Raw genomic sequence first — 57,671 nt, forward strand, 5'->3', positions numbered from 1 at the left:
AACGAGAGCCTGTTATCGGCGCCCCAATATGGGCCCCCTCCTCTACAACAACCCTCGCATTATGAAAATGGACAGGGGTATCAAAATACTCGCTAATACGGAACGGAAGGTAAGAGCTACTCTCACTCCTATTTATGATCAGTAACCTTCCATTGTTTGACGGCAATGAACGATCATATAGGTAGACTGTGCCGGGCCCACCGTACGCAGTGACACCACTTGTGCCCGGACCCGCCATAGCATGTACATAGCTACCTGGATCAAAGCCGCTAAGTGAATCGTAGTACAGGGCGATTCGGCCACCACCACCAGAAGCAGCATAATAACCATACCCACCTGACGCTTCGATCTTGGTGTATCCATTACCGATAATTTCAGAAGCTTCAATCCAGATAGATCCCCCACTACCGCCGCCTACGTCGCGAGAGTAGTTGCCATTAGCCAAAATATCGCCATACACTTCAAATCGGTTACTGGCAACAAGCTTAATAGCACCGCCACCTCGGCTACCTTGAACGGTTTCATCTTTCCCGAAACCACCCACACCAAAGTCTGCCGGCGTTTCATAGGAGCCAAATATTGGAGCGGAAGTACCCGACGAGGGATCCACACCACCCAGCCCCCCATAGCTACCGCCTGACTCCCAGTGCCCCCCCCCTTGAGGGCGACGGCCTTTATTATTCAAATCAATATATGAATTGGAGCTGATATAGAAGTCAGTGGCGCTCAGAGTAATACCGGAATCAAAGACCTCAGATGCAACTGGGGTTGTAATTTTTCCACTATTTTTCACAGCTATTTGGTCAAAATTGTAATCTTGAGCCAACTCTAGGGTGAAACCATCGACAGAAAGATGGTCATTCTGCGAAGAAAAATCACCTTCAGCAGTAATATAGACTGAGTTGTATCCAACACCTGATATAGATGCTCCCAAATGAGCACCCTCGACTAAAACCGCTTCTACATCCTTGAACTTTACCGCCGCGGACCCGTCAGTAATACTATTTATCGAAACGCGAATATCCTCAAAATAGATAGCGGCATCAATAAAACCATCCAATGTATAGGGCTTGTAATTTCCCCCTGTACCCCGGTTAACAATCTGCAGACGGGCATTATGAGATTCCAGCGACCGATCATAAAGATAAACGGTACCAGGACCACCGTACCCAGTGGTATTCGAGTAGTTATAGCCAGATCGAGCAAAAACATCTCTTATCGTATCTATACCCGTGATTGACTCGTAATAAATCGCTACTCGACCACCGCCACCAGTACCCGCATAGTAACCCCTACCACCTGAAGCTTCGATATGAGCGTTACCGTTACCGATAAACTCTTTCGCTTCAATCCAAATCGAGCCGCCGCTTCCAGCACCTACATATCGAGGATGGCTTTCCCCATTTGCCAGCACATATCCATAGAGCTCTAACTGGTTACTTGCAACCAGCTTGATCGCACCACCACCGCGACTTCCTTCAACAGTCGCATCAACGCCGTACCCCCCCACACCAAAATCGAGAGGAGCCTCAACCGAACCGAATACATCAGCGACAGTCCCGGTGGTGGGGTCGATTCCACCTAAGCCGCCATAGCTTCCTCCAGACTTCCAATGATTGCCATTCTCCGGGCGGCGTCCCTTGGCAGTGACATCAATGTAAGAATTGGAGCTCACGTAGAAATCAACAGCGTTCAATGTAATTCCGGAGGTGAAGTCCTCTGAAGCTGCCGGAGTTGTAATTTTGGCGCTGTTTTTTAGCGTAATTTTTTCGAAACTGTAATCTTGCGGAAGCTCAAGCGTAAACCCGTCTACGATAAGCTCATCATTTGCCGCAGAGAAATCACCTTCTGCGGTAACATATACTGAGCTATAGCCAGCGCCCTGAATCGGAAGAGCAAGGTGAGCGCCATTCTTTATAACAACTTTCGCATCCCTGAAAAATACTGGAGCAGATAACTCAACATCACTGTCGATTTCTACCTGTATATCTTCAAAATAAATTGGTTCAGACACACTTCCTGACAATAAATATGGGGCATAGCTACCACTTGTACCTCTATTTACAACTTGTAGCCTGCCGTTATCAGCCTCGAGAGATCGATCATACACATATACCGTTCCTGGGCCGCCATACCCAGTGGTGTTCGAGTAGTTATAGCCGGATCTTGCAAAGACATCTCTTTTCGTATCTATACCGGTGATTGACTCGTAATAAATCGCTACGCGACCACCGCCACCAGTACCCGCATCGTAACCCCTACCACCTGAAGCTTCGATGTGAGCATTACTATTGCCAATTAAATCCCTTGCTTCAATCCAAATCGAACCGCCACTACCTGCACCCACATAACGGGGGTGACTCTGCCCATTTGCTAGGACATTGCCATAGAGCTCGAACCGATTACTTGCAACAAGCCTGACCGCACCGCCTCCACGACTACCTTCGACTGCAGCATCCGTGCCGTAACCGCCAACGCCGAAGTCAAGCGGAAACTCAACAGAACCAAACACGCCATCAACTGTCCCCGTCGAAGGGTCCACCCCCCCTAAACCACCATAGCTACCACCCGATTTCCAGTGCTCACCACCCATTGGGCGTCGCCCTTTCGCACTGACATCGATATAAGAATTAGAGCTAATGTAAAAATTAACAGCATTTAACGTGATTCCGGACGTAAACTCATCTGAAGCCGCAGGAGTTGTAATCTTGGCATTATTTTTTAACGTAATAGTGTCGAAAGTATAATCTTGGGATAGCTCTAAGCTATAGCCATCCACTACCAATTCGCTATTGGGGACAGAGAAATCACCCTCTGCTGTCACATAGACACTAGAATAATGTTCTGCAGATATAGAACTACCTATAGCCGCACCATTTTTAATTACTGCGCGAGTATCCTCTAGGTAAATAGGAAGATCTAATACACCCGAGATAACGAAAGGCTTATAAGAAGAGCTCACACTTCTATTAATTATCTGGAGCCGGGCATTATTACTAGCCAATGATTTATCGTACAAGTAAACTGTACCTGCCGCCCCATAAGATGTAACCCCAGAGTGATTCCCACCAGACATAGCGAAAATTTCGTGCTGAGGTTCAAATCCACTCAATGAGTCATAATAAACAGAAACGCGTCCACCACCACCGGCACCACCACGATTCCCATGACCACCAGAGGCTTCAATTAGGGTGTGAGAACTACCAATCAACTCGCCGACATCAACCCATATTGACCCACCACTTCCCGCGCCAGCCTCAAAAATACCTGATTGACCATTCGCAAGTATTTTTCCATACACTTCGAGCTTCTCTTGCGCAACGAGCTTAATGGCGCCCCCACCATAACTTCCCTCGCTGGCTTCATCTTTGGGATACCCACCAACACCAAAATCAACCGGCGATGACATCGACCCAAACACGCCATTGGTCCCTACACTCCCAGGATCTACACCTCCCAGACCGCCGTAGCTGCCACCTGACTTCCAATACCCTCCCTCCAGGTGCCCCAACCCTTTACCGGAAGCATCTATTGAAGAGTACTGCCCCACGAATATTTTCTTAGCATCAACCAAGAGAGCATACGGACTATTTTGATCGCGTTTCACACTCAGTGTTGACGAGTTTACAACGGCAACTTCGCCATCCACATCAATTTCCGAACCGGCAATTACATCAAACCCATCGATCACGAAATCAGTCGTGCGAAAATTTACAGCCCCCTCAAACTCTGCGATCGCAGCACCATCACCTTTAATATCATGGCCTGAAAAATCGACATTATCGGGAAATACTATCTTGGAGCCACGAAGCAAGTAGGCGTAATCTGGGTGGGAGTCAGCATAATACGCGAACTCAGAATTACTGCGATTGTGAACAACAAGTAAACCAGCCGAGCTATCCGCTGGATTTATTTGCTCGTCTCCGACTATTGCAGTTATCTCAATGTTATCGAAGTACCCATCAGCATTGGCGCCAGCGTTCCTTTTTGACCGAACAACCACATTGAATGATCTGGAACCGGGTGGGACATTTACAATAAAATTTCGGCTTTCCCATACGCGCGCGGAAGTAGAAGTTAGGCCACTCGACTCTGATGCTAGCAGTTTTCCTTCAGCGTCAAGGAACTCTAAAATTAATTCGCCTTCATCTGAACCGCTATAAGATGACTGCATCCAATTGGCAGAAACACTCACCTCCGAGCCATCAATTTCTTGGCTCGATACCGAAGTACCTAAGAAGCTAACGTTCTGAGATAGTTTTGACTCTTCGGTATCACTACCACCATATAAATAGTAACGGCCACCAAGATATACGGGGCTAGGGCTTGAGGCACGTATGTTAGGAGTACCACTAACTATATTCCAGTGGCGTAAATCTCCGTACTCAGCGTTAGCGTTCTTGAGGTATAAATCAACAGTTGCACCATCATGAAAATAGATCGTTCCGGGTCCGCCAGAATTTTTGCCAACACCCCCTGTAGCTGAAAATCGATCAATTACTGAATTAACAAACCCGTGTTGCGCATATATTGCAATTCGCCCACCACTACCACCATCTCCATAAGAGCCATTTCCTGAGCCGCCGTTAGCACTTATGGACCCAGTGATGTTAAGGCTTGACGCCCGAATGAAGATAGATCCACCAGCACCACCTCCAAAATAGCCACTCGACACATACCCAGTTTGAGATTCACCATCTGCGATTATCTGCCCTGCAACACTCAAAGAGTTCGCACGCAGATACAGTCGACCACCGCCCCTTGTATACACATCCGGAGAAGTGGTGTGACGACCTCCGCTCCCAAGTGACAGTGGCGCTTTCAAATCACCATGCGATGCCTCCGAACCCCCCGGGCTAGCGTGTGCGCCACCACAACCCAAACAATTATCGAGTGAAGGAACACCACCCAAGCCTGACAGATCGATTTTTGAGGAGCCATCAATTTCAACGTCACCATCCACCAACAATTCAAGTTGATCTACTATGTCCAGTGAATGTTTTAGTATAGCCCCATTTTGCAAAACCAAATTAGTAAAATTATGCTTGCCATTAATCGTTACGGATGCGCCATCGATAACAACATCCTTATTATCGTAGGATGAATCTTCCACCCCAATAATGATGTCATTAGAAATTACAGTTTGACTCACCTGCGCCTTCAAATCACATGAGGCAATCAAAACAAAGAATGAAGCCGCAATGACGGAAAAATATCCCTTCATCAATCCGTTTCCCTAGTCCTAAAGCATTTGCACACTCAATCGCGGGTCATAGCTCAAGAACCTGTGGCTATTTTTCATGCGAGAGTGCATATTAAAATTGTAGAAAGCGATATATGACTCATATCCAGAGTCGAAAATATTGTTCTGCGGGTCCGCGATTTGCCAAGCATCATCATGCTCAAACTCGGACCAATTATGATAATTTTCTGCTTGCAGCCTTCCGGACTGCGTCAAAACAAATCCACCAACTGCTCGAGATGGAATCTCGCTCGCACGAGCCAACGCCACAAAAGCTGTCGAAAACTCCGTGCAATCACCCTTCTTATTTTTAATTGCGTATAGGGCTCCGCGGTCTTCCGCCACATAGCCGATATCTACCATATTCTTTTCGAGCCAATCAGATATGGCTGCGGCACCCCCGCCTGTTGACCTGATATCCTGAGCAAGTAGCTTGACTTCGGGTGAATCCGCTTCGATATTTTGCTCAGGCAATAGATAGTCTTCGATGCTGCCAGAGGCCACCGGCTGCGACGACGTTGCCACCTTCAGCAATGCTGTAATACTTATAACAGTACTCGATAGCGGAGCAATATTTTCCAATTTAAAAATGAGAGATTGATTACCGAAATCATCCGTTTCAAGCTCAAAAGGAAGATTTGCGGATATGTCTACTGTCAACTGATATGAGTTTTGCTTAACCGGTGCAAAAACTTGAAATGAGGCGCTTTCAATATACTCAGCAGTAGTATTCTCAACTAAAAAGCCATAGCGAATAGTTTTCTCAATTTCGTAAATTGCTTTATGGCCCCAGGACACTATAAGTAAGCTCACTATAGCGATTACAATGACCAGTAGCGCAGAAAATTTGATCAACCTGTTAGTGGGCACAGCTAGACACCTCGCTATCGCTATTTCTACTAATCGTATTTAGTGCACTAACATTGACCGCTTTCTGAACCCCCTCAATACCGCCAGTTACGGGAAAAACCTTTACTGAATGCTTTTCACGGGCAATACCTTTGTAGGCTGCGGCATTCAAAGAAGAGTCGCCAACCAAAAATATCGGAAGATATCCATTTATCGAGTAGTTTTCTGCAGTAGCAAGTCTGTAGTCGAGGTCAACACCACCTTCTACTACCAATGCCGGCAACCCCAACTCACTTAGTTGATCTGCCACATTTTGCCCCAAAGCAATCACTATAGCTCCGAAGTTACTCACCTCCACAATGAACTCTTCAGGAGAAACCTCTTCAAGGTTTCGGTCATAGCGGGCATCAGGAATATCCCCTATTAAGATCTTAGGGTTGTGGAAATCGTCTTGAATTAGCTCCCAGCAAAGACTCGCTAACGAATAGCGCTTATGTGGTTTATCTATGATAAGTAGAGGCTGTCGCTTTAGAGAATTCCGCAGCTTTAGCTGCCGGCTACTCATGCGAACACTTCTAGAAGCAAGAGGAAGGGATATAGAGCGATTGGATAAGTTGACGACTAGGTAGCGATCGAGCTTTTCAGAAACATCGCTCGCACGTATAAAACAGCTTTCTGAAGTATTTGAATTTGTTGCACTTACAAGCGACGCATACTGGGAGGTGGGCGCTGCAGCGCAATGCTCAACACCATAATCGCTTGCACTACTACCGAATACACATCCGGAAAATAGGCAAAGAACCCCAGCCACGGACAATGTGGATGTGAAACGTCCTGTCACACCGAACCACTCGAACTTTCTTGTACTTTTTAATGCAACCTAAACTACTGCTGCCCCCCGAAAGAGCCAATCCTAATGAAATTAGCGTCACATGGTCAATAACAAATAGAATTAAATGCTGACAGAGGGACAAAAACAGAACGAACGTACCAGCTGCATCCCCCAGAGCTGAGCAGTCTTGGAAAATTAGTAGGCAATCGGAAGCTGCATACGAAATTGCCTATAGTACGGACAAGCCCGCAATCAATGTGGTAATACAGAACAGCACCATGATGTGTACGCTTACGAAGGAATGACGACAAGATTGAGCAAGCAGCTCCAGCAACTACTACGCTACCTCACGCCACAATCTCAAGTTATCGCACTTCAATCGGGTCCGATCTCATCACAGCGACTAAAACAGTTAATCCCTACTCTAATTAACTCACCTAGTCGAGGGCCGGAGCACGTCAACTAAGGGCAGTGCTTTGCTAACTTTGATCATTCTTTGGTCGATATCACCTCGCACGATAAGATACGGAACTCGAAGTTGCTCCAACAAAGCAATTTGAGCAGATTGAAATTTGGCTCTGCTGGCTTCGCCGGACCTGTCCCATGTATTGTCATATGGGATATCGTCTGCGCACAGCACAAATAGGCTATAGCGGGCTGCTGCCTGGTCAGCGAGCACCTCTAGCTCTACATGAGCATCGCCATAGTAATACTTGGAAAACAGCAGCGTAGTAATAGCGCAGGTATCTGTGAATAGGTAGCGGTCGGCACGAAGTAACGCCTGCTCTTCTAGAATCAAGTGTTGCTGTGCCAGTTCAAGCAGCTGCTCTTTCGACAGCCTCCTGTTTACCTGGTTTTTCTCCCAATAGTCTCTGCCATGCTCATGCATTATGGCTGTATGATATTTTTTCCCCAAAGCAGCTGTCAGTGTAGATTTCCCGGTAGATGGCGCTCCCAATAGACAGATATTGGCAACCAGATCCCGGTAAACCAATGGATGAACGTACTCCTTATAATGCAGTGGGTTCTGTCTAATTTTCGTAGCCGAAACTGGAAACTTTTTTCTGTATGAATCGATCCGGCGATCGACAGCTCCAAGAGCGCGACTCATATGCTCGCCGTAGAATTCACTCGAATAGAAAGCATTGACCTTTTTCCCCTTCAACGCTCGAAAGACCACATCTTCGTGTTTACGAGTAAGCTCCGGACTTGATCCGACCTCACTGGGATCTCCGACTACTTCAATGACCTCGACCTTTGGATATAGCCGCTCAATCCAAGCCATTCTGGTTCTCAAAGGGACTGCAATTACCTCTGGGCTATCGTAAATAAGGACGATAGTTTTCTCATTTTCTGACAGCGAAGTCTCTATCAGATACTGGTGCCCTGTATGTAGGGGTGCAAATTTCCCCAAGACTAGGCCAGTATTCATGCGACCTGCATTACCCGGGTTGCAGCACGCTCATTTCGCCAGGCAACGAGTCCCGCGATTGCCATACAAAGAAATAACGCGTAGAGAGCACTGGTCATGTAGAGCGCTTTGGAGGCATAAACGAAAATCGCAACCACGTCTACGGCAATCCAAAAATACCAATTTTGGAGATATTTTCGAGTGAGTAGCCACTGTGCTGTAAGGCTGGCGACAGTAGTAAATGCATCAGCGAATGGAAGAGATGCGTCGGTATAGCGTGTCATAATGATTCCCAGTGAGGTACTACCCACCAGGCTTATCGCCACCCATGCGATTACGCCTCTCGTCGATAATTTTTTGACCGGTAGCTGACTCTTCCCTGGCCCACCGTACAGCCAGTGCCACCAACCATAAAGCTGCAACCCGATATAGATGATATGGAGGCCCACGTCCGAATAGAGTTTGGCGTGGTAGAAGATCCAAACATAAACTGAAACTTGAATGAGCCCTACTGGCCAACACCAGATTGATCGGATAATAATCAGATAAACACAAAGAAGTCCGGCAATTACTGCAACCAATTCCAGCCAGTTCATAACTTGTCGTTCATGTAAGTTCAAAGGCGTGATTTATAGCTGGATTCAGCGGTAATTTAAAGGAATTGGGGAAATTGACCTTCTCTGAGAGTGCTGCCTTGCATTTAGTGTCTTATGGACACATAATGCTTGCAAGATCACCCTAAAAGCCCCGGAAAGACCGAGGCCTTCTCTACAGCAAGGAGCTTGCTGCCATGACTCGAGATTACGACTTCGCAGTGTTTATTGGCCGTTTTCAGCCGTTCCACTCTGGACATTTAAAGGTTGTCGAGGAGGGGCTTGCCCGCGCGGACCGACTCGTCATTCTGATTGGCTCAGCCTACCAGCCACGCAACCCACGCAATCCCTGGACCCACCTGGAACGGGAATCACATATCAGAGCATGCCTTGCTGGCGACGAGAATAGCCGCCTCACCTGCCTGCCGCTTATGGACGTCCCATACAACGATGAACTTTGGGTCCGTAACGTCCAAGACTCAGTCTCCGGCATCGTTACTGCTCATCACGCAGTCCCTCACCGCCCCCCAAAGGTTGCGCTAATCGGGCATCATAAGGACCAGTCAGGCTTCTACCTGAACCTCTTTCCCCAGTGGGACTCCATCGCGGTGGAAAATCACCAAGAACTCAGCGCCACTCCGATTCGCGAGGGCCTGTTTACTGACGATGCAGAGGCATTTTTGCAAGCCGCCATTGAAAGGCATGCGCTGCCCGAGGCCGTGGCGAATCAGCTTGGCAGATTCGTCGCCTCAGATTCAGCATATGGCGCTATGCGAGAAGAGATGGCCTTCATCAAGCGTTACAAGTCATCGTGGGAGGCTGCACCATATCCACCAACCCATGTAACAGTGGACGCAGTCGTAGTTCAGTCCGGGCATATCCTTCTGGTGGAGCGCAGAGCCTTCCCAGGCCGGGGTCTATGGGCTCTACCCGGCGGCTTCGTAGACCCAAGCGAAAAGTTAGTAGACGCCTGTTTACGTGAATTGCGCGAGGAAACTCGCCTTAAAGTACCAACGCCGGTGCTCAGGGGCTCAATAAAGCGACAGGACGTGTTTGATGAACCACACCGCTCTGCGCGCGGAAGAACCATCACCCACGCTTATTACCTCGAGCTAGAGCCGAGCAAGCAGCTCCCCAAGGTAAAGGGTGGTGATGACGCAAGGCACGCACAATGGGTTCCATTGGCCAGCCTAGATCCCCAAGAAATGTTCGAGGATCACTACTACATCATTCAGTCCTTGATTGGAGGTGCCTGAAACCAACTCAAGCCGGAGGCAACCTCAAAAGGTTGCCTCCGGTACGCAAGCGGCGGCAGTGTCGCTACAAAACCATGCGCTCTACGCGCCCACGAACCTGCCTAGCAAGTCTCGAAACTCGCCCCCCTATTTCCCGAGCGCCGCGGATAGCCGATCACATTAAGTCCACCCTAGTAGATCGCAAGTACAGCCCCCTCACACCGACTTTCCTAGTCGATTTTTGCCATGAACCCCCTCTCCACAACAGCTCAAAAGAAAACCTTAATTTTGGCTTGACCTTTAAGTGTCCTTTAGCCACTATATGCTTGTTAGTGTCGCAAAGACCCTAACTGAGCAAAGAATCGTCAAACGCGCTGGATAGACCGGCGCCAAATACCACTCACGGAGGATTTCCGCGATGCATAACTACAATCCGATCTTGAACGTTGATAGCTACAAAACTAGCCACTACCTCCAGTACCCTGAAGGGACTCAGTACGTCAGCAGCTATATCGAAAGCCGCGGTGGCCAGTACAAGGAGGCGGTGTTCTTTGGTCTGCAAGCCTTTATCAAGCAGTTTCTCACTACTCCGATTACTGCCAATGACATTGACGAGGCCGAGGAGCTCTGCCTAGCACACGGCGTACCCTTCAATCGCGACGGTTGGGAGCACATCCTGATCCAACACCAGGGGTTTCTCCCGATAGAAATCCAGGCCGTGCCCGAGGGCACCATAGTCCCGGTGCAGAATGTTCTAGCCCAGGTCATCAACACTGATCCCGCCTGCTACTGGCTAACCAGCTATGTGGAGACTGCCCTGTTACGCGCAGTTTGGTACCCCACTACCGTGGCCACCCAAAGCCGTGAAGCCAAGAAGATCATTCAACGTTACCTTGAAGAAACTGCCGACAACCTCGATGGCCTTCCCTTCAAGCTCCATGACTTCGGCGCCCGCGGAGCAAGCAGCGAGGAAACCTCGGCTATTGGTGGTTTAGCGCATCTGGTGAACTTCCAAGGCACGGACACCATTGCGGCTCTGCTAGCCGGACGACGTTACTACAACGCACCAATGGCAGGTTTTTCTATCCCCGCCGCAGAACACAGCACCATGACCAGCTGGGGCCGAGAGCACGAAACCGAGGCCTATGCCAACATGCTGACTCAATTCAGCGGCGAAGGGCGCTTGGTGGCCGTAGTCAGCGACAGCTACGATCTGTGGAGCGCTATTGAGAACATATGGGGTGGCGAACTTAAGGAACGGGTAGAGAACAACGGCGGCACCCTGGTGATACGCCCGGACAGCGGCGACCCCGTCGATGTGGTGACACAAACCATCGAGCGGTTAATGCGTATTTTCGGAGCGCGGATCAATGACAAAGGCTACCGCGTACTGCCGGATTTCGTGCGGGTGATTCAGGGGGATGGTGTCTCTCTCCATACGATAGAGGGGATCCTTGCCGCGATGAAGGCGCGCAAGCAGAGTGCCGACAATATTGCGTTCGGGATGGGCGCCGAGTTACTGCAAAAGGTGAATCGCGACACCATGAAGTTTGCGATGAAAGCCAGCGCAGTCCGCGTCAATGGCCTCTGGCGGGATGTATATAAGGATCCGATTACAGATACCGGTAAGCGCTCTAAGAAAGGCCGTCTCGCACTGGTTCGCCGTGGCAACGGCACTATCCATACCATCAGAGAGCAGGAACTCGGTAATCGGACGAACCTTTTGCGCCCGATATTCCGCAATGGCAAGGTGCTGGCGGAACAGGATCTTGACGAGATCCGTACTCTGGCAGCGGTACCGGCAACAGAGAGCACATTGGCCGCTGCGGGATAATCACGCCAAACCACTGATGAGGAAAGTCGGTAACGCCGACTTTCCTTTTGTTCAGCTTACGTGGCGAACACGCAAACGATGTTCACAAGTAATTCATCCACGGACTAGAGAAGAGTGTCAATGGTCGCCAGTCTCTGGGCGAGCTACTACAGCTGAGCAGTAAGCCAACGATACTCTCTTCGTGGATCTGAGCCCGGACGCCTTATTGTCTCTTACGACAATAGCTGCTCGAAGTACTTTTTAACCACTAACCAGCTTGGGAACTCCGCGCCGCCAAATTGGATCAGTGTTCCTTCAAAGCGCTCCTGACCTTTCCCCTCCATCAGGTTGTCGATCAAGTAATGCCCCCGGTTTAAATCCTTGTGCGGGCTGATGATCAGGCGATCAACCACGTCATACCCCAAGTGCTCCTCGACCCATAGCCGCTTTTCCATGTAACTGTGCGGGTTCTTGAGGGAAGGTGCGGTCAAAACAAACGTGGCTAATTGAGCCTGCTCATGCAGCCAGCGATAAACCTCTGCGGCATCAGGCAGCGGGGCCATGCCGGAATAGAATCCGGGGATACTTTGCGGAAATCTGACCTCAGGGTACTGCCGCTGGTATTCTAAGTAGGCGCTGTCGTAATCACACAGTGTATGGTCCATATCGACATAGACGATTAGCTTGTTCTGCCAAACCATTGAACCTCCATGCTTAGTACGTAAATACTAAAGTTCCAGGTTGCGCACAAAAGTGAAACTGCCCGATTTTGCCCGCATCTTGTACAAGCTTGCCGGGCGCCCTCCTTCCGTGCGCTTTTCACCGGTATTGATAAGAAGGTCCGCCTGCTCTATTCGCCTACGGAACGACTTCTTCTGTAACGGCTTGCCAATGATTACTTCATGGACCTGTTGCAGTTCAGGCAAAGTAAACGTTTCTGGCAAGGCATACGCCGGGACGATGCTGTAGAGCGCCTTCTGAACCAACCGCTCATGGGCGCGCCCCAGAATCTCCTTGTGATCAAAGGCGAGCTCCATCTTCTCGGCCTTACCAATGGGCACCCAGGCAACATCCGATACGGTTTCGATATGGCTTTCACAAGCCTGGTGGGCGATGAGCGCGGTATAGCAGATAGTCACTGACCAGCCACGCTTATCTCTGCCTGCGCCGCCAAACGTATAGAGCTGCTCAATATATGGGGGAATGACTCCGGTCTTTTCTTTGAGCTTGCGTACCACGGTATCTTCCAATGTCTTGTCTTCGGACTCCGAGACAAAACCACCCGGCAACGCCCATTTTCCCTTCTCAGGGTGATTGGAGCGCTCTACAAGCAATACTTTCAGTATGCTCTCGTGATAGGTAAACAGGACGGCATCGACGGTCAGCAACGGTGCGTCGAAAGCGCGCTTATCATACTTCGCTAAATATTCCCGCTCGTTCATTCCCCGCCCCGGTTAGTGTCAATTAGCCACTTATAGTAGTGCCGGCCCTGCCGCGGTGCAACTTTCAATCACATTTCGTCACTTTCTCTTGACCATATAGTGTCCTTAGGCCACTATTGTAATGGTAAGTGACCAAACGACACTATTTGGAGACCCCCCATGTTCGGCATCCGATATTACAAGGCGGACTCATCTACCTACGTCGTGATGAGCATCAACGGCAAGATACGGCGTAAAGGCAAGGGGCTGAGCTTTTTCTACAGCCCGGCAACGACTTCCATTGCCGCGATCCCCATCAATGTCCAAGAGGCACCCTTCATCTTCAATCTGCAGACAGCGGACTTTCAAAGTGTCACGGTACAGGGCGAGGTGACCTTCCAGGTATCCGACGCACAAAAAACTGCCGAAATGCTCAATTTCAACTTGCGCCCGGATGGCTGTGCGTATGTTTCAGAAGACCCGCTCAAACTAAACGACAGGGTTGTTCGCACCGTTCAGGCACTTGTCCAGAGCACCATTCAGGCCAATGGATTGCGCGAAGCCCTGGGTTTGAGTCAGTCGCTCGTGAGTCTGATAAAAAACCAATGGGCTCTGGAGCCCGCACTGGAGCGCTTGGGCATCACCGTATTGGATGCCTCAATTACTGCGATCTCCCCTACTCCTGAAACGGCCAGGGCCCTGGAGGCACAAGCCCGGGAGGAAATTCTGAAACAGGCGGACGATGCCATTTACGACCGGCGCAAGTCTGCGGTCGAACAGGAACGCACCATCAAAGAAGCCGAACTCCAGACCGAGTTGTTCATCCAGCAAAAGGAACAGGAAATAGTAGAATCCCGCATCGACAACGAACGGACAATCTTGCGCAAACAGGCGGAAACCGAACAGGAGCGGCTCGACACTCAGATTGATGCCGAGAGTCACCGCCGTGAATTGGTGAGCCTCAGCGTCGAGAACCGCCGTTTGGAAACTGATGCAGAAGCCTATGCGATCACTGCACGGACGAAGGCTTGCAAGGAACTGCCGGCTGACTACTGGAAGGCCATGGCACTGACGAAGATGGCTCCCGAGCAACTGCTGGCCATGTCTCTCGACACGCTAGCCGAAAACGCGGAAAAGATCGGCGAACTGAACTTTACGCCAGAGTTGTTCGGCCGACTCGTAAGAAAAGCACAGTGATCATGAGCGACAAAAATCATGTGCGGGTGGTACTAATCACCCGGAAGACCCGACTGCAGGAATTGATCGAACGCTTCAACACTTGGGCTCAAGCCAGATTCTACTTGGAGCACAATCATGTCGATGTGCAGGATTACTTGAATGAGCACGACATATACCAGCAGCGCTTGCAGCAGGCGGAACAGATCCTGAAACCGATCGGCCCCTTCCAGCAGCTGGAGCGCAGTTTTCTGGCCAGTTACCAGTTCAGTGAGCGCGATATCGTCGTGGTGCTCGGTCAGGATGGACTGGTGGCCAATACTCTGAAATATCTGAACGACCAACCTGTCATAGCCGTCAATCCCGATCCGGCCCGTTGGGACGGCAAACTCTTGCCGTTTAACATTGGGGACCTGCAGCAGACCATGGAGCAAACCCTGAGCGCTTGTGTCGGTTACAAGTCGGTTACCTTTGCCGAGGCAATCACTAACGACCGGCAGCGCCTGGTTGCGGTCAACGACCTGTTCATCGGCCCCAAAACTCATACCTCGGCCAGATACCGGCTCAACTGGGGTGGCGTCAGTGAAGAGCAGTCCTCATCAGGGATTATTGTGACCACAGGTCTTGGCTCAACCGGCTGGTTTCAGTCGATTCTAGCCGGTGCAATGGCGATATCAGCGCAGGAAGCACACCCCTTGCAGGGAGGCTTCGCTTGGGATGAGCAACGCCTGCAATTTTCCGTACGCGAGCCCTTCCCCAGCCGGCTCACCGGCGTCCAGCTGGCATTTGGAGAAATCACTGCTAAGACCTGCCTCACTTTAGAATCCCACATGCCAGAAAATGGAGTGATATTTTCTGACGGAATAGAAGCAGACTACCTCACCTTCAATTCTGGCACCTCCGTTACTATTAGAGTCGCCTCAACCGGTGGCCGAGTAGTTATGCCAAGTTCTGGTGCACAATAACCGCATTGTGCCTGCTCAATAATTATGCCGATACTGACGGTATCTAGCTCTAGTGCTTAGTGAATACCGTCTGTTATATAGTTCCAATAGAGAGCTTAAATGAGACTATTTCCCACAGCATGGGACACAGTATCGCCATGGTAGGATGATGAACCAGGTTAATAGATATGAAATGGGTTAGATCCGTAGATAAAAATAGTCGGGCTGGGCTCGTGAAGCTACCTCGAAATACTTTACAAATAGCGCATATTAAAAACATAAAACGACATTCATATACCGTAAAAAATACCGAAGTACTTTTTGTAAAAGATGCCAGCAACACAGTTAAAGTTCGAAACTTGACCACTATTTGCAGAATTTTCCGTACAACGATGAGTCCCGCCACGCCCCAATCAGGAAAGATCCAACACCATCAAAAATGATCAAAAATCAAGCGTAGCAAACACTTAAATATGCACGCCTAGGTAGCATAAAGAGATATTTACGTGACCTAGAGTCCGATCATTACTCGACCAACACAACAATCAGAGCTTACGAAATTGACGCTACACAACCTACCCCGCAAGACGAACTTGCTTGATGCCTGACGCCTTCCGAGAGCCTAAGGCTCTCAGAAGAAAATTTGGTACTATTCTTATCGACGAACCACCTAATTCAGGTCACGACAGAGAGCTCCATAATCATTAAAACTATATTCAGCTAGTCATTACGATTCCAAATAAAAGAGATTTGTCCCCAACTGAGGTTGCGCCATCCGCACATACCCACTCATAGTCTGCACGCTTTTAGTCTGCAAATGGAGATCAGCGGAAAAATCGAATAATTGGTAGCCTCCCGGCCGCCAGCATCCCATCCCCTCATCTAGAAAAAGCCGTGATATTTCACCATCGGCCCAGGTCAACACAAACTCTCTGCTGTGCCCAACATCGCGTTTATCACCGACCTTCAATTCAATCCGCTTGTCTACCAAGTCCTCGATAGAAGCGCGTAATACATCGTCTCGCATCACCTGGCATGACCAATTATGATTGATTGCCGCAGGCATACGTGTACGCTCATTATGCATAGCTGCGGTTTCGAGCTCATAATTTGTGTCACTATTAGTGAAAGGTTGTAGTCCAGCCAAAACCTTGAGTAGCAAAGCGATATGTAATGGAGTTACTAGATACCTGTCTCTATAGTAAACATTGGCTAGCTTCCTGCTTTCAATCAATTCAATTCCAGTATGTCGCTGTAACGTCGACCAAAACCTTTCCCCGAACTTATCTAAATTTCCATCACAATCAGTTTTGAGAAGCAATGGAACTGCGCCAACGATAGTTGGCTCAGAGACAAGGGAATCCACTGATATATCGCGATTGCTGGACGGCAAAGGAAGCTTCTCACCTACTGAAATCAACACATCATCACTACGTCCCCATTCCACGCCAGGCACTAGTACTGGATCTGAGGTAGCCCAAAAACGTGGCATGTCTCCTTCAGCCATAGCAAGTAGCTTTACATCGCCGGATACCATATTCTCGACATAAAGTTCTGCAAACTCTAAGTTTCCAGAAGACGCCTCATGAATGGCACTCAGGATTCTTTTTTGACTTGCAGGAATTTCGGCGTATGAACCTTTTGGCCCCAAGAGCCTTATTTTTACCGACTCACCGGCCCAGCGTTTTAAGTCAGACAACAGAGGCCAATTGAGTAGATCCCAATCCTCTGGCGCCCCATCCAAAAATAGATTAACGACCCTAGGCCTAGTTTTGAACGAGTACATTCTTAATGACGTGCCGATACCAGTTAACTCAGCCTTTACGTCTCTACCTATTGCTCTCAGCTCACCAGGCAACACTTGATGCTCGTGCCATCTATCCAAGAACTGTAGCGCCTTAGCGCGATCAAGCATTTCTGATTGATGTTGGCTGTCCCAATCGAGCAAACAACTACTACACGCAGTGTCACACTCATCAACACAACGAAGCAATTGGAGCGCTTTGGCGACAACATCGTCGAAATATTGAACCAATTGACCCACATATCCCGCGCCCGACGTTGCCATATCATAAAGGTATATCGCATAAACGCGATCGTAAACAGGATCAAATACTTCTTGTACAGCGACGCTAACTTCCTGTGAATCAATGCCAAGCTTATTCACCAACCCAAAACGTAGTGCATACCCCACAGACCAAGCGACGACTTTATCCTTGATCGGAATTTCAGATACTGGATCGTTCAATCTTAATTCAAGCACTGACGTAATATCTTCACCTGCTAGCCACAGATCTTGCTTCAACGCCCACACATTATCATTACCCGGGCAATGCTTCTCATGATCTGACTCTTTGCCGCCCCGTAATCTGAAATGTGGAGGGCTGTACATAATCTCAGGAACTTCACCCTCATTTAGCTGAGGAGCCGCCCTTCCGCAAAACAAGCAAAGAGAATAACCAAACCCATTTGGGCCCGCGTTAAAAGATAAAATTTTTCCTTGATCTGAATATCTAAATCTACCTAATACGGGGTTCGCAAAACGTCGAAAATCACCAGAAGCAACATTAACCCTCGGTGGATTTACCGGAAGATAAGTAGGTGTATTCACATCATTGTGAGGCTCGTATGAAAGCTCAACAGCAAAACCATTGGGCTCTACAATACGGTTGGTCTTAAGGTCTGAAGACTGGCAAGCAGTACATACTTTTGGCATAACCGAGGTAGTATCACCTGCGCCACAGCTTTTGCAAAACCAGAGCCAACGTAGCGGCACGTTTTCTGGTGGCGCTTCAACAGAAGCTGGAATATGCCAATTAAGCGTGACTCCGGAAGACTGATAGACCGCACCATCCAATACAATCTCTGCGCCGGGAGCGAACTCTCTGATGGCAACAGAGCGCTGACGGGATGGGTCACCCCGCCGAATGCTTTGCTGATCGATACGAGTAGTATCTTCCTTAGGTTGTTTTGCATTATTGAAGTCTCGCATGGTCGATGTCAGCATGGACACGATGCCAGAAGGAAACCCATGCCCCGGCAACATACCCGAGACCGTCAGTTCCTTGAGGAGATACTCAGTTCTCAAGCGCACGAGCTCTCGATCAATTGACTTCACCGCTGGCAAACTATTATTAGCTTCCTTACCTGCAATGCACTCCTCACGCTGCTTCAAGAACACCCGTAACTCGTGCTGCCAAGAATTCGCCAATTTCCCGACAGTTTCTGCTGTGCATAGCATCAACTCTTGCGGGCTTATCGATGCCAATACAGTGTGTTGAACTAGTGATTTAACTGCGTCGACCACTTCCGGTTGACTGCCCTGATGCAGACACTCACACCATGCTCGGAACTGATGGCAACGTTCAGCTCCCGTCGTATGAGCTTCTTCAAAGAACCAAGCGCAATTAAGCTTTGGGATATCCTGTTCGAACCGCTTAAGCCATTCAGCCAACAACAGCGCATTAACGTGTCGTTGCGCGATCAACTGGCTGTTGACCTCAACCTTCGGCACCGTCATGGCACTGACATCAAACGGCCATTTCGGATTATTAAAGACTTCCATCCCATGAGAAGTCTGTTTACATAATGTAACACTAAGTGACGTCGCCTCCTTACGGCGCCCAGCGCGACCGGCTCGCTGCTGATAATTCGCCTGGCTTGGCGGCACGTTATTCATTACAACGGCCGACATACCACCTATATCGACACCCATTTCCATGGTGGTAGAACAACTGAGAACATTAACCTTACCCGCCTTAAAATCGCTCTCTAGCTGATCTAGCCGACTAGAAGACTGTTGAGCTGAGTGCTCCCCCACCGAAAACCAACTTTCCATCGCGATAGCACGATCACTTCTGTTAGGCCAAACCCACTTTTCTCGAAGAGATCGCACAGTCTCGTCATTTTCAATAAAGTCCTCAATCGCACTCTTCTTATCACCCGCAACTTGCCAGTATCTTGCAGGCAGTTTAGGTAAGCTCAGCTTCTCAGCCGGTTGCATGTCATTATTTGCGTTAGCAACTGAGTACGGCGAGTAACCTCTTAAAGTTACTGGAACTATCTTCCGCGTATAAGGGCAACGCCAGGCTTCCATAACACCAGAAAATAGCACTTCTTGTGTCATATTGAGCTGACAGCCATCGGGGAAGGTCGACATCACTGGTTGCAACGCTGTCCATGCCTCCCCCAAAATCAAGTCCATGACCCGGCAATCCTCAATACTTTCCGCCGATAACTTTAGTATTGACAACGCAATATTGATTAATCGATTCCTTTGGCGGTTACCTGGATAGCACTTCAGCCAGGGACGCGTTCTCCGACTCTTATCTTCTCTGCCAACATTAGGCCCAACAACAAACTTGAAGGAAATTCTTGCACCCATCCAACGCTGGTACTCTTCCGGTATCCGAATAATCGCGTTTTCGCGCAAGAAATGATCGACAATCAAATATAAAAAGTCTTTCCATTCATCGAGAGAAGCGCCCCGACTGGTCCAAAATGATGGAGCCTGTGCAATAGAGCTAATTTTTGGATAACCTAGTTTGACCAGGCCCAACAACTCGCTTTGAGCCCCGCGTTTAGGTCGACGAGCAAATTCTCGAAAAAGACAATATTCTGCAAATTCCTCTCCACTGAGCCTCTTACCCGTCATTTGGTTGAAGGTACTACGCATAGCACCAGACACATCTTTATGCTTGGATAGTATTTCTGCTAATTCAGACCAGCTAATAGAAGGGGCATCAATAGACGGAGTACCCGCAGACGCATGTTCGGCACGCATTTTCGTAAGCGCGTCTAGGAGAATCTGGCCAACAATTGGATCAGCTTTACTAGCTTCATATTTGGCTTCAAGCGCCGCCAATTGAGACTCGGAAACTGACGACTTCGCCACCTCACCAGACTGGACGGGCGCTACCGCATGATATGTCACGCTTCGAATGAAATTTCGATCCGTATCCTGTTGTAAGCGTGCAGCTATACGTGCTGTTCCTTGGCGCGAATCCGTGAAGGTCAGCAATCTGCGCCCCTGATTAGGGCCTGCGCTGGCCGCTCCCTCGGCAGGCGGACAATATTCCAGCACTGTCGGTAAAATATCACCGAGGAAAAAAGGCGCGCCCATCCGTTTTGGATAAAACAATTTCCGAGCTGACCGCTCCTGTTCCTGACAATGCGAACACTGTAAATACTCACCATTATCATCTTGCATAGGTGATACAATAGCGACGGAAAAATCACCTTTTCCCAGTTCAGCTCTCTCCCAGGTCTTGAATTGGAGATCGTCCGTTTTGACCTCATTTGACGGTGCAATCAGACGTCGATAGCCGCTCCCAGAATTAAACTCTTCGATATCATCTGCATCAATATCAAGATGAAACTCATCCACGACCTGATTACGCTTTGGACGCAAAGTATTGTCATGCTCCCCCAACAACATTTCAGCTTCTAGAAACTCTCCACCACAGCAACTACAACTAGTAATTTCAAAAATCGGCGCCTCACAATGTTCGCAAAAGTCATGTTGGTTAAAGTAGACTGCGCCAAACTTCCAATCTTCACCAGACAACTTAGTCCCAGCAACACCATCACAATTAGAGTTGGAACACGCCCACAAGCCGCCAAAGGTTTTCTCAAATATATGAGCCCGTAGCGGCAAGAAAGCCTGACCATCGCTTCCCGTTACAGATGTAAGGATATCCAATAATTTTAGGGTCTGCTCTCGTGTGACCATGGGCCACGTATCCTTAGCTCGCTGATGAATCTCGGAGAGCGTGCGAGGCCCACTACTCACTAAGTGGCGTATAGATTGAGCACCCTGATTAGCCACAAGAGATGACCACGATATTCTTTCATTTTCATTCAAGAAGAATGCTATTTTATCCGAGGGATCACCGCTCAGTTTGGGCACATCCCGGCCACCCCGAACGACAGAAACCTGTGACATATCAACACCGGCCATATCTGCAAGGAATTGGCGTAACTCATCATTAGCCTTCTCATCGTCACCACCAATCGTTGCCGAAGTTGCAACAAAACGGACATCCTTTCGACTAACTCCAAAAGCAATCATCACACGACGCAACATCAATGCCAGTTCAGCCGCCTGAGAGCCGACATAAGTGTGTGCTTCGTCCAAGACAATCCAGCGCAACTTCCCTCGTGACGCATCCAAAATTGGCTGGTCATCTTTACGCACTAGCATGTATTCAAGCATAGTCGCATTGGTTACCAGGATAGGTGGTGGACTCTCACGTAGGGCTTTTCTCGATTTAACCTCTTGCGGCTCATCTCGCTCAACCGTCACAGGAACAGTAGAAGGAGTTTCACCGTTATATAGGGCAAAACGAATGTTACCGTTAAATTTACCGGTCCAAGCAGCGAGGCGATCTCGCTGGCTCTTTATCAACGCATTCAAAGGGTACAAAAATAGCGCTCGAACCCCCTCGATACACCCACTGATGACTTCTTGCTCTCTAGCTAGATCATCGAGTATCGGGAATAAAAAGCACTCCGTCTTTCCGGAACCTGTACCGCTGGAGACCAAAGTCGACTTCCAGTTTTTCGCCATCAAGGTATTCCAAGCCTCGACCTGGTGCTCATATGGTCTGATGTCCTTGGAAAAGGCATACTCTTTACGGTACTTAGCATCTGGATTCGCCAGAGAATCCGGAATGGACCGATGAAAAAGTTGCCCCTCCAACTCGGCCATAGTCTTATCGCCGGTCTTATATCCGAATGTGGCTTCAAATACTGGATCTGCTAAAAGTGATCCTTTGTTACCTGGGCCTGATGATAGTACTTCACTAAGGTGGTGATTAAGGCACTCATTCTTAAAACTCAACTGGCTAACGACTGATCGATATGCCCGGCGATCCAACTGGCTAATTAGCGATAAAAATTCAATTCTATTTTTCTTATTCATAGTAAGATCAATTCTTAGTTGGCCTTATAAAAACACACACTCGTCGTTATAAAAATTTGTTCGAATAGAGATGGGCAAATCGCTTTCATAGACATGATAAAAGCTCTTTGACCTGAATTTAGATACGATCCACTAATGACACTAAATGATTGCGCTACATAAGCATCCAGCAATGGACGACGGAACCCCATACCACCATCATCTAACCACGGCAACTTTTGTTTAAAGTGAACTTCCCAATCTTCACGACTCAAGCCTTGCGGCCACTGCCCTTCACCCATCTGTACATACAAATTTTGTTTCAAACTATCATTCACAAAATGATATAGAGATCTAGAATCAAATTTAAATAGATTGGCATAATTTTTTGGTGAACGCCCAACCACCTTATCCATAGCAATATCACTAATAACACCAAATTCCGGCACAAGTTTGTCTAGATTCTCGATCTGTGTAAATGCCGACTTAAGTAATAAATCCTGATAACCAGACTGGGTATTTTTAATATGACTTATATATCCGACAAGAGCCTCAACCAACTGATTAATAGGCAATTGCCACCACCTAAAAGGCAAATAGTTCTGCCAATCAATCAACAACGGAAGATCACTGGGTGTCATGCGAACCAACAATCCAGCTACCACCTCTGGGTACTCGATTATCATTTCATACAAATCGATCGAGTCCGGATGTGCATCAGAAAGGCGCCGAACAGCTGAAACCAAATCAGTCCAGCCATCGGCTCCAGGGTTGGCAAGTAGAAGCTCCATGAAACTCCTTAAATGATGTCGCCGTTGATATTTACTGGGCAGTCTAAATATGAACTCCAAATTCAATATCGATGATTCAGTATGGTCTTCATCGATGACATCCGTATCATCTGTCGTATAGACCAGGCATGGGCGAACATCACGCTCCATTCCATTAGCGGCAAGTGCAAGACATGGAGTGGTTTGTGTATCGACAGCTTCTAACTGCCAGACGAATGAATTATCGTCATCGAGAAACTGATCGCTGACATGCGGCACTTCCCCACCTGTCATTGAAATAAGCTTAATATCCATTGGCTGATTCAGGGGAAGATTATCATTGCAGCGATGAGCTACTCGTGAATTCTCTGGATCATATACCAACTGACTGTCAAATTGATTCACTTCTATCCGAGCCAATGAAGACCCATTAGAAACAATCTCAAGCAACACCGTAGCATCTAGATCTGCGCTATAGCTAAACAAGTCTCGCATTGCTGCATACAGTTCCACTAGTGGGCGTTCATGATATCCGCTGCTGGCGGACAGGATGGAGCGACTGAATTGCAACGACGAACGACAAATACTGCTATTGATGTCTTTAGCCCTTAGCAGGCCATGCAATTCAAACCTATCATGTTGCTTATGCGATACCGCTACGGCAGATACACTCATCAATTGATTGACAGAAATTACTCTCTGCTGGAGTTGTCTACCATTAATATCAACAAAATGAGCTCCCTGACCGGGGAACGGCAAGAACAACTTCGTACGGCCGGCTCCCTCCCAGCTCAAATTGACCTCGATTTTTCCAGCGAAAGGCTGGAAGGACTGGCAATCTAAACAAAGCGTTTCGTTATCCTCTCTCACCTTTACCAGTACGTTAGCACCGCCCTCAGCAGCTACCTTGGCGCTACCATGACCATCTATCAATAACCTACCCAGTAGAGGATCATCAAAGGGCTCGACACGTATACGACATGAAATAGGTAAAACCGCCAACCGGCCAGAGAAAATACAATTTCCATCATCGACAACACGTAGACGAATGTCCCCGACAGGTTGACTTTGTGCGAGACAGCGCCACTGACCACGGCGACCAACGTAATTCCAGAATATCTGATGGACAGATACCTGTCTTGAGGGGCCATTTACCACGCGATATAACGAGGGAAAGCCGCAAAACACCGGATTATTTCGTAGTTCGAACAGGTACTGCCGTTCTCCTCTCAGTACACAGCAGTTTAAACTGTCTTCACGATCTCCAGCACTAATTCGGCAGGTAAATTCATCGTTTAAGCCAACTTGAATACTGCCATTAACTTGGATCCATAGGCCGTCTTCGTGGAAACCACGGTTATGATAATCTAGCCGCTGGAAACCATCACCATCGATAATGGTGCAATCCGTAGGCAGCAATACATACAATTCTTCTAGGCGACTACGAACGGCCCCATGCCCTAAATAAATTAGCTGCTCATCATCCAGATAACATGATACAGGCAGTTCATTATCCAGCCCGTCGGCACCTGCGACGGTTAGTTCACCCAGGCGCTCTCCTCCATACTCCATTACTAGGCAGTTAACACCAGATTCTGCCGCAATATTTAACAGTAGCTTATCCGGACTATAGGCATACAGAAAATAGCCTGTAGCTTCACGACTCATTGAAGCTACTTTAGTAAGGATCCCTTCAGAATAAACTGCTAATTCAAGACGACGAGGCAACTCATCTACCTTGAGGCACAACTCTTCGGCCAGTGACTCGAGGGGAATCTCAGAGACCAGTTCAAATTTCGCACGGTGCTCCCAGTAACCATCAGCATTACGAGTGAATCTACGCGAAATTTTCAATTGATTGACGTTGCTTCTACGCCTATCTCGCGCGTTCCTCAGCAAACCATCGACTAGCAATTTCACGTTATCCTCTTCAAAATTAAGAGGCAACTTCGACTGCCATCCCGGCTGCTCACGCTCAAGCGTCTCAAAGGGGGATCCTGTAATCTCCAACGTTTCGGATAAAGCGTAGATCGATGAAACGGTGTCAGCAGCAAGCTGATAAACTGCCGGTCGGCGAAATGCAGCAGGCAGACGATTGCAATGGCTTTCAGCAATTTTCTCAGCAGTCATGCCAGCACCAGAATACATCGCATAATCATCGAGTATAGCTTTCAGATATCGGGTAAGATGTGTCTCTGAACGCTCCACCAACTTCACTGGAAAGCCGCCTTCTGTAACCACACTCATTAGATACGACGTAGAGCCGGAACCTAACCGGTTTAATTCTCTCTTCCAGAAGGCCATGCCATCTTTTGTCAGAGCCTGCCTATCTTTAATAGACAAGGATGGCCAGCCTATACTGGCAGTCATATCATCCCAGCGCCAAGGGCCACCATTATATTTTCGCCTAGACCACTCAGCAGCATATAGGACAAACAAGCGCTCAGTACCTTTCAGCCAATTCACAGAGCCATAGAATGGCTTCAAGCAATGCGCCAAAGTATTTGCCAACGCCTCAAATTCATCCACCCGCATTCTATATGCATATAGCGGGCGTCCATCTGGATAACGCAATCTACGCGATTCCTGATTTAGGAATGCACTTAACCACTGTTTATCTATCTCTGGCATATATTTATTCTTCTATCATTCTGATCATCGATTGACTTAGTATTTCCAAGTATCAATCAAATCATTCGAACACTAAAATCACGATATAGTACTGAAGTGACCGATTTGAGAAAAATTGCCGACACATTGATAACGAGCACCGGAATCTTGGAATTTTTTATGACGTATAGCTGGTTAAACGGCCATCCTTTACCGAATATCGGGCCTTTCCTCCAGCAGGTTTTTTAAAATATCTCGCATATAGCGTCTCTGCACCCGTATCACCGAGCTCTATTGCTCGCCGCAAATAGGTCTTGGCTAGATTTCGTTCGTTATAGGTCGTATTCAATTGCGTGAGATAGTGAGCTGACAGCAGTTTCATGGCGGCTGCGCTACCGCGCTCTACAGCTTGCTGAAGGTCACGAGTCATTGAATCAAAATCTCCCTTGAAAGCATGCTCTCTTGCCTCCATGAGACGATGCTCAACGAAGCCAGTTTGATTTCCATCCCCGTATTTGCCCAAAGCCCGTTCACGACTGACAAATCCTAAGCGCCAGTCGGGCAGCTTTTGTTCACGTTCTTTTAACCATTCATAGGGTGGCGGCTCGAGCCCATCTGAAACACGATACCGAACCCCTTTTTTTCCACCTATGCGAAAGGTGGTTATATTCTCATCTGGCTCAATGCCTAGTTCTGTGCGAAGCCAACGCTCACAGGACCACTGCCAACATGAAATATGATCATGAACGGAATCCTGATGAGAAGATAAAATCTCGCTTAATTCAGGCGGCTCCTCACTAAGCAGCAAATTCTTGCTATTGAACGATTTAGCAAAAGCTCGAATCTCAGAATATGGGCTGCGAAGGGGCTCAACTAGAATATAGTTTTCAAATTCCAAAATAATTAGATCTGATTCTAAATCTCCCTTCCGACTGTCTTCTTGGCGCAGGGTCTCGTAGTTCTTAAATGTTGGCTCATATTCAATAAGATAATTCGCGGTAGTTGGTGACACTAGGAGTCGGACCGACAACATGCGCCCGGCATAGTGCTGCCAAAAGACTGCCCGCCCCCCCAGATGACGAACCTCAAAATCTTCCAGGCCAAGCTTACCTCTCACTTTAGAACCAAGAATCATCCGTGCAAAACGGTTGACAGTTTCATATTCAGAGAGACTAATTATTTCGCCTAATGCAGAACGAACATGATCTTCTAGCTCTGGCCAAATTGAATCTTTGGCTCTTGGTTTACAAGTTCTTTCAAGCCATTCAAAAATTTCTTCGGGCCATACATTTTGATCTTCACGTAGAATTACTGCCGACGCGATCGCTGACCTAGACACTCTTCGATCTGTTTTCCAAATCGTATCTAGCCAAGGTACAAGCGATTTAATAGCATTAGCGTTCAAGCTAGAAATAAGTGGCGGAATAGCTGCCGAAGATTGATGCAGCAAAGTGGTACATCGTGGAAGATTTAGGCGAGCAAAAAGCGAGGTCAACGACTCCCCATGCCCGAGTGCCATTCCCGCAATTTGGATAAAACCGTTGTCTCGCGCAGCGAGAACAAGTTCCAAAACCTCTTTTTCTATGCCTTTGACGCGACCACTCAATAAGCTCAAGTGGTCCATTAAAACAGGCGGGAACCGATTAATGCCACCGTCGAGTGTGATGGCAACACGGAACAAAGACATATGGAGAATGCGAGGGTCCGCCAAAATAGCATTAAATATATTTACACTAGATTTGGCTATCTCCTCATTATCATGTTGCTCGTCCCACAGCCCCTTCTGGTCAAACAAAGCCACCCAGTCAAGAATTGTCAGAGCCTTGCCATTGCCCGATTCCAATAATTCCAAAATTTCATCAATCGTCTTTGGCGGGAAAATCAGGATGTCTTCATGGTATTTCCAGGGTAACTCAGAAAAACCATCATCCTGAGCCAGCGCCAACATTCTTCTGGGCCGCGCTGGCACCGAAGAGGCATATCGTTCGGCCCAATCAGCCATCGACAACTCCTAAATTCTCTTCGAACCAGTGCTTGAAGTCTTGAGATTTAAACTGGAAGCGGAATATCACTCTGCGGTCGGTAGACTTATCAAAGTGAATCTCAGCGTCAGCCTCCCCCCGCCCAGAGACCAGTAGCCGGGATTGAAATTCGCTTTTACCTGGAAAATCTAGACCCGTAACTAGCGTGGAGACGCTGTTAGCCCGCTCAAGGCTAAGCCGCATATTGTGATCCCAGCTCCCTGCAGAGCTGGTATGCCCCTCGATTACGACATTCTGAATCTGATTCGCGATCTCTGCATCCGCAAAAATCGCGCCGCTGTATACAGGAACAAATTTACGAAGAAACTCGACACCCTCTCTCTTAAGCCGCGCATCGTTACGATCAAACAGCACCGAGTCTAGAATACTGATATCTCCCGTCTGTGGATCGACTTCAGCATTAATCCCTTGTGCATTGAGAGTCTGCTCCAATGCCCTAATAATCACGATCCGCCGATTTTCGGATGCTTCCATTGCCTCTCTGAGCTGTGCCAATGCTGCAATCAATAGTAGAGCAAAGATCATCAACAAACCTGACATCAGATCGCCAATCGATAGCCATGCACCAGTTTCATCAACTTCAGATTCCGGATGCTCGAAAAGAGTGGATTGCATTATGCAGCCCCTTCTGTTTCATGCATGCTCTGCATTTCGAGAGTCTGCATCGCAGTGACCAGCAGGTTGGCAGCCTCCGCAAGCCTTGAGTGGACCTTGTGGGCCGCCTCGTCAAAGCTGTCAAAGAAACCTGTATTCACTTCTTGTGCCCTGCGGAAGTATTTATCCATCTCGTCGGGCATCTGTTCAGTCAACTTATTGAAGCGCTCAGCACCCTCTTCATACGCAACCCGGAGCTTGCCTACCTGACTTCCAACGGCTTTCGCCGCATCCTCAAGCTGACTGAACGCACCGGCCTTGGCCATACCGACGGCACTCACCAGGTCACTCACTGTAGTAACCCCCTCTTGAAGTTTTTCGTACTGTTCAGCGATTGCTGTAAACTGCTCACGACGCTTAACGTGTTCATCCTCAAATACCTTCCGGAAATCGGAAACAACACTTGCCAAACCATCCCTCTGCTTTCCCAAGGTATTTTCAAGCAGGTTTTCTTGCTGGCTGAAAAACTGCTGCAAATTGTCTTGATATTCAAGGCGAAACGTCTCCAGCTCTTTCTGAACAACGGCCGACATCGACTTCACCTTATCATCAATATTCGCAAGCCCTTCAAGCAGATTTTGTTTGGCGTCTCCCATTAATTGACTGGATTCTTCGCCAACCTTTTCAAGCGTCTGATTCTGTTGTTCAAAGGCCAAAGCAGCACGTTCGGCGCTTTGTTCGAAGGCCGTGCGCTGCGCCCCCATCCCGTCGATTGCACTAGCCAGTGCCGAATTAATTTCTTGAGCAACACGATCAAGTGTTCCTTCCGTGTCATCTTTAAACTGACTGAGAATATCCTTTAGAGATACCGCAAAATCTTGCAACTTAGTCATGGTATCCCGCTGGAACTCACTCAGAGTTTCCGTTGTCGAGCCCAAGCTATTAACCATCGCATCCAGTTTCTGAGCAAGTTTTTCCACAGAATCATTAGTTGCTGTCACAGCACGCGTTACCACCTCAGTTTGCCCCATTACTGGCTGAACTACTTCATCGCGGATTGCTGTAGTCAGCAGTTGGATTATTTCACGGCCATTTTCTTCTTTGATCGCCTTGAGCTCAGCAACAGCCCTAGGAAGCATTGTTAGTGGCGGCGCAACCTCTTCCTTTACCGCTGTGCGAACAGCCTCTGAAATATTGTTAGCAATCTTTTCACTATTGAAGCTGCCTAACGTTTCATCCAATGATCGGAGAGTTTGGGATAAATTCTGGCTTGTCTTAACCATCGCATTCGCAGCTTGCATTTGATGTCGCACTAACTCTTCCTGACCTTCAGATTTCAGGTTATGAAGTAGTGCAACTGGAGATAATGTTATACACAATTCTCCTAACTCGTGGCTCAAAGTACGATAAGCCCGCTCGCGTTTCTTTCCGTAGAAACCGAGTATTAACATGAAGGCAATTGAGGCCATTAGACCAGCAAGAGAAGTATAAAAAGCGGTTTTCATTCCGCTAAGTAGCGTCCAGGCAGACTGCATCAATGCCTGTGAATCCCCGCCGGCATTAAAGTCACTCAAACCGAGAGAGATTCCTGTAAAGGTACCCAAAACACCGATCGTTGTTAGCAACGCAGGAACATAGCGATATGGGGACGCAGCAGCTCCCGGCAACAGGGCTCCAAGAGGCTGAGAAAGTAAGAAGCGCCCATTGGACTTAGCAATTTTCCGGCCACCGTTTTGAAGATCCGCTTCGCGGATAAAAGCCTGATCTAAAATTGGGTCAATATTTTCAGTGGTCGCTTCAGAGTTTGAACCTCGACTGAGAAAATCTCTAACCGAGACCCAAGATTCCAAGCGAGTCCTATAGCGCTTGGAAACTCGAGTCTCGAAAGCCCAATAGAGAAAAAACAATACAACAATCCCGCCGATACAAAGCGAGTTAATCAACTCCTGGCCCACTACATCCTCTCAATAGTTGTGGTTATTTTGATTTGGTAGACATTCTTGTGCCACTGAGAAGAGCGGCGATGTCAGCATTAGTGAATAATTCTTGCGCTATCCGCACTGGCATGTGATCCGCATCGTTGCGAACCAACCCACCAGGCAAGGTGATAGGCTGAGCCAAACGGACACTATAAAGTGGCTCTCCTTCCTCAGTATCCAAGTCTTCAGCCAGATACACTCTTCCCCGGTTCTCTCGAATTAACCTTGATTGCAGATCCGATTTACGGTGACGTAGCATATTCGCCAAAGAACTATTGGCTCCCCATTTTTCACGTGCTAGCTTCCACGCACGATTGAAAACTGTGATCTGAAATACTAAATTTTCCATAACTTGTTCGAAGAAAAATCTTACGTTAAAGAAAGAGAATAAAATTCCCCAAAATCCATGCTGCAGGAAAATATCACTTTAAATTCCGCTGGTTATTGGCAATTGATAAAACCTTTTACCAATTATTTGGGTCGACTCATCGCTCCTCGATAATCATTAGACTGGAGACTTACGAAGATATGTTGACCCATCAGTCTTATTCCGCTCCATCGTAGCCGCTAGGGTACCATGAGACGCGACTTTCTGTATAAAATATATACAGCAAAATTCGCGAAGCACGCCTGCATTTTGACTATATCCGTCCTGCTTGGTCACCAAATTTGGGACATAATTTAGATGACTTAAAGGTCGTAGAGCGATGAACCCGGTTAAACCACTTTTCCGAACTGCCAGCTACTCAGTCCACATCGTTTAGAACATTCGTCAGACCATCTATTTCTATGACGATATCGCGTTCGACTAAACCAACGGACCTAGGGTTTTCATCCTTAAAAACTCGAATTTCGTTGCCACTAACTTCTGCCCCACCAATGTAGCGGTCCCCCAAAGGCATCGACCACAGCCGCTTCAGTAACCACCGCTCACGTTTCGGACGTAGAATATTTCGGCTTTCACTGTCAAAGTGGACATCCAATGTTTTCTCGGAGACTGTAGTCAACAGCAGCAGGGAATTAAAAATTCCTGACCCGCCTCCTGACATGGATGTAAGGAGAACATGAACACCGGAAGTAGTCGTCCCTACAAATTCGTAGCTGAAAAAGGGGCTCCCGTACTGACAACCAGAGCCAGAGCCAGAGCCAGAGCCAGAGCATGACTCTGAATCATGAAAGTACGTCACATGATCGCCGTTGATCTCGAATTCCCCGAAATATCTATTTGAGTTTACGGAGTTAGCAATATCTAAACTTACGATTTGCTCTCCCGAATCACTAACCAGGCCCATCAGATCCTCAACCATGCGAGGTGAGACGTAGGGCTCTCGATCAAAGAAGTAACCGCTTTGATTCAGCTGACCTTCTACTTCATCAGGGTCAAAAAATATGAGTAAAAGAAAAATCAGAAAGGCTAGAAAAGCTAGCAAACCAAAAGTTCCCTTCAGAATAATTCTTATCAACGATATACACCCTACTCTTATAGTTTGAATAGCTAATTCATAATCACCTATTCACTAAACCTAACCTTCTATTTAACTCCAGAATAATTGACGACAAGGTTCTCAAGAAACCTTATCCTCCCACGATACCTAAGCGACAAGCACTGGTAATCGCATTTAATGTTATTACCTCGAAGCCACTCTCGCTGAGACTTCCTGATCGAAAACGAAGCGTTTGTCTCGAGCGCTAATTGGTACAAAAATTTCATTTCTCGGTCGTACGCGGAAAGTGTTACAGAATTACATATAAGAACATCTTGGCGGCGCGTTGCTTGGGCGCAGTCATAACTAGGCCCACTTTGGCTCAGATAATTAAGGGCACGAGGAGAGTATCGCCAATTGGTATTTTTTAGACCTTTATTAACTGGCTCTCCGCTAAATTTATTCTCAACCAACTGATAGGTGGCACGTGACGCATTTTCTGCAGCGTAATCCAAGGCATTTCGGCGCTGCTTCGGAAGCCCCCATTCAGGCAACACAGTTGCCGAAAGGGAACCTCTCGCGCTGTCAATATTACCAATCACATCGAACTGGTTCATATGCGCCGCGTACATCAATAGCGTTTTTCTGAAACTATTCACCTCGTCAATTTTTACTCTCAGTACAGACCCAGTAGAATCGTTTACTAAAGAATCCATTCCAAGACTGTAGCAATCGACGATCGCAAGCTTTTTATCGGTCGCGAACTCTCCGCTGATACTAATATGCTGAAAATACTCCTTGCATGCTTGCTCAAGGGAAATTCCATAGTGATTGAGGTTAGTGACTCGATCTAATAGTAATTTTTGGCGAGACTTATAAGCTGGGTTCAGCTCGTAAAAACGACTCGATATCACCAGATTACTCAAAATACCGTCAACCAACCCAGTGAATATTTTTGCGCTATTCTCCGGATACAACTGACTTATCTCGTAATAAAGCGCTTTTAGCCCATTTTCAAAGCTTTCGACCTCTCGATAACTCCAAGCATCTTGTCCTTTATAAACAGAAAAGATCAAAGGGTGCCGCTTAAATATCAACTCATCAATATCATTTATGTTAAATTCCGATTGCGCATATAAGTGGGGCCGCGATAAGACTTGGTATACCTCACCAAGGCTGACGCCTCTTCTCCCCATGGATCCATAGCTCTCGAGGTAGCTCGACATAAAATACTGGTCAAACTGTTGCAACAACATCTCTAGCACGGGAAGCTTGCCGGTAAAATCTGGATTAGAGACCCGACAAACTTCCTCACTGGGGAGATAATTCTGAGTATCGGGTATCCGTTGCGGTGACTTACCCGTCAATCTACGTACAGAAAATCCACCACCATCAAGTGAAATACGCTTATCACCGCTGTGGACATAAACTCCACTCGATGGCTCTAAAAAGTAAGCATCGTCCTCGTGAACAAAAATATTTTCCCAAGATTGAACCCAATTCAATCCACCGGAATATAGTCGGTACTCATTCCCCGCAGGGTCTCCAGTATATTGATACCAAAATTCAGCCCCCTTCCAGTTGAACTCCTGCATTACTAACTGCAGGCCAGATATGCTTTTGATGTTCTTTGGATCTGATAGTGAATATATTGTTCGTTCATAATATTCATTGTCATCTGTGAACTCTTTTCTCTCCAGACGCCACTCTACCCATTCGTATCCTTGCGGTAGGTTTCCTAGCTTTGCATCGCCAACTGAAATCGAATGATTACTCATCGAAGTGAAGAACCGTGGGTGGTCTACACTCTGCCAGTACGTCATATAACTGCGATAAAAATCCTGGCAAATTTGTATATTTTCACCTCGAACCAACTTTGGTGCGATTTCATTCGCAGTGCAATTGGTAGATGCGCCAAACAGATATAAGCCCAGCCCGAGCCAAACTAACGATGTATACTTTTTCACCCCAAAATGATCACTTGCACTCATCTGCTTTGCACCAATAATAAATTCTTCTGACCACTATAAATTGTTGCGAAAACTTAACCAAAAACCCATTCGGGCACTCAAACTTCAATTGTGAAAAGGCTCTTCATCAACAAAGATCAGTCGAGGGCTCTAGCAAGTTTTACCCTTCAGTTAAACTCCCGTGCAACGTGCTACTCCAGCTCTTCATTTAAGTCAATATTGCAAAGCAGAAGTCCTGGAGCCGAGAACACTTGATTCACCAGCCGACCACTATTCCCAGTTTCACCTGCCCCAAGGCACTACGAAATTGACTTTTGAAAATACGGGCTTACACCCTGCGATATGCACCAGTGAGCACATTTACGATCAAGCGAACAAGCTTGGTTGGATGCTTGAAGATCGCTTCATCCCCGTTGATTGCGATCAATTTCCAGGACTTTGCCGCCTTTTTGAGCACCTCCACCGCTGGAGAATCCATCAGCTTTTCTAGCTCTACCTCGGGGTCGAAACCGTTTGCTACGGAGATCTCAACACCCTCATCAAGTATCGCGTACCACTTGTCCTCGTCCTGCTCAAAACCGACGATAGGGCGCACTTTCTCTTCGAAGCGCTTGATCGTTCGCTTTTCCGGCCAGCCTTCGGCAGGTTCGATTAGCACGACGAAGCCACGCTTTCCGGATTTGACGGAATCAATGTGCTGGATACGCTCGCCATAGCCAGCGCTGCCGTAGTCGTCGCGATCGCCTAAAACATAGACTCGATGGCCATCGTATTCCGGCACCCAGCTACGCAGGAAGACCGCTTTATCATTCTCGGCACCCCATGACCACTGTCGATTTTTCAGTGGCGCTTCAAGAACCTTTTCGAAATATTCACTGATATTCACGGATACTCCCAATACTTATACTTATTAACGCTTCTTATTTTTCGCTTTAATCCCCGTTGCCCAAAGGTCACTGCGCGACTTATGGGTCACGCGCGCAGAACTGTTCCCTGAGAAACTTTTCATTTGTCACCACGCGAGGCTGATGTCTGCCGCCGCGGTAACCATCCATCCAAACCACCGAACGGCAATTCTCTGGGCCCACACTGACATGGAACGGGCGATGAGCGGAATAGAAGTAAAGACGGTCAAAAGGCGTGTTCTGGACAATCCAGCGCGCAACCTCCAGCGAACTGGTGCCGGCTATGTAACAGTCTACGGCAATACCCCGGCGATCACAGATTACCTCTCCTTTGGTGTTCAGCTCTGCACCAACGTGCTGGTCGCCAGACGGGGTTATGTTTGGGTATGGATTCTGTTTGACGATACTGACCAACGCGGGAGAACTGAAGCCATAGATCAGGTGGACCTTGCCGAATACTTCAGAGGTCGGGTCGAGGATATCGCGGCACATCTGGCGGATGGAAACGTAGGTTTCCAGTTGCAAGGGAAGATTGTCGACTTTAGAGCGTCGCCAAGAATCGCTACATTCAAAGAAATCACGGTAGATAAAGAATTCGCCGCAAGCATCATCTGGATGCGGCAATTTACCAGTCTTATCCATTATTTTCTTTCAAAAGCCTATTTGAAATTTACGATGTTACCCGAAACAGCACGCCCTTAGCTTACCTAGCAGCGAGCAGATAACTTTCGCCGATATACTAGGCAATTGCTGGATCTGAAATTGCTTCATTGTCTTTTTTATTCCCCCGCTTATGCCGCTTTTTATCTTTGACAAAAAATTCAGTACCGTTCTCCGGGCGACAATCAAACAGGTCAATCGCCTTGAAAAGCTCACTCAACTTTTCAAAGCCGTAGTTTCGATGGTCGAATGAAGCGTGATTACTGATATGGCTGCCTACCTGGCCAAGACTTGCCCAGCCTTCGTCATCCTCTACCGCATTTATCGCCTGCCGCAGTAGGTTGATGAGCCCAGTGTCACTTTTGAGCTGACCGGCGCGCATAGAACCGCTAACTTCCCCTTCCACTTCATCACCATCCAAGAACAAGAACTTGGAACATGCATTCACGAAAGGCTTTGGTGTCTTGCGTTCCCCAAATCCAAGTACTGTTTTGCCCTCTGACAGTGCACGATAGACCAGCGGAGTGAAATCACAATCGGAGGAAACGAGGCATATAACATCGATATCCTTGGTGTAGAGTACATCCATAACATCAATGACTAGCGCCATGTCCGTCGCATTCTTACCTTTGACCAGGTCAAATTGCTGTATCGGCTGAATGGCATGCTCGTGCAGAATTTCCGTCCAGGGTTTCAAACCTGAACTCACCCAGTTGCCATAGGCTTTGCGTACAATGACTGCACCGTATTTCGCCAGCTCCGACAGAATACGGTCAAACTTGGACGCAGGAGCGTTGTCGGCATCGATGAAAACCGCAATTTTTTCCTTATTCTTCAACTCCACACTCCTTCCAGGATAATCACTCATTTCTTGATGGTCGCTTCGTACACAGCAAGAACACTCTAAGTTGCCTCCAGAACAAGCCACGGGTCGTTGAGATTAGATTTGGCGGCTTGTAAGTATTCTGCGCCGTCAATTTTGCGCAGGGTTAATGTCTGGATTAGCTCGGGGATCGAAGCCAGACAGCCCTGGGTATCGCGGACTGATTGCACCAACGCCCGTGTATGCTGCAGATTCTGGCGCAGATCATGTTCGGCATAAGGCATGCTCTTTGTCGGTAGTTTTTTGGCCAGTGCAATAGGACTCACGGGATCCAGTACGCTATTGAATTCATGGGACATTTTCTGGGCTGCGCCCATGGCCAAGTCCAGCCGACCCATATTAAACAGCGCTTGCACTCGCGCCTTGAATGCGAGGCAACAAAGTTCTAGGAACTGTTCAAATGCTTCCTGTTCAAACTCAGCGCAAGACAACAGATACCTGACCTCGCCAAGGTAGTACTGGGTTTCCTTCCCCAGAATCTGACTGACACTATGCCACTCCAGCCCACCGCCGCCATTCGCCTCCAGCAATGCAGCCTCCTCGACGGCAAAATTGACTTGTGCCAGGTGCTCTCGAAGCTGGCTGGCACGCACCTCGCCGATCGCAAAGAGGATCGATTCCGCCACACCCTCCAGTCTTTCCTGCATCTTCCTGATCCTACTATTCAAGACAGCAAAACCCGCGCAACTGATACCTAACCCAGCGACCGTCGCACCGAGGTTGGCAAAATGCAGTATTTGCAGCCCCTCAACCATCGATTTGAGCTGCGCCAACTGGATATTACTGCCAGCTGAGCTGATCGCTGTTAAGGGGGACAGGGCGCCGCACAAACCAGAATGCGCCAGATTACTTAAGAATCCGGTTTCCTGAACATGCGCGACTATCTGCCCGGTGGAAGCGTCTTTGATCAAGGCACCAATTCGCGTAAGGCTACCCTGTTCAATGCCCGCGATATACTTGGCAGGCACATCAAACGGAATTGGCATACTCACAACCTCCCCAGAGCATCTTCGGCAACGTCATGCAAGTATTCCTGGATGCGCTCCACCAGAGAAGAACCGCTGCCGTCCCCTAAAATCTGTGCGCTGAGCTGCCTCTCAACACGATTGCGAATGTTTTCGCGCAACTTCCCTTTGAGCTTCGCGCCCTTGATGACGCCTGTAGAGATCAGGCCAGCACTGACGATCAGACCGGATAGCAGTATTGGCCAGCTGATCGTGGTAATCCCAAACACGCCCAACAGCCCGCCTGCCGACACCACGGAAGTAGCCCCAACAGAAGGCAAGGCAGCGACACCAATGCCCGTCGCCGCGGCAGGCAGCAACAGGTTCAAAGCACCACCGCCAGAGGAGTCATCAATAGCATCCGCCTGTTGGCTGGAAAGCTTCATCTGCGCGAGCGCGGTAGTCTTATGGGCCTTTTCGGCACGCTGGAAAAAACGTGTCACCTCCCGCTCCTGCCACTCGAGATACAGGGGTTGCAGATGCTTGTCGGCAAAATTCTTCCTGAGCAAGTCGCGAATACTCGCTCGCTCCATGACGGATTCGAAAGTACTCAATAGCTGAGCAAACTCACTCCGGAACTGCAATTCGGCCTCTTCTGTAAATTGATCACGCCAATCCAGAATCGCGCGCCGAATATCGATGGCGGATTTTCGTTCGAACAGTCGTTGCGAGTCATCCGACAGGACATTTTTTCCCGCACCGACAGGTGCGTCACGAGTGAACATTTTCTTGAAAACAACCAACATTCTAAGAAACCTGCGAAATTATTTTATTCTGTATAAACTTACCAATCCGTGATCAATTTACACCGCGATACATCTAGGGTTCTGCAGCTTCTCCGAAAAAATAGGCTCCGCGATATAGATCGTATTTTGGCTCATCGATGCTCCCTTTTTGCTTGTGCAATTATTATTTTCTTATACACGACTCAAGCGCTATAGCGCGATTCCCCACAACTCTGCCAAGCGCTTGACTGTGTGATCCCATTTCGAGGTTCTAGGGCGGGCTACAGTGTTCTGATTGCCAAACAGGCCGACTTCATTCACGGCATTGGCTTCATCGACCTGATACAGCCATTTAACCGGTACGCAATAGTCGGCATCGTCTTCACCAAACTCCTCCACCATGCAGTAGCTGCCCTGGTGGTCGGGACGCTCTGCGAGGTACTCATCAACGATGATCGGATGACCGGTGACTTCGGCTACGCCGACGTAGCCTTTACCGGGGATCTGGACCCAGAGGCGGTTACCGGGTTTGAGGGTAAACAGAGTTTTGTTATACCAACGGCCGCCGCCGGCAGCGATAAAGCCATACCTGACGGCATCGTCCCAACTACGGCCATCCGGTGTGGCGCCGTAATTGCAATAGAACTCACCGTTCCAGTCGTTCTTCTGGCCGACGTTGACCGCATGCTCTTCGGTTTCCACCGGGTCGATCATCCAGGCACGGCTGAGGTACTGGTTGTCGCCATCCCGAAATACGGTGAAGAATACTGCGTTGACGGCGACACTGGCCTTGTCATTCAGGTAGTTGATGATACGCTCGGAGCTGGCATCCAGCTCGGCGGCGACAATAAGCATCTGGTGGGAGCTGTTCACATCGTCATCGGACGGGAAGATGCCGAAGCGTGCCTTGAAGGCATTGTCGAAGGAGCGCTCATGGAGCCCGTACTTGCTGGCGAACTCGCTGTAGATCTCGCTGATCTTTTCTGTAGGCAAATGCTCCACCCAGGAGGCGTAGTCGATTACCTGTGCCACTACGTCGCGTGGTGTACGGTGCTTCTTGAGTTCGATGACGATAATGGAGCCGGCGGCATCAATGGCCATCAGATCGATATACTTGCCAAAGTCGGTATAGACCTGACGGCCAATCAACATCCAGTTGGGGTTAAGGATGGAAATATCCTTTTGGATCTGCTCTTCCAATAGCAGCTCGTTATCGAGCCGCACTGGAACCAACGCCTGTGGCTGGTTTCCGATTTTCCAGATTCCGTGCTGTACTGCCATATTTTAATTTTCTTTGAATAATTATTTGAGCGTCAAAACTTCACTCTGATCCCAATTATTTCTGTCAAATATTACTGACCAATTTATCGCACTCTTCAACAACATATTCAGGAATAAGATCAAACTGAGAAGGGTCGAGCTGACAAATGAATTCGTTCTCAATGTGGTATGTCTCGTTAATAAACTTTCGGATAATAGAATTTTCAACCTCAACACCAAAAAGTCTAAACAACTGTAGCTTTTCATATCCATTTTGGCAGCTTTGATACAGCTCAGTTAATTTTGACTTATCCTTAATATCATTAGTAATTTCACTGTAATCGAAAGCCAAAACGTATCCCCTGATTGCTTCACAGCCAGCAGTAAACTTAGCAGGATCCATCTCTGGATGATCTCCTCCCGCTCCTATTGCCTCTCGCATATCAATAGGAATCTCCCTTTTATGGAATAAGTTCGACAAAACCTGATAGGCGTCACCTGTGTCGTCAAAAATCTCATAGCGACGCCTTAGATATATAAGCTTGATGATAGAGTCGCAGCCAGACTCAAAAACGCTCTGGCATATCTGAGCAAACGTCTTAATATCCGTATCAGCGATAGTCTGTTCTAAAACCTGCCCCTTATCAAATCGCAAATAGGATGCCGCCACTTGGTTGTCAAACTGTTTTCTTACAGACTTAAGAGTATCAATTATCGGTTCCACATCGTGTGTCAACATTAGTACTGTCTTGCTTTTCAGGCATGTAGAAGAATCACGCCTAAAGAGCATATAGAGAATCGCATACTTCTTATTTTTATCGAAGGAGGATATTGGGTCATCCAAAATGATTAAATCGGGTTTCTTGGCTAAACATTCATACATGAATAACACTATGGCGAAAGCGTTTTTCTCACCAAAACTAAGATGCTGACTCCCCCCGCTGAGATACTGACCGTGATCAACATGTAAAAGCTTTAGTTGAGCACTATCGCCTTCTCCTAAAATTTCAACTTTATAGCGATAGCCAGCATATGCAAGAAAACCATTGATCTCTTGCTGATACTTTTCAATCAGCTTCCTCATTGCATGGCGCTGGATATTAATCTTACCCTGCAGCAATCCAGCCTTTTTAGAAAGCTCGTCAATTGATGAATTTATGGTTTTGATAGCGGAATGGGTCTTTTCCGAATCAAGCGTTGAAAAAAACTCGAGATCAAGCTTATAAGCTGGAAGCTTCTCCGAAACCTTATCACCTTCCTTGAAGTGGAATCCTGATAAAGTCCTAAGGTGCACAAGCTTGTCGAGAAGATTATCTATCTGCGACTTAACGTGAACAATAAAAGCTTCATGCTCTTTTCCAATACCGTTTTTCAGGTATGTAATTGTAGCCAGCTTATCCCTTGCATCGTCTGAAAAGTAATTGCCCAATTTATCAAGCACACCGATAATGCCCACCAGGTTCTTGATTACATTTTTATCGTATTCCTGACTAACCCTACCAATCTGCTCCTTCTTATCCTCCGAATCCGTAGAACAGAATGGGCATACATCAGACAATTCAGAGAACTCTTTATGGCCTTTTGCCTGCCAATCAATCCAGTTGACACTCTTTTGGCTGCGAATGAATGGCTCATATGGCTCTAAGCCCTGTGGAATGTGCTCAATCTTATTTCCTGCTGACAATCCCTTCATGCCAGCCGAGGCTTTGGATAACTGCCCTTTGGCCGTCAGCTTAAATGCTCCACTTAGCTCCTCAAGATTCGAGATCAGTGTTTCCAGCTCCGGATTGTTCGTAAACTGCTGCTGGATCGTCAGGACCAAATCACCGATTTCTTGCTCAGCAGCTTTATATTCCTCTGACCTTATGAAAATTTCGAAACTATTGCTGACAAGCTCTTCTGGCCTAAATGTAAACTGACTAACATAGTTTTCGTTGAAACACATGATTTTACCTATGTGCTCTACGCCAACCACTTCTGGCCTGTTATTGTCAGGGTTGTTATCTCGATACTTAAATGGCATGAGCTCAGCTAAAGCACTTTCGTCCCCTTCTGAGCCATACTGAATAGCTTTGGCAATTGTGCTTTTCCCTGTTCCATTGGGCGCAAACTTAATGTTGAGCTTCCCTTCATCTACCGTTACTGTTGCTGAGTCGATGTTGTTGCAATTTTTAACAACAATCTCCATGACATGATCCTATTTTTTTGTAAATAATTGTGCTTAAGCCAAATTTGCACAACTCTATAGCTATAGCTCGCCAGAGAAAGCTTTCCGCCCTAACGAACCAACCAAAGCCCCGGCTGCCCTTGACAATATTTCCTGCTTTTTCAGATTCTGCGTAGTTTTTTGATAGATATGTTCATACTCCCTCTGAACATGTAGAGGTGGAATTGCAATTTTAAGTGTCTTTATATCATCGAAGTTCAGACCTGCCTTCACAGCAGATTTGTTTTTCGCACGAAATTGACGCACACCAGATTCTGAAGAAAGAAAAGCCGACAAATACCTGGGAACTATCCGATCTTGATTTACCCTTAGCAAAGCAAGATGCTGATTTATATGTCCACCTACAATGTCATCCGTTACGACGGATGAGCGACCTAAATCTGCAGTTATCGAGAGCAGTACATCACCAAGCTCTACTCTAGTTCTATTAGCTTCAGCACCAAGCGGGGCATTCACGTAGGCCATATCCCCGAGGTAGAGCTTATTTTCTCCAACATTTTGGATTCGAATGAATTTGCTCCCTTTCTCAGAGTAGTATTTCGCCCAACCGCGCGAGCCACTCGTCAAAAAGATCAATGATTCATCTAAACTTTCAACATCCCATCCCTTCGGATTCGTCACCGGATCACCAAACATATCCAGAAACACCGCGCGCAGGAATTCGTCGGCGAGGGCGATGGCTTGTTGGCGTTTGCGGCGGATGGCGTCGGCCTTGTCGAGGATGGCGGCGATGCGTTGTTGTTCTTTTAGGGGGGGCAGTGGAAGCGTTAGCTCTTTAAACCTACCAGCATCTAAATTTGAAATATTTGTTGTCTGACGACCACAGTGACGAATCGCATGCTGTGATCTTGGAGACGTAATCCAGTGGTACAGATATCTCGGATCAATTTTTTCGGACAGCGGGCGAACAATAGATATAAAACCACCCGCTGTTGACTCGTAGTCTAATTCATCAACAAAACTTGCCTTACCCACCAGCTCCCAACTGTTTGCTGACGAAATGAGAATATCTCCTTCTTGGAGATACTGTTCTTTTCTTTTTACAAATGCTTTAGGAACAGCTATCAAATCACGGGTATCCAGCCCTTCAACTTGAACGTTCTTTGTTCGCATAACAACTGCAGAGCCTTCGCTGAAAGGCTCCACTTGATCATCTGGTTTAAACGTTACACCACGAATAAAGCGAATCACTGAACCAAGCGCTACAGTTGGGACACTCACAGCATCCCCTCCAGCGCCTTTAGCTCGGTAACAATCTCGTCTTCCAGTTTCAGCAGCCGCGCCAGAATCTCCTTGGGCGGGTCGTACTGCTCCTCCTCGTACACCACTTCTTTGTAGCGGTTGATGGAAAGGTCGTATTTGTTGGCTGCGATATCGGCGGCATCCACCACAAACGCCTTGTGGGTCTTGTCGCCGAACTGCTCTTCGATCTCCTCGGCGCTGGCATTGGCCAGCACCAGCTGGCGGTAGGCCTGCCATACTTCCAGCGCATCCGGCAGGTCGTTACTACCCTCGCCTTTCAATGGGGTGCGCTTGTCATCGAGGGAATAGCCGTCTGCTTGCAGATCGTAGAACCACACGCGCTCGGTGCTGCCGCCCTTGGTGAACAGCAGCACGGCGGTGGAGACGCCGGCGTAGGGTTTGAACACACCGGATGGCAGGCTGACGATGCCCTCCAGCTGGTTGTGTTCCAGCAGTTCTTTACGCAGTTGCTGGTGCGCCTTGGAGGAGCCGAACAGCACGCCGTCGGGCACGATCACCGCGGCAAAGCCGCCGGGCTTGAGTGCGCGCAGGATATGGGCGACGAACAGCAGTTCGGTCTTTTTGGTCTTGACCATGCCGAGCACGTCCGGGTTGACGTTGCTCTCGTCCAGGCTGCCCTTAAACGGCGGGTTGGCGAGGATCACATCGAAGAAATCCTGCTCCTGCAACGGGTAGTTCTCGCGTACGGATTTGTTGAGGCTGTCCTGGTAGTGGATATTGGCCCCGGCCACGCCATGCAGCAGCATGTTCATGCTGGACACGCGCAGCATGGTGGTATCGAAGTCGAAGCCCCAGAACATGTCGCGGTTGATGTGTTCGCGCCAGGGCTCCAGCAGGTCGCCGGTGTAATGGGGGTTGCCGTCCTCGTCGGTGAAGGTGCCAGCCTCGCTTGAGTGCACACGGTTCAGGTATTCCATGGTGCGGGCGAGGAAGCCGGCGGTGCCGCAGGCGGGGTCGCAGATAACGGCATCCGGCTGCGGGTCGGCCATGGCGATCATGGCGTCGATGATATGCCGCGGGGTGCGAAACTGGCCGTTGATACCGGCGGTAGTGAGCTTGCTGAGCAGGTACTCGTAGATATCCCCCTTCACGTCGGACTGGGTCAGCGGCAGCTGGTCGATCATCTCCACAGCGGCGACCAGTACGGACTCGTTCTTGATTTCGATATCCGCGTCCTGCATGTATTCGCCAATACCTGCGAGGGCGTGCACAGTGGTGCCGTCTTCACCGATGTCTTGCTGGCCCAGGTTGGCGAAGAAGGGAAATACCTCTTTCTTAAGGTGCGTGAGCATTTCCTTGCCGGCCATGTTTTTGAAGTTCTTCCAGCGCAGCAACTGGCCTTCCGACGTCTGCGGGAACAGGCGATCGAAGTCCTTGCCAGTGCGCGCGGCCTTGCGCTCGGCCACCTCTTCCTGCATGTCGAGCATGCGCGCGAACATGAGGTAGGAGATCTGCTCGATCACGGTGAGGGGGTTGGCGATACCGCCGGTCCAGAATTTCTCCCAGAGTTTGTCGATATCGTTGCGGATTTGTCCGGTTAGCATATTACTTCTCTACTTCTTCAATTGCGTATTCCGCCTCGGGCTCTTCTATGCCCGCTTGCGGTTTGTCTTGTGTTTTCGCGGCTTTCTCCGGCGACGGCATGTACTCGAGCTCGAGTTCCGCCTTTTCGGTGAAATAGCCGGGTAGCTCGGCGCGAATGGCGGGAGCCAAGTTCTTGAACTCGCCGACTTTTTTGACCAGGTTCCCTTTGCCGAGCGTCAGCTGACCTTCGGCCTTGGCGTAGGCCTCGGTCGCCTTCTCAAGGCCTTTCTTCACGTTTTCGAAACTGCCGAGGAAGCTGTTCAATTTCTTAAATACACCCTCAGCCTTTTTCGCCAGAGCAGCAGTGTGCTTATTCTGGTCTTCGAAACGCCACAGCTGACGCACGATGTTCAGGCTGGTCAGCAGCGTTGTAGGCGTGGATACCAGCACGTTGTTGCCAATCGCCATCTGGAACAGCTCTTCATCCGCTTTGAGCGCCTCAACGAAGGCGGACTCGATAGGAATGAACAGGAACACCATCTCCGGGGAATTGAGTTCGTTGATCTTGTAATAGTCCCGGTCCGCCAACTCCTTGATACGGTCGGATACCGCCTTGACGTGGTCCTTCAGCGCCAGCTGACGCTCGGCTTCGTCCTCGCTGTTGACATAGCGGGTATAGGCGTTGAGGGATACCTTGGCGTCAATGATCAGGTGCTTGCCCTGAGGCAGGTTCACGATCACGTCCGGGCGCTGTTTGCCCTCCTCCGTGGTAAAGGACTTCTCGCGCACATAGTCCTTGCCCAGTTGCAAGCCAGAACGGTCTAGTACGCTCTCCAGCACCATCTCACCCCAATTGCCCTGCAATTTCTTTTGCCCACGCAGGGCGGTGGAGAGCTCGTGGGCTTCGGTGGTGATCTGCTGGTTGAGCGCCTGCAGTTGCTTCAGCTCGTTCTTGAGCTCGCTGCGCTGTGCCGTTTCACGGTGGTGGATCTCCTGTACCTCTTTCTTGAAGCCATCCATGGATTCTTTGAAAGGATTGATCAATGCATTGAACGTGGTATTGCTGTTCTCCTGCAGGACCTTGCTTTTCTGATCGAGGATATCGTTGGCGAGCACTTTGAACTCTTCGCTGAGTGCTTTTTTCTGTTCCTCGAAATGGGCAAGCTGTTTGCGGTGGCTTTCGTCACGTTCGGCCAGTGTGGTCTTCAGCTGTGCGTGCTCTGCATTCAGTGTGCTGTGCTGAGATTGCAACTGCTCGTACTTCTTCTCCAGGGCGAGATAGCTATCGCGTAGTTCGTCAAGGAGCTGCTGCAGCTCTTGCGAGCGCTCGGTGAGTCGCTGGCGACTTTGTTCCAGCTCTTTGCTGGTGGCGTGCAAGCTATTTTCGGTTTGGCGTAGTTCGGCCCGCTGCGCATCCAGTGCCTGCTCCAGCTTGAGATAGCGCTGCTTGAGCTCAGCTTCGCTCTTTTCCACGGCTTGCAGGCTGGTACGGAGTGACCGTTCCTCCAAGCGCAATTCGCCAAGTTCTTTGCTGGCGGCTTCCAGTTGCAACTGGGCCGTGTCCCGCTGTTGCAGTAATTCCTGAATTCCGACTTCGGCTTTGGTCAGCTCGGTCTGCACCAACGCCAGGGCTTTACCTGCGCGAAGGCTCGCGACCAGGTATGCGACTAACGAGAGGGTCAGTGCGATGCCCCCTGCGGCAATCCAGTAATGCATGGGTAATTCTTGGATCGTCATTTTTCTCTCAATCTTCTAGATATTCTTCGCTTTTGACTCAGCTGGGGCCAGTGGCCGACTCTGCTTTCAAAAATGGTTTAAGGACCGCCACCAGCTCATCGACATCGGTAGGCTGGAAGACGCCATCCACCCCTTCGTGTGACACGCTGGTAAAGGGTGCATCGTAGAGTTTCTCCACGGTGATGGTGCCGTGCTCGGCGATGTGGTTCTTGAGCAGGTTCATAAAGCGCACCTGGGCATGGGTGAGCTGCGGGTGCGCATGCAGGAAGCCGGTGAAGTGGGCTTCCACCGCCTGTGGGTCCATACCTACCAGTTCCTGGAGCGTAAGCTGCAGCTCACTGGCGGTACGGCCGTAGAATTCGTTCAATGCCTCCAGGCTAACTCCCGGATGCTGGGTGAGGATACTTGAGGCGAGCGTGTTGAGTTCTTCCTCTTGTACGGGTTCGCCCTGACGCACCTTCTGCAGAATGGGGTTGCGCTCGAGCACCTGATCGAGAATGGCTTTGACGCGGCGGCGGTACAGCATAGCCTCGTTAGCACCGGCAATGATGACCTTGCGCTCGGATTCTTGAATGCCAAGATCTGTGGTGCTGGTGCTCGGGGTGGCGTAGAGGCCGCCACTCCCAGCCTGCCGGTACTTCATGATGCCGCGCAGTTCACTGCGTGCGTTTTCCAAACGCTCGACACTGGGGTTTTGCCAGAAATCGGCACTGCGCACCTCGTCGATCACTTTGTCTTTCTGGCGTACCGCCTGGATGTTTACTGCGAGCTTGTCGAGCTCCTGCAACAACTGATCTTTGCCTTCATCGAAACAACTGGCCTGCTCCACCAGGCAGCGCTGGATATTTGCAACAAGGCGGTCGAGACCGATGGCAAACTTGTCTGGCAGCACTCGTGCGCCCATCAGCGGCGCGATAGTGCTTTGCAGAATATGCTGGGTGTTGCCGTCCATGCGTTGCAGGGCATCGGTTTGCTGCAGCTGGTGCACGGTGCGCAGTTCGCGCTTTACCGCGATGCTACTGTCGGGCAGGTCGTTGATGTCGGCCTTGAGCAGTTCCAGCGCGGTGTCGAAACCCTGACGATGGTTAGCTTTGAGGCTGGCGAGTGCCAGCTCGAGGCGCGCTTCGAACAATGTTTGCAGCAGGGATTTACTGCCGGTGTCTTCGGCTTCTTGGTACTCCTCGTCGAAGAAGCTGAAATTGCCGTAGTGATCGAAGATCAGGAATTCAGATTTATGCTTGCCCGGGCCAAACAGGTTCTCGCAAAGGCGGGTGCCACGGCCGATCATCTGCCAGAATTTTACCCAGGATTTTACCGGGCGAGCGAACACCAGGTTGACCACCTGGGGCACATCGATGCCGGTGTCCATCATGTCTACGGAGATCGCGATACGGAAGTCGGTGCCCGCTTTCTTGAACTCACCAATCAGGCTCTCGGCCTTGGGCACGGCATTGTGGATCACCTTGCACACCCGGGTTCCGTACTGCGGGTAGAGCTTGCAGAACAGCTTTTCCAGATGCTCGGCATGCTTCTGGTTCTGGGCGAAGATGATGCTTTTGCCGACCAGTGAATCGGTCTCGTCCTTGATGCCGTTGTTCACCAGGTTCTCGAGAATGACGCGGTCGGTGTCCTCGCTGAAAATTTTGCGGCCGATGTCTTTACCGGCGAACTTTGCCTTCTGCGCCTCTTCCTCGCCGAGGTCTTCTTCCAGCTGTGCGCGCTGCTCGTCGCTCAGGTCCTGATAGTGGATACCTTCGCGCAGGAACTCGGTGGTGAGGTCTTTGACCCGGAACGGCACCAGATATGGCGGCTCGTTGTTGATGGCAGCATCAAGGCCGAATTCAAAGGTAGGGTCGGTGCTTTCACAGCCGAACATGTCGAAGGTATTGCGGCTGATGAATTTGACCGGAGTCGCGGTGAGACCCAGCTGTAGCGCGTCGAAGTAGTCAAACAGGTCGCGGTACTTGTTGTAGATACTGCGATGAGACTCATCGGCAATGATCAGGTCGAAAAAGCCAACATCCAGCTGTGCAAAGCGATTCATCATGCCGGGGTAAGTGGCGATGTAGATTCGCGCGGACTGGTCTATTTTGTTGCTCTGACCAATGACACAGCGTGGCTCGCTGGGTAACAGCTCCTTGAAGGCGTTGTCGGCCTGGGTGCGCAGCTCTTTGCGGTCACATAAGAACAGCACGCGTTTACCCCAGTTGGTACGCAGCAACAGTTCACTAATGGCGATGGCGACACGGGTTTTACCGGTGCCGGTAGCCTGTACGATGAGGGCGCTGCGACGCTGCTCCTGATAGCGGTTGGCAATGGCCTTGATCGCCTCGATCTGATAAGGGCGACCGGCGATATCGGTTTTCGGGTTGAACTGCTCCGGGTGTGCTTCCCGGTACTGGCGCTGGTAGATCAGGTACTCGAGGCTGTCGCGGCTATAGAAACCATACACCGGACGATAGGTGTTGTACTGGGCATCGTCCCAGATGAAGGTTTCGTACCCATTGGTGTAGAAGATGACCGGGCGGCGGTAGCCCATTTTTTCCAGGGAATCGGCGTACAGGCGCGCCTGCTCCCTGCCGGCCTGCAGGTTTACTTCACCGGATTTCTTGGCTTCGATCACTGCCAACGGCTGACCGTCTTCGCCCCAGAGCACATAGTCGACATAGCCCTTCCCGCTAGGAGTGGGCTGATGGGTCACCTCGAACTCCAGGCTGACCTGCTCTTTATTGTTCAGATCCCAGCCGGCCTGGGCGAGCATGGTGTCGATCAACAGCTGGCGGGTCTTGGCCTCGCTCCACTGCAGGGAGTCGGCGACCTGGTGGCTTTGCGCTTGCTTGGCGAGAGCATCCTGCTTGTGTGGCGGCTCGATGACGGCGCTGTTACGCGTGCGCTCTCTCTCGAGTTCGTCAATCATCCGCTCCAGCTGCGCGCCCTGCTGTGCCAGCTCGGCTTCATATTTAGTGACCGACTTCTGCAGCTGACTCAGGCGCGCGGTGGGATCCTCAACATCCCGGTATGGCGGAATATCGGACTTGGATTTGCGGTAGTATTTGAGGCCCATGTACATGGCCAGCTGGTGGGCGGTGCCCAGCGCCATTTGCGCATTGCGCAGATTGCCCTCGGCACCGTGGGCGGTTTCATTGCCTTGTACACGCAGGTAATTAAGCTGGTGAATCAGCGAGCGATCCACACAGCTTTCAAACACAGAGTTTCGGACCAGCTCGTAGAAGTTTGCCTGCGGCATGCGCGGCAGGCGCTCCTCCTTGTAGATGCTCTTGGTCACTTCCTCGGCAAAGCCGCGCAGGCGCGTCAGCGCACTGCCCGGGTCGACATGCAGCACCGCCTCGGCGAGTCCACCGAGGTTGGCGAGGGTCTCGTTTTCCGGCCGAAGGAATTCGAAGTTCTGCGATTTCATATAAAAAATTCTATCCATACCCGCCTTATAGCGAAGAGCGTGCCAGCTTTCACTTGAGGCCGAGTTTTTCCATCAAATTGGTCAGGGTCTGGTAGTTGTTCAGGCCGAGAAGCGCGGCGGCGCGCGTCTTCTTACCTTGTGCTGCTTCCATCGCCCGCGGGATGTAGTGGCGCCAGATATCGTCACAAAGTTCTTGGATATCAAGGCCTTGGGACACATCCTGATTGAGTACACCCGGCTCCCGCTCCGGCATTTGGAACAGGGCCTCGCGCAGGTCTTCCGCTCCAATCGTCTCACCAGAACTCCAGAGCGCGGCCCGCAGCAGGGTCGAGTGGAGTTCCCGCATATTGCCCCGCCAGGGGTTCCTTAGAATAAGGTTTTTAGCCTCAACAGAAAATCTTTTACCCTCGAGGTGAGAATCCTGACTACCCAGGGTTGCCAGTACACGCTCGGCCAGCAGCCCCAGGTCACCGTGCCGCTCCCGTAAAGGTGGCAGATGCAACACCCCTACCGCTACACGGTAGAACAGGTCTTCTCGGAAGGTCCCGTCCGTCACCGCCTGCATCAGATCACGATTGGTCGCCGCAACAATTCGCACATCGACGCGAACTTCATGCCTACCCCCTACAGGGGTAAAAGTACCGTCCTGCAATACACGGAGCAGGCGCACCTGCACTGCCGGGTCCAGCTCGCCGAACTCATCCAAGAATAGTGTGCCGCCGTCGGCCTGCTGGAACACCCCCTCCTGATCGGCGGTTGCTCCCGTGAAGGCGCCTTTTTTGTGACCGAAGAGGATGGAATCGATTAGCTCGGGAGGAAAAGCGCCACAGTTCACCGCCACAAAAGGGCGAGTTGCGCGTGGGCTGGCATTGTGGATCGCGCGGGCAAACAGCTCTTTACCTGTGCCCGACTCACCATAGATCAACACTGGCACCTCACGCGCAGCGAGAATCCCCGCCTGGGTTTTGAGGCGCGTCATCTGCGGATTCTGGGTGATGATGTCGGCGAAGGCTGCGTTGGCGGGCGCGTTCGCTGTGGACAGCTCGCTGATCGCCCGCGAGCCGATGCTGTCCGCTGCGGGAATATACTCCGCCGCGATTTCGAACGGGATCTCGACCTTGCTGACGCCCTCCTCCAATGAGGATTGCCAGAAGGTCACAGGAAAGCGTGTTTTACCCAGAAGGATCCAGACCGCTTGCATCGCCGGGGTTCCCGGGCTCAGCAAGATATTCAGCTGGGTGCCTGTCTCATGGGCCAACCTCGAGAGCACAGATTCCGCTGATTGGTAGATTTCACCGAAGTTTACCGGTGAGGATAGGTTACATTCGGTGGACGTGACTCGCGCAGCACTTTGCGATCGAAGCCATGCAAGGTAGGAGTCCACACTGGACTGTGGATAGTTGTACAGGAGCTCCACACGCTCGAACCGCTGCGCTTGCTCTAGTAGAGTCTGCGCCAATGGCCCCAACTGCTGCGCACCCTGTTGCGCTGCGGCCAGATCTTTACCTCCGATCCAGCTGACTAAAACTTGCTCGACTGCCAATTTGCTGCCCCACCCCAGGCTGCCGATCGGCTCTCAGACCGTGGCGCCATTTTTGTTTTTGTATCGGCCAAATAATCCTGTGATCTTAATCACATTTTGCTCTGGATTGAACCGGTGTGTGCCCGCGTGTAATGGCAGCGAAGTTAATCGATTAATTCTCAGACATTGCGTGCGATTTTCAACCACACGACATTCAATCTCAACCTCTCCACTTACGCGTTAAACCCTCGAGCGCCCCCTGAACCCGCCGTGCCCAGGTCCATCAGCCTTGATCGGATCAGGCAAACTGTTCGATGTGACTTCAGGAATTATCTTACTCGCATCAGAGGAAAGACAGTGCTCAACGACATGAAAATCCGCAAAGCGAAACCGAAAGAGAAGGCTTTCAAGCTGAGTGATTCAGACGGGCTGTATTTGATCGTACTGCCCACAGGCGGAAAGAGTTTTCGCCTGGATTATCGATACGGCACCAAGCGCAAAACCTTGACGTTCGGCCTCTATCCGAACGTCAGCCTGGCGGAGGCTCGCAGACAAGCGAATGAAGCCCGCCGCCAACTCGCCGCAGGTTTGGACCCGGCGGTAGAACGCAAACTGCTCAAGGCAAGTGCATACCTGGACAGCGAAGAAACCTTCGAAGCGGTCTCCCGCGAGTGGGCGGAAGCGCACCTATCCGGAAAGTCCAAGTCTCACCGGGAGCGCTCCATGGCACTACTCGAAAACGATTTACTACCAGTGTTGCGCGCGATTCCGATTCGTAAGCTGAACGCTCCGCTCTTACTGAGCGCGCTACGCGAAATTGAAAAGCGCAGCGCCGACATGGCCGAACGCGCCAGAGGGCTAGCTGGGCAAATCCTACGCTACGCAGTGGCCACCAGCCGAGCAGAAAGAGATTTCACTGCTGACCTCCGCGGGGCGCTGCGCAAACACCAAGGCTCTCATTACGATGCGATCGTTGACCCCGTCAACTTTGCTGAGCTAATGCTGGCGATTGATAAATACCAAGGCACTATGACCGTACGGAACGCTCTGAGGATTGCACCATTGCTAATGCTGCGACCAGGGGAACTTCGACGTATGACTTGGGAGCACGTCAATTGGGAGGCGGAACAACTGGAATTCAAAATCGGAGAAATGAAAGATAAAAAACGACCTCATATCGTCCCACTGTGCCGGCAGGCCTTGGATATGCTGCAAGAACAGCAACGCTATTGCGGGAGGTTCGGACCCGTCTTTCCATCCGCCCATGGGCGCAGAAAACACATGGGGCCTACCGCCATGCAGAGAGCGCTGAAAAACCTGGGCCCCCTAGGGCTCCAGCAGAGCGTGCATGGGTTTCGTGCGTCGGCACGCACGATTATGGAGGAAGTAATGGGTGTTCCACCGCATCTGCTGGAACATCAATTGCATCACATGGTGCGGGATCCAAATAGACGGGCCTACAACCGCACCATTCACCTCGATGCTCGCCGAGAAATGCTGCAAAACTGGGCGGACTGGCTGGATTCCCAAAAGGCAGAAATCGCTAATCGCACGCAGCGAGAAAACCAGCAACTGGAAGCAAGCTCATCAACCACTAAGGATGGCCAGAGCCAACTCGAGATCTTTTTCGAGGAAACCTGAGGTTGGATCGGTAATTACTAACTGCGGGAGTTTCGGGGGGAATAAACCGGCCTGATCATCAATGATGACGTACTGCCCAATGTTTTCTCGGTCTCGTAGATACATCTCAACCTCCAGCCAGCGCATGGGTATTCCCGCCGGAATGCGCCGCACCAGCGGCGTCGCATCGATGATCTGATTACCAAAGATTGGCTGAAAGGCTCGCAGGCTGAACTCTAGTCGCCAAGTGGAGGTCACTACAATTTTTGCGCCGGATTGTTCACACAAGCGGTTTATTCGAGCCACCTGTTCTGGCAGGAAAAAATTGTGTCCAATTAACGGCTGCACCTGAGCCCAATGAATTGGCACGTGCTGGCCTGCGGGGTGTACAACTCCATCAAAGTCCAGGAAAACAATACACTCCGCCATCACCTAGCTGCTAAACCTTTTTCCACGGGGGGATATCTCCCATCACTAACTTTACTTTGAAAGCGTCTCCTCGTCGTCCTCAGTGTAGTAATACTCCTGTGGGGACCGAAGAAACTGCATAATTTCACCATACCGCCAAGAAGAGCCGCCGGTAAAAAATTTTTTCGGCGGAGGAGCCCGCCGAAGCTCAATCCAGCGATACCAGGTGGATGAGGATACACCCACCAGCCGTAAAACCTCCGGGAGTCGCAGAAGGCGATCCGGGTGTTCGTCCAGAAGCCGCTGGATGTCATTGGGGTCTGTTTTATCTCGATCCATTACGCACCTAGGGAGTTGTGGGTTCAGCTCGTAGCCTACCCTCAAAGGCCACCCGCGGCGGCTGTGGGCACCCGGGTTTGAGGGGGCGGTCGTGGCTGATCTCGACCTATCGGTGCCGATCCGCTACCTGGGCAAGTGCCGAGATCGCCTGGAGCAAGATTTCGCGCTCTTGCTCCAACACGGAATATTGCTCACGAAGATCCTGAAGTTGCTGGTCAGCAAATAAAAATGCCGGTGACACCAAGCGCAATAGCTCAGGGTCGATCGCTTTGAGCTCATGTCGCCGAATTTCCTCATGGCCCCGGCTAATTCGATAACTCTCCCACCGCTGCCACACCCTGCGATTAAGTTCGCGTAACAACCTAGGGTTATAGATCCGGTGGGGGCCAATATGCGGACTCCCGAGCGGAAAGTTCCTGACCACAAAAAATGTGAGCTTTTCGACTGGATCACCCTCATTGGGCCCAGAGAGTATGGTCAACTCTACATCCGCCGGCGTTAAATACAGCCGCCACATCTCGGTGGAGATCCACAGATCGTAGGGGCCAGTCTGCGGGTCTACACTGCGCAGCAAAAAATCCAGTTCATCTAAACCAGGAAAGTCCCGCATTTCGAGGTACGATTGCATTTCCATGTCTTCCTCCGTGATTGTCTATTCATTGGGTCGTTCAATTAGTGCCATGAAATCAGTCATCCGTATCAAGTTTGCGTTTCTGAACATCGATCCAGTCGGCCCAGCGCTGCAGCATTTCTCGGCGCGCATCCAGATGAATGGTGCGGTTGTAGGCGCGCCCAGTACTGTCGCGAACCATATGATGCAGCTGCGCCTCCAGTAGATCGGGGCGCTCTCCAAGCACTTCATCCATGATTGTGCGTGCGGATGCGCGAAACCCATGCACCGTTTGAACGGAATTCGCGTATCCCATATTGCGCAACGCAGCGCGCATACCATTCTCACTCATACAGCGGCGGCGCCCGTGGCCCGAGGGAAACACAGGTGAAAAGCGCCCGTTAAAGCGCTGCTGTTCGCGCAAAATCACCAACGCCTGCCTGGAAAGCGGCACGATTTGCGCGCGGTCTTTTCTTTTCATGTAGCCGATCGGGAATTCCAGCTGCTCCAGCTCCCAGTTCACATGCTCCCAGGTCATATGGCGCAGCTCACCTGGGCGCAACATCAATAGCGGGGCGATTTTCAGCGCATTGCGCACGGTCATAGTGCCGTCGTAGTAATCGATGGCGAGCATCAACTTTGCGAATGCTTTTGGGTCGGTAATGGCTGGGTAGTGGGATTTGTGATGGGTGCGCAATGCACCGCGCAGGTCTGGAGAAAAATCTCGCTCTGCCCTACCCGTCGCTACCGCGTAGCGGAGGATCTGACCGGCCAGCGCTCTTGCACGGTGGGCCATATCCACACTGCGGGATTCAACCTTGCGCAGGGCCCCCAGCAACAGCACGGCATTGAGGTCCCGCATCGGGATACCACCCAGCACCGGTATGAGGTCATTTTCCAACAGGGCCGTGGAGCGCGTTTTGTGCGAATTGGACTTGTCCGCCAGATTCATCTCGGCCCACTCCCGTGCAACGGCCTCAAAAGTCTCGTTGCTATTGAGATAGGCAGTGGCCTTTTGGACCTTACGCTCGATCGCTGGATCAACGCCTTTGGCAAGCTTGGAGTGAGCCTCATCGGCCAGGCTCCGCGCCTCGGCCAGACTGACCCGAGGAAACAGCCCCAGGGTCAGTGTTTTGCGCTTATCTCCATATCGATAATCCAGACGCCAGCTGCGGCCGCCGGAAGGCAGCACATAGAGGTAGAGCCCGGCACCATCGGTCAGTTTATAGCCGCGCTCCCGGGGCTTGGCCTTTTGCACGGCGGTAGCAGTCAATCTGCCCATGCGCGCCCTCCCCAATGCTGCGGAGTGACGGTATGCGAACTCGAAACGGCGTGAATACCGCTAGAAATACCGTAATAGTGCCGGGTTTCCGTGGTTTTGAATGCTACAAGATGGGAAAGGTACCGCGCGCTGATTTGAGGAAAATCAGGGGGTTGGAGACGGAATAAACCGAAACGGGATAGAAAGTTGGTCGGAGTGGCCGGATTTGAACCGACGACCACCACACCCCCAGTGTGGTGCGCTACCAGGCTGCGCTACACTCCGATAAGAGTAAATCAAGCGGGGCAAAAGTTACGTAAGTGCTTGATTTATAAGGGGCATCGCTTGGCGATGAGGCGCAAATCATACCGAAGTACGGTGGGAATGCAAGCCCGTTTTGCGCCTTTTTGACTCAGGTTAGATCAGGCTTCCGCTTCCAGCAGTTCCAGCACACCTTCCAGTTCAGCGATCATCTGTGGGATCACCTGGTTCAGCTGTACGGTCTGCACTTTTTCGGAGCTGCCGCTTTCCATCTGCAGGCGTGCGCCGCCAATGGTGTAGCCCTCTTCGTACAGGAGCGCGCGGATCTGACGGATGAGGATGACATCCTGGTGTTGGTAGTAGCGGCGGTTGCCGCGACGTTTGACCGGGCTGAGCTGCGGGAATTCCTGCTCCCAGTAGCGCAGTACGTGAGGTTTGACAGCACACAGCTCGCTGACCTCACCGATGGTGAAATAGCGTTTCCCCGGGATTACAGGGAGTTCGCTGTTATGACTCGCTTCCAGCATCTTCTTCTACTCGTGCCTTGAGTTTTTGCCCCGGCTTGAAGGTGACTACCCTTCTCGCGGAAATGGGGATTTCTTCGCCAGTCTTGGGGTTCCGTCCCGGGCGCTGGCTTTTGTCACGCAGATCGAAATTGCCAAACCCCGACAGTTTGACCTGCTCGTTATTTTCAAGGGCGTTGCGGATTTCCTCGAAGAAATATTCGACGATTTCTTTGGCTTCGCGCTTGTTGAAACCCAGCTCTTCGTACAACTTCTCGGCGAGCCCGGCTTTGGTCAGTGCCTCTGTCATTGGTTCCTGCCCAACAGATTCAGAGGCGTCGACTCCCGGTTGTTAAGCCTGGTACCGCGTTGGCTTGGAACCCGGAGGCAGACGCTCTCGGGATACGCGCGTCAGTCTGCGTACCCCGGAGCGTTTTCCGAATCAGCGCAGGCTGGCGTTGTATTTTTGTTCTAGTTCAGAAACAACCGCTTGCACGGCGGCATTGATTTCTTCGTCGTTAAGGGTGCGCGAGGGATGCTGAAAGGTCAAGCCCATGGCGACACTTTTTCTATTAAAATCAATGCCTTTGCCCTGATAGACGTCAAAAATGTTGAAGTCTGTCAAAAATTCACCAGCGGCGCTGACCGCCGATTCAGCAAGCTGACCAACCGGGGTCTCCACGTCTGCCAGTATGGCGAGATCGCGGCGAACCTCGGGGAATTTGGACAGTGGAGTAAAGGCAGGAATGACCGCCTGCCCCAGCCCATCCAGGCTCAGCTCAAACAGGAAGGCACCTTTTGGCAGGTCGTAGGCTTTTTGCAGTTCCGGGTGCAGTGCGCCCAGTACGCCAACGGGCTTGCCATTGCGCTGCAGCTCGGCGCACTGGCCGGGGTGCAGAGCGGAGTGCCTGGCGGGAACGAAGGTGAATTCGCCCTCTGCCTCGAAGTGGCTCAGCAGCGCTTCCACATCCGCTTTGATGTCATAGAAGTCCACCAGGTCTTTGGAGCCGGTCCAACCTTCCGGCTGACGGGTACCGTAGATCAGACCGGCGAGCATACGCTCCTGTTGCAGTGCCTCGCCCTCATTGCCGGGCACGAAACGCAGGCCGGTTTCGAACAGGCGCAGGCGGTCCTGCTGGCGGTTGAGGTTGTACTGCAGGGCTTTGACCAGGCCCGGCATCAGCGTGGTGCGCATTACGGAGAGATCTGCGCTGATGGGGTTCTGCAGGGCTACAGGCTCTACTTCCGGGTCGAATTTGGCGGAGGCATCGCGGTCGATAAAGCTGAAGGTGATGGCCTCTTGATAGCCGCGGGACAGCAGGGTCTGCTCCAGGCGGGACTGGGCCACACTGGCTTCGGCGCGCGGCACAATATCCAGAGACGCTTTCAAGGCGACACTGGGAATACGGTTGTAGCCGTATACGCGTGCCAGTTCTTCCAGCAGATCGGATTCGATGGCGATATCGAAACGGAAGCTGGGCACCAGGAAGGTCCAGCCTTCGCTGTCTTCAGCGATCTTTTCCAGGCCCAGGCGGGTGATGATCTCGACGATCTCGGCATCGCTCATTTCGATACCGAGACCACCGCTTACACGCTGGCGGCGCAGGGTGATATTGCGCTCCGCCGGCATGGCTTCGGTCACTTCACGTAGGTGTACCGGGCCCGGCTCACCGCCGACGATTTCCAGCAGGAGCTGGGTGGCGCGCTCAATGGCTTTTTCCTGCAGGCGGTAATC

Annotated in this window: 38 protein-coding genes, 1 tRNA gene and 1 pseudogene (1 of these 40 running past the window's edge); 6 read left to right on the forward strand and 34 right to left on the reverse strand. The window is 50.1% G+C overall.

What is annotated here, in order from left to right; genetic code table 11:
- The 5 genes and pseudogenes from ACXAG1_RS16160 to pnuC form a co-directional block, all read right to left on the reverse strand.
- Window positions 1-5,224: pseudogene (locus ACXAG1_RS16160) on the reverse strand (hypothetical protein); the annotation flags it as partial.
- Window positions 5,225-5,242: 18 nt separating this feature from the next.
- Window positions 5,243-6,040, reverse strand: coding sequence for a transglutaminase-like domain-containing protein (locus ACXAG1_RS16165; RefSeq protein ID WP_475120255.1), 798 nt, complete (start codon window positions 6,038-6,040; stop codon window positions 5,243-5,245).
- A gap of 61 nt (window positions 6,041-6,101) precedes the next feature.
- Window positions 6,102-6,656, reverse strand: coding sequence for a hypothetical protein (locus tag ACXAG1_RS16170; RefSeq protein WP_475120256.1), 555 nt, complete (start codon window positions 6,654-6,656; stop codon window positions 6,102-6,104).
- 700 nt (window positions 6,657-7,356) lie between these two features.
- Window positions 7,357-8,355 carry an AAA family ATPase gene (locus ACXAG1_RS16175; protein WP_475120257.1) on the reverse strand — a complete coding sequence of 333 codons (999 nt, stop codon included), beginning with the start codon at window positions 8,353-8,355 and terminating at the stop codon, window positions 7,357-7,359.
- Complete coding sequence (pnuC, locus tag ACXAG1_RS16180) at window positions 8,352-8,930, reverse strand: nicotinamide riboside transporter PnuC (RefSeq protein WP_475120258.1); 579 nt, start codon at window positions 8,928-8,930, stop codon at window positions 8,352-8,354. Before pnuC ends, ACXAG1_RS16175 begins: the two co-directional genes overlap by 4 nt.
- A gap of 194 nt (window positions 8,931-9,124) precedes the next feature.
- On the opposite strand from pnuC, the gene ACXAG1_RS16185 reads away from it, so the two are divergent.
- Together ACXAG1_RS16185 and ACXAG1_RS16190 are read left to right on the forward strand one after the other, a co-directional pair.
- The gene (locus tag ACXAG1_RS16185; RefSeq protein WP_475120259.1) at window positions 9,125-10,183 is read left to right on the forward strand and encodes a bifunctional nicotinamide-nucleotide adenylyltransferase/Nudix hydroxylase; all 1,059 of its coding nucleotides are present in this window, start codon (window positions 9,125-9,127) and stop codon (window positions 10,181-10,183) included.
- 397 nt (window positions 10,184-10,580) lie between these two features.
- A complete protein-coding gene (locus ACXAG1_RS16190; RefSeq protein WP_475120260.1) occupies window positions 10,581-11,996 on the forward strand; it encodes a nicotinate phosphoribosyltransferase in 1,416 nt (471 codons plus the stop codon).
- Window positions 11,997-12,208: 212 nt separating this feature from the next.
- Here the strand turns inward: ACXAG1_RS16190 and ACXAG1_RS16195 are convergent, their stop codons facing one another.
- Complete coding sequence (locus ACXAG1_RS16195; protein ID WP_475120261.1) at window positions 12,209-12,676, reverse strand: 5' nucleotidase, NT5C type; 468 nt, start codon at window positions 12,674-12,676, stop codon at window positions 12,209-12,211.
- Window positions 12,677-12,703: 27 nt separating this feature from the next.
- Window positions 12,704-13,417, reverse strand: coding sequence for an NUDIX hydrolase (locus tag ACXAG1_RS16200; RefSeq protein ID WP_475120262.1), 714 nt, complete (start codon window positions 13,415-13,417; stop codon window positions 12,704-12,706).
- A gap of 159 nt (window positions 13,418-13,576) precedes the next feature.
- On the opposite strand from ACXAG1_RS16200, the gene ACXAG1_RS16205 reads away from it, so the two are divergent.
- The gene (locus ACXAG1_RS16205) at window positions 13,577-14,593 is read left to right on the forward strand and encodes an SPFH domain-containing protein (RefSeq protein WP_475120263.1); all 1,017 of its coding nucleotides are present in this window, start codon (window positions 13,577-13,579) and stop codon (window positions 14,591-14,593) included.
- Between the two features lie 2 nt (window positions 14,594-14,595).
- Window positions 14,596-15,537, forward strand: a complete 942-nt coding sequence (locus ACXAG1_RS16210) for a diacylglycerol kinase catalytic domain-containing protein (RefSeq protein ID WP_475120264.1) — start codon at window positions 14,596-14,598, stop codon at window positions 15,535-15,537.
- A gap of 706 nt (window positions 15,538-16,243) precedes the next feature.
- Here the strand turns inward: ACXAG1_RS16210 and ACXAG1_RS16215 are convergent.
- The 9 genes from ACXAG1_RS16215 to ACXAG1_RS16255 form a co-directional block, all read right to left on the reverse strand.
- The gene (locus tag ACXAG1_RS16215; protein WP_475120265.1) at window positions 16,244-22,438 is read right to left on the reverse strand and encodes a DEAD/DEAH box helicase; all 6,195 of its coding nucleotides are present in this window, start codon (window positions 22,436-22,438) and stop codon (window positions 16,244-16,246) included.
- Between the two features lie 14 nt (window positions 22,439-22,452).
- Window positions 22,453-25,818 (reverse strand): STY4851/ECs_5259 family protein, encoded by a 3,366-nt coding sequence (locus ACXAG1_RS16220; protein ID WP_475120266.1) that lies wholly within the window; start codon window positions 25,816-25,818, stop codon window positions 22,453-22,455.
- Window positions 25,819-25,975: 157 nt separating this feature from the next.
- Window positions 25,976-27,799, reverse strand: a complete 1,824-nt coding sequence (locus ACXAG1_RS16225; protein WP_475120267.1) for an EH signature domain-containing protein — start codon at window positions 27,797-27,799, stop codon at window positions 25,976-25,978.
- Window positions 27,792-28,454, reverse strand: coding sequence for an OmpA family protein (locus ACXAG1_RS16230; protein ID WP_475120268.1), 663 nt, complete (start codon window positions 28,452-28,454; stop codon window positions 27,792-27,794). Before ACXAG1_RS16230 ends, ACXAG1_RS16225 begins: the two co-directional genes overlap by 8 nt.
- The gene (locus ACXAG1_RS16235) at window positions 28,454-30,388 is read right to left on the reverse strand and encodes a hypothetical protein (protein WP_475120269.1); all 1,935 of its coding nucleotides are present in this window, start codon (window positions 30,386-30,388) and stop codon (window positions 28,454-28,456) included. Before ACXAG1_RS16235 ends, ACXAG1_RS16230 begins: the two co-directional genes overlap by 1 nt.
- Window positions 30,389-30,410: 22 nt before the next feature.
- Entirely contained in the window at window positions 30,411-30,761 is a 351-nt protein-coding gene (locus tag ACXAG1_RS16240; RefSeq protein WP_475120270.1) for a hypothetical protein, read from the reverse strand.
- Window positions 30,762-31,158: 397 nt separating this feature from the next.
- On the reverse strand, window positions 31,159-31,875 hold the full coding sequence (locus ACXAG1_RS16245) for a hypothetical protein (protein ID WP_475120271.1): 717 nt from the start codon (window positions 31,873-31,875) through the stop codon (window positions 31,159-31,161).
- A gap of 68 nt (window positions 31,876-31,943) precedes the next feature.
- Window positions 31,944-33,827 (reverse strand): lysozyme inhibitor LprI family protein, encoded by a 1,884-nt coding sequence (locus tag ACXAG1_RS16250; protein ID WP_475120272.1) that lies wholly within the window; start codon window positions 33,825-33,827, stop codon window positions 31,944-31,946.
- Window positions 33,828-34,134: 307 nt separating this feature from the next.
- Window positions 34,135-34,692, reverse strand: coding sequence for a hypothetical protein (locus ACXAG1_RS16255; protein WP_475120273.1), 558 nt, complete (start codon window positions 34,690-34,692; stop codon window positions 34,135-34,137).
- Between the two features lie 220 nt (window positions 34,693-34,912).
- Here ACXAG1_RS16255 and ACXAG1_RS16260 point away from each other — a divergent pair, with 220 nt between their 5' ends.
- Window positions 34,913-35,413 (forward strand): hypothetical protein, encoded by a 501-nt coding sequence (locus ACXAG1_RS16260; protein ID WP_475120274.1) that lies wholly within the window; start codon window positions 34,913-34,915, stop codon window positions 35,411-35,413.
- A gap of 37 nt (window positions 35,414-35,450) precedes the next feature.
- On the opposite strand, the gene ACXAG1_RS16265 is transcribed toward ACXAG1_RS16260, so the two are convergent.
- From ACXAG1_RS16265 to ACXAG1_RS16310, 10 genes are all read right to left on the reverse strand, one after another.
- Complete coding sequence (locus ACXAG1_RS16265) at window positions 35,451-36,209, reverse strand: NYN domain-containing protein (protein ID WP_475120275.1); 759 nt, start codon at window positions 36,207-36,209, stop codon at window positions 35,451-35,453.
- Between the two features lie 65 nt (window positions 36,210-36,274).
- Window positions 36,275-37,240 carry a hypothetical protein gene (locus ACXAG1_RS16270; protein ID WP_475120276.1) on the reverse strand — a complete coding sequence of 322 codons (966 nt, stop codon included), beginning with the start codon at window positions 37,238-37,240 and terminating at the stop codon, window positions 36,275-36,277.
- Window positions 37,241-37,242: 2 nt separating this feature from the next.
- A complete protein-coding gene (locus tag ACXAG1_RS16275; RefSeq protein ID WP_475120277.1) occupies window positions 37,243-38,004 on the reverse strand; it encodes a hypothetical protein in 762 nt (253 codons plus the stop codon).
- A 189-nt stretch (window positions 38,005-38,193) separates the two neighbouring features.
- Window positions 38,194-39,264, reverse strand: coding sequence for a hypothetical protein (locus tag ACXAG1_RS16280; protein ID WP_475120278.1), 1,071 nt, complete (start codon window positions 39,262-39,264; stop codon window positions 38,194-38,196).
- Between the two features lie 64 nt (window positions 39,265-39,328).
- The gene (locus ACXAG1_RS16285; RefSeq protein WP_475120279.1) at window positions 39,329-41,431 is read right to left on the reverse strand and encodes an AAA family ATPase; all 2,103 of its coding nucleotides are present in this window, start codon (window positions 41,429-41,431) and stop codon (window positions 39,329-39,331) included.
- A gap of 60 nt (window positions 41,432-41,491) precedes the next feature.
- Window positions 41,492-42,691, reverse strand: coding sequence for a restriction endonuclease subunit S (locus ACXAG1_RS16290; protein ID WP_475120280.1), 1,200 nt, complete (start codon window positions 42,689-42,691; stop codon window positions 41,492-41,494).
- Window positions 42,688-44,277 carry a type I restriction-modification system subunit M gene (locus ACXAG1_RS16295; RefSeq protein WP_475120281.1) on the reverse strand — a complete coding sequence of 530 codons (1,590 nt, stop codon included), beginning with the start codon at window positions 44,275-44,277 and terminating at the stop codon, window positions 42,688-42,690. Before ACXAG1_RS16295 ends, ACXAG1_RS16290 begins: the two co-directional genes overlap by 4 nt.
- A gap of 1 nt (window position 44,278) precedes the next feature.
- A complete protein-coding gene (locus ACXAG1_RS16300) occupies window positions 44,279-45,994 on the reverse strand; it encodes a DNA recombination protein RmuC (protein ID WP_475120282.1) in 1,716 nt (571 codons plus the stop codon).
- A 37-nt stretch (window positions 45,995-46,031) separates the two neighbouring features.
- Window positions 46,032-49,412, reverse strand: coding sequence for a type I restriction endonuclease subunit R (locus tag ACXAG1_RS16305; protein ID WP_475120283.1), 3,381 nt, complete (start codon window positions 49,410-49,412; stop codon window positions 46,032-46,034).
- 49 nt (window positions 49,413-49,461) lie between these two features.
- Entirely contained in the window at window positions 49,462-50,613 is a 1,152-nt protein-coding gene (locus ACXAG1_RS16310; protein WP_475120284.1) for a sigma-54 interaction domain-containing protein, read from the reverse strand.
- Between the two features lie 678 nt (window positions 50,614-51,291).
- Here ACXAG1_RS16310 and ACXAG1_RS16315 point away from each other — a divergent pair.
- Window positions 51,292-52,575, forward strand: a complete 1,284-nt coding sequence (locus ACXAG1_RS16315; RefSeq protein WP_475120285.1) for a tyrosine-type recombinase/integrase — start codon at window positions 51,292-51,294, stop codon at window positions 52,573-52,575.
- Here the strand turns inward: ACXAG1_RS16315 and ACXAG1_RS16320 are convergent.
- From ACXAG1_RS16320 to pheT, 8 genes are all read right to left on the reverse strand, one after another.
- Window positions 52,522-52,983, reverse strand: coding sequence for an HAD domain-containing protein (locus ACXAG1_RS16320; RefSeq protein WP_475120286.1), 462 nt, complete (start codon window positions 52,981-52,983; stop codon window positions 52,522-52,524). The two genes, ACXAG1_RS16315 and ACXAG1_RS16320, sit on opposite strands and share 54 nt — an antisense overlap.
- Before the next feature lie 51 nt (window positions 52,984-53,034).
- Window positions 53,035-53,301 (reverse strand): helix-turn-helix transcriptional regulator, encoded by a 267-nt coding sequence (locus ACXAG1_RS16325; protein WP_475120287.1) that lies wholly within the window; start codon window positions 53,299-53,301, stop codon window positions 53,035-53,037.
- Between the two features lie 106 nt (window positions 53,302-53,407).
- Entirely contained in the window at window positions 53,408-53,935 is a 528-nt protein-coding gene (locus tag ACXAG1_RS16330) for a hypothetical protein (RefSeq protein ID WP_475120288.1), read from the reverse strand.
- A gap of 52 nt (window positions 53,936-53,987) precedes the next feature.
- Window positions 53,988-55,193, reverse strand: coding sequence for a tyrosine-type recombinase/integrase (locus ACXAG1_RS16335; RefSeq protein ID WP_475120289.1), 1,206 nt, complete (start codon window positions 55,191-55,193; stop codon window positions 53,988-53,990).
- Window positions 55,194-55,380: 187 nt separating this feature from the next.
- Window positions 55,381-55,457, reverse strand: a tRNA-Pro gene (locus tag ACXAG1_RS16340).
- Window positions 55,458-55,594: 137 nt separating this feature from the next.
- Window positions 55,595-55,960 (reverse strand): MerR family transcriptional regulator, encoded by a 366-nt coding sequence (locus ACXAG1_RS16345; protein WP_406827862.1) that lies wholly within the window; start codon window positions 55,958-55,960, stop codon window positions 55,595-55,597.
- Entirely contained in the window at window positions 55,941-56,246 is a 306-nt protein-coding gene (gene ihfA, locus ACXAG1_RS16350; RefSeq protein WP_043315900.1) for an integration host factor subunit alpha, read from the reverse strand. The genes ACXAG1_RS16345 and ihfA overlap by 20 nt, the downstream gene beginning before the upstream one ends.
- Before the next feature lie 132 nt (window positions 56,247-56,378).
- Window positions 56,379-57,671: the 3' portion of a phenylalanine--tRNA ligase subunit beta gene (gene pheT, locus ACXAG1_RS16355; RefSeq protein WP_475092690.1), read on the reverse strand. 1,092 nt of this gene lie beyond the right edge of the window; 1,293 of the gene's 2,385 nt are visible here — the last part of the coding sequence; the start codon falls outside the window, past its right edge; the stop codon is at window positions 56,379-56,381.

It is taken from the genome of Microbulbifer sp. ABE4_465 (genome assembly GCF_056160765.1).

Coding starts and splice junctions, on each gene's coding strand:
- ACXAG1_RS16330 (WP_475120288.1), bottom strand. CDS start 53,935: ATGGAAATGCAATCGTACCTCGAAATGCGGGACTTTCCTGGTTTAGAT.
- ACXAG1_RS16335 (WP_475120289.1), bottom strand. CDS start 55,193: ATGGGCAGATTGACTGCTACCGCCGTGCAAAAGGCCAAGCCCCGGGAG.
- ACXAG1_RS16230 (WP_475120268.1), bottom strand. CDS start 28,454: ATGCAATCCACTCTTTTCGAGCATCCGGAATCTGAAGTTGATGAAACT.
- ACXAG1_RS16175 (WP_475120257.1), bottom strand. CDS start 8,355: ATGAATACTGGCCTAGTCTTGGGGAAATTTGCACCCCTACATACAGGG.
- ACXAG1_RS16300 (WP_475120282.1), bottom strand. CDS start 45,994: ATGACGATCCAAGAATTACCCATGCATTACTGGATTGCCGCAGGGGGC.
- ACXAG1_RS16250 (WP_475120272.1), bottom strand. CDS start 33,827: ATGAGTGCAAGTGATCATTTTGGGGTGAAAAAGTATACATCGTTAGTT.
- ACXAG1_RS16240 (WP_475120270.1), bottom strand. CDS start 30,761: ATGGAAAATTTAGTATTTCAGATCACAGTTTTCAATCGTGCGTGGAAG.
- ACXAG1_RS16280 (WP_475120278.1), bottom strand. CDS start 39,264: ATGGCAGTACAGCACGGAATCTGGAAAATCGGAAACCAGCCACAGGCG.
- ACXAG1_RS16225 (WP_475120267.1), bottom strand. CDS start 27,799: ATGGCTGATTGGGCCGAACGATATGCCTCTTCGGTGCCAGCGCGGCCC.
- ACXAG1_RS16215 (WP_475120265.1), bottom strand. CDS start 22,438: ATGAATAAGAAAAATAGAATTGAATTTTTATCGCTAATTAGCCAGTTG.
- pnuC (WP_475120258.1), bottom strand. CDS start 8,930: ATGAACTGGCTGGAATTGGTTGCAGTAATTGCCGGACTTCTTTGTGTT.
- ACXAG1_RS16275 (WP_475120277.1), bottom strand. CDS start 38,004: ATGTTGGTTGTTTTCAAGAAAATGTTCACTCGTGACGCACCTGTCGGT.
- ACXAG1_RS16325 (WP_475120287.1), bottom strand. CDS start 53,301: ATGGATCGAGATAAAACAGACCCCAATGACATCCAGCGGCTTCTGGAC.
- ACXAG1_RS16220 (WP_475120266.1), bottom strand. CDS start 25,818: ATGCCAGAGATAGATAAACAGTGGTTAAGTGCATTCCTAAATCAGGAA.
- ACXAG1_RS16320 (WP_475120286.1), bottom strand. CDS start 52,983: ATGGCGGAGTGTATTGTTTTCCTGGACTTTGATGGAGTTGTACACCCC.
- ACXAG1_RS16270 (WP_475120276.1), bottom strand. CDS start 37,240: ATGCCAATTCCGTTTGATGTGCCTGCCAAGTATATCGCGGGCATTGAA.
- ACXAG1_RS16170 (WP_475120256.1), bottom strand. CDS start 6,656: ATGAGTAGCCGGCAGCTAAAGCTGCGGAATTCTCTAAAGCGACAGCCT.
- ACXAG1_RS16295 (WP_475120281.1), bottom strand. CDS start 44,277: ATGCTAACCGGACAAATCCGCAACGATATCGACAAACTCTGGGAGAAA.
- ihfA (WP_043315900.1), bottom strand. CDS start 56,246: ATGACAGAGGCACTGACCAAAGCCGGGCTCGCCGAGAAGTTGTACGAA.
- ACXAG1_RS16205 (WP_475120263.1), top strand. CDS start 13,577: ATGTTCGGCATCCGATATTACAAGGCGGACTCATCTACCTACGTCGTG.
- ACXAG1_RS16345 (WP_406827862.1), bottom strand. CDS start 55,960: ATGCTGGAAGCGAGTCATAACAGCGAACTCCCTGTAATCCCGGGGAAA.
- ACXAG1_RS16200 (WP_475120262.1), bottom strand. CDS start 13,417: ATGAACGAGCGGGAATATTTAGCGAAGTATGATAAGCGCGCTTTCGAC.
- ACXAG1_RS16185 (WP_475120259.1), top strand. CDS start 9,125: ATGACTCGAGATTACGACTTCGCAGTGTTTATTGGCCGTTTTCAGCCG.
- ACXAG1_RS16260 (WP_475120274.1), top strand. CDS start 34,913: ATGAGCGGAATAGAAGTAAAGACGGTCAAAAGGCGTGTTCTGGACAAT.
- ACXAG1_RS16190 (WP_475120260.1), top strand. CDS start 10,581: ATGCATAACTACAATCCGATCTTGAACGTTGATAGCTACAAAACTAGC.
- ACXAG1_RS16305 (WP_475120283.1), bottom strand. CDS start 49,412: ATGAAATCGCAGAACTTCGAATTCCTTCGGCCGGAAAACGAGACCCTC.
- ACXAG1_RS16310 (WP_475120284.1), bottom strand. CDS start 50,613: ATGCAAGCGGTCTGGATCCTTCTGGGTAAAACACGCTTTCCTGTGACC.
- ACXAG1_RS16210 (WP_475120264.1), top strand. CDS start 14,596: ATGAGCGACAAAAATCATGTGCGGGTGGTACTAATCACCCGGAAGACC.
- ACXAG1_RS16285 (WP_475120279.1), bottom strand. CDS start 41,431: ATGGAGATTGTTGTTAAAAATTGCAACAACATCGACTCAGCAACAGTA.
- ACXAG1_RS16195 (WP_475120261.1), bottom strand. CDS start 12,676: ATGGTTTGGCAGAACAAGCTAATCGTCTATGTCGATATGGACCATACA.